General features: G+C 42.4%; 43 protein-coding genes. 2 read left to right on the forward strand and 41 right to left on the reverse strand.

Annotation, left to right across the window (positions count from 1 at the left end):
• Positions 1-199 precede the first annotated feature (199 nt).
• The 16 genes from HYS07_08540 to pyrR form a co-directional block, all read right to left on the reverse strand.
• Positions 200-1,588 carry a sigma-54-dependent Fis family transcriptional regulator gene (locus HYS07_08540; protein MBI1871223.1) on the reverse strand — a complete coding sequence of 463 codons (1,389 nt, stop codon included), beginning with the start codon at positions 1,586-1,588 and terminating at the stop codon, positions 200-202.
• Between the two features lies 1 nt (position 1,589).
• Positions 1,590-2,879, reverse strand: coding sequence for a GHKL domain-containing protein (locus HYS07_08545; GenBank protein ID MBI1871224.1), 1,290 nt, complete (start codon positions 2,877-2,879; stop codon positions 1,590-1,592).
• Positions 2,880-2,899: 20 nt separating this feature from the next.
• Positions 2,900-3,550 (reverse strand): phosphopantothenoylcysteine decarboxylase, encoded by a 651-nt coding sequence (locus HYS07_08550; GenBank protein ID MBI1871225.1) that lies wholly within the window; start codon positions 3,548-3,550, stop codon positions 2,900-2,902.
• A gap of 147 nt (positions 3,551-3,697) precedes the next feature.
• Positions 3,698-4,258 carry a bifunctional phosphopantothenoylcysteine decarboxylase/phosphopantothenate--cysteine ligase CoaBC gene (gene coaBC, locus HYS07_08555; GenBank protein ID MBI1871226.1) on the reverse strand — a complete coding sequence of 187 codons (561 nt, stop codon included), beginning with the start codon at positions 4,256-4,258 and terminating at the stop codon, positions 3,698-3,700.
• The gene (gene gmk, locus HYS07_08560; GenBank protein MBI1871227.1) at positions 4,255-4,890 is read right to left on the reverse strand and encodes a guanylate kinase; all 636 of its coding nucleotides are present in this window, start codon (positions 4,888-4,890) and stop codon (positions 4,255-4,257) included. Before gmk ends, coaBC begins: the two co-directional genes overlap by 4 nt.
• Positions 4,891-4,911: 21 nt before the next feature.
• On the reverse strand, positions 4,912-5,790 hold the full coding sequence (locus HYS07_08565; GenBank protein ID MBI1871228.1) for a YicC family protein: 879 nt from the start codon (positions 5,788-5,790) through the stop codon (positions 4,912-4,914).
• A 177-nt stretch (positions 5,791-5,967) separates the two neighbouring features.
• Positions 5,968-6,546, reverse strand: a complete 579-nt coding sequence (locus HYS07_08570; GenBank protein ID MBI1871229.1) for an orotate phosphoribosyltransferase — start codon at positions 6,544-6,546, stop codon at positions 5,968-5,970.
• A 67-nt stretch (positions 6,547-6,613) separates the two neighbouring features.
• Positions 6,614-7,330, reverse strand: coding sequence for an orotidine-5'-phosphate decarboxylase (gene pyrF / locus HYS07_08575; protein ID MBI1871230.1), 717 nt, complete (start codon positions 7,328-7,330; stop codon positions 6,614-6,616).
• Positions 7,327-8,241 carry a dihydroorotate dehydrogenase gene (locus HYS07_08580; GenBank protein ID MBI1871231.1) on the reverse strand — a complete coding sequence of 305 codons (915 nt, stop codon included), beginning with the start codon at positions 8,239-8,241 and terminating at the stop codon, positions 7,327-7,329. Before HYS07_08580 ends, pyrF begins: the two co-directional genes overlap by 4 nt.
• Positions 8,242-8,254: 13 nt before the next feature.
• Positions 8,255-9,046 carry a dihydroorotate dehydrogenase electron transfer subunit gene (locus HYS07_08585; protein ID MBI1871232.1) on the reverse strand — a complete coding sequence of 264 codons (792 nt, stop codon included), beginning with the start codon at positions 9,044-9,046 and terminating at the stop codon, positions 8,255-8,257.
• The gene (gene carB / locus HYS07_08590) at positions 9,039-12,314 is read right to left on the reverse strand and encodes a carbamoyl-phosphate synthase large subunit (GenBank protein ID MBI1871233.1); all 3,276 of its coding nucleotides are present in this window, start codon (positions 12,312-12,314) and stop codon (positions 9,039-9,041) included. Before carB ends, HYS07_08585 begins: the two co-directional genes overlap by 8 nt.
• 117 nt (positions 12,315-12,431) lie before the next feature.
• Positions 12,432-13,133 carry an endonuclease III domain-containing protein gene (locus tag HYS07_08595; protein MBI1871234.1) on the reverse strand — a complete coding sequence of 234 codons (702 nt, stop codon included), beginning with the start codon at positions 13,131-13,133 and terminating at the stop codon, positions 12,432-12,434.
• A 240-nt stretch (positions 13,134-13,373) separates the two neighbouring features.
• Positions 13,374-14,480 (reverse strand): glutamine-hydrolyzing carbamoyl-phosphate synthase small subunit, encoded by a 1,107-nt coding sequence (gene carA / locus HYS07_08600; protein ID MBI1871235.1) that lies wholly within the window; start codon positions 14,478-14,480, stop codon positions 13,374-13,376.
• Between the two features lie 17 nt (positions 14,481-14,497).
• On the reverse strand, positions 14,498-15,817 hold the full coding sequence (locus HYS07_08605; GenBank protein MBI1871236.1) for a dihydroorotase: 1,320 nt from the start codon (positions 15,815-15,817) through the stop codon (positions 14,498-14,500).
• 123 nt (positions 15,818-15,940) lie between these two features.
• Entirely contained in the window at positions 15,941-16,864 is a 924-nt protein-coding gene (locus tag HYS07_08610; protein ID MBI1871237.1) for an aspartate carbamoyltransferase catalytic subunit, read from the reverse strand.
• Between the two features lie 49 nt (positions 16,865-16,913).
• The gene (pyrR, locus tag HYS07_08615; protein MBI1871238.1) at positions 16,914-17,441 is read right to left on the reverse strand and encodes a bifunctional pyr operon transcriptional regulator/uracil phosphoribosyltransferase PyrR; all 528 of its coding nucleotides are present in this window, start codon (positions 17,439-17,441) and stop codon (positions 16,914-16,916) included.
• A 382-nt stretch (positions 17,442-17,823) separates the two neighbouring features.
• On the opposite strand from pyrR, the gene HYS07_08620 reads away from it, so the two are divergent.
• A complete protein-coding gene (locus tag HYS07_08620) occupies positions 17,824-18,771 on the forward strand; it encodes a TIGR01212 family radical SAM protein (GenBank protein ID MBI1871239.1) in 948 nt (315 codons plus the stop codon).
• Between the two features lie 21 nt (positions 18,772-18,792).
• Complete coding sequence (locus HYS07_08625) at positions 18,793-19,221, forward strand: hypothetical protein (GenBank protein ID MBI1871240.1); 429 nt, start codon at positions 18,793-18,795, stop codon at positions 19,219-19,221.
• 68 nt (positions 19,222-19,289) lie between these two features.
• Here HYS07_08625 and HYS07_08630 read toward each other — a convergent pair whose 3' ends face one another.
• The 25 genes from HYS07_08630 to HYS07_08750 all read right to left on the reverse strand — a co-directional run.
• On the reverse strand, positions 19,290-19,586 hold the full coding sequence (locus HYS07_08630) for a hypothetical protein (GenBank protein ID MBI1871241.1): 297 nt from the start codon (positions 19,584-19,586) through the stop codon (positions 19,290-19,292).
• 210 nt (positions 19,587-19,796) lie between these two features.
• Positions 19,797-20,801, reverse strand: a complete 1,005-nt coding sequence (locus HYS07_08635) for a glycosyltransferase family 9 protein (protein MBI1871242.1) — start codon at positions 20,799-20,801, stop codon at positions 19,797-19,799.
• Positions 20,791-21,852 carry a lipopolysaccharide heptosyltransferase II gene (gene waaF / locus HYS07_08640; protein MBI1871243.1) on the reverse strand — a complete coding sequence of 354 codons (1,062 nt, stop codon included), beginning with the start codon at positions 21,850-21,852 and terminating at the stop codon, positions 20,791-20,793. The genes HYS07_08635 and waaF (HYS07_08640) overlap by 11 nt, the downstream gene beginning before the upstream one ends.
• 3 nt (positions 21,853-21,855) lie before the next feature.
• A complete protein-coding gene (waaF, locus tag HYS07_08645; GenBank protein MBI1871244.1) occupies positions 21,856-23,934 on the reverse strand; it encodes a lipopolysaccharide heptosyltransferase II in 2,079 nt (692 codons plus the stop codon).
• Positions 23,931-25,841, reverse strand: coding sequence for a mitochondrial fission ELM1 family protein (locus HYS07_08650; GenBank protein ID MBI1871245.1), 1,911 nt, complete (start codon positions 25,839-25,841; stop codon positions 23,931-23,933). Before HYS07_08650 ends, waaF (HYS07_08645) begins: the two co-directional genes overlap by 4 nt.
• Before the next feature lie 66 nt (positions 25,842-25,907).
• Positions 25,908-27,035, reverse strand: coding sequence for a tetraacyldisaccharide 4'-kinase (lpxK, locus tag HYS07_08655; protein ID MBI1871246.1), 1,128 nt, complete (start codon positions 27,033-27,035; stop codon positions 25,908-25,910).
• Between the two features lie 229 nt (positions 27,036-27,264).
• Complete coding sequence (locus HYS07_08660) at positions 27,265-28,563, reverse strand: 3-deoxy-D-manno-octulosonic acid transferase (protein MBI1871247.1); 1,299 nt, start codon at positions 28,561-28,563, stop codon at positions 27,265-27,267.
• A gap of 46 nt (positions 28,564-28,609) precedes the next feature.
• On the reverse strand, positions 28,610-28,825 hold the full coding sequence (locus HYS07_08665) for a gas vesicle protein (protein MBI1871248.1): 216 nt from the start codon (positions 28,823-28,825) through the stop codon (positions 28,610-28,612).
• A 91-nt stretch (positions 28,826-28,916) separates the two neighbouring features.
• Complete coding sequence (locus HYS07_08670) at positions 28,917-29,687, reverse strand: GvpL/GvpF family gas vesicle protein (GenBank protein MBI1871249.1); 771 nt, start codon at positions 29,685-29,687, stop codon at positions 28,917-28,919.
• Positions 29,674-30,042, reverse strand: coding sequence for a gas vesicle protein K (locus HYS07_08675; GenBank protein MBI1871250.1), 369 nt, complete (start codon positions 30,040-30,042; stop codon positions 29,674-29,676). The genes HYS07_08670 and HYS07_08675 overlap by 14 nt, the downstream gene beginning before the upstream one ends.
• A gap of 12 nt (positions 30,043-30,054) precedes the next feature.
• Positions 30,055-30,237 (reverse strand): hypothetical protein, encoded by a 183-nt coding sequence (locus HYS07_08680; GenBank protein ID MBI1871251.1) that lies wholly within the window; start codon positions 30,235-30,237, stop codon positions 30,055-30,057.
• A gap of 21 nt (positions 30,238-30,258) precedes the next feature.
• Positions 30,259-30,489, reverse strand: coding sequence for a gas vesicle protein (locus tag HYS07_08685; GenBank protein MBI1871252.1), 231 nt, complete (start codon positions 30,487-30,489; stop codon positions 30,259-30,261).
• Positions 30,490-30,741: a hypothetical protein gene (locus HYS07_08690; protein ID MBI1871253.1), complete on the reverse strand. Its 252-nt coding sequence runs from the start codon at positions 30,739-30,741 to the stop codon at positions 30,490-30,492.
• A 23-nt stretch (positions 30,742-30,764) separates the two neighbouring features.
• The gene (locus HYS07_08695) at positions 30,765-31,022 is read right to left on the reverse strand and encodes a gas vesicle protein GvpG (GenBank protein MBI1871254.1); all 258 of its coding nucleotides are present in this window, start codon (positions 31,020-31,022) and stop codon (positions 30,765-30,767) included.
• 4 nt (positions 31,023-31,026) lie between these two features.
• Positions 31,027-31,917 carry a GvpL/GvpF family gas vesicle protein gene (locus HYS07_08700; protein ID MBI1871255.1) on the reverse strand — a complete coding sequence of 297 codons (891 nt, stop codon included), beginning with the start codon at positions 31,915-31,917 and terminating at the stop codon, positions 31,027-31,029.
• 139 nt (positions 31,918-32,056) lie between these two features.
• Positions 32,057-32,803, reverse strand: coding sequence for a GvpL/GvpF family gas vesicle protein (locus tag HYS07_08705; GenBank protein MBI1871256.1), 747 nt, complete (start codon positions 32,801-32,803; stop codon positions 32,057-32,059).
• A 3-nt stretch (positions 32,804-32,806) separates the two neighbouring features.
• Positions 32,807-33,811, reverse strand: coding sequence for a GvpL/GvpF family gas vesicle protein (locus tag HYS07_08710; protein MBI1871257.1), 1,005 nt, complete (start codon positions 33,809-33,811; stop codon positions 32,807-32,809).
• Positions 33,812-33,831: 20 nt separating this feature from the next.
• The gene (locus tag HYS07_08715) at positions 33,832-36,009 is read right to left on the reverse strand and encodes a CDC48 family AAA ATPase (GenBank protein ID MBI1871258.1); all 2,178 of its coding nucleotides are present in this window, start codon (positions 36,007-36,009) and stop codon (positions 33,832-33,834) included.
• Between the two features lie 129 nt (positions 36,010-36,138).
• Positions 36,139-36,693, reverse strand: coding sequence for an Hsp20/alpha crystallin family protein (locus HYS07_08720; GenBank protein MBI1871259.1), 555 nt, complete (start codon positions 36,691-36,693; stop codon positions 36,139-36,141).
• A gap of 118 nt (positions 36,694-36,811) precedes the next feature.
• On the reverse strand, positions 36,812-37,144 hold the full coding sequence (locus tag HYS07_08725) for a hypothetical protein (GenBank protein ID MBI1871260.1): 333 nt from the start codon (positions 37,142-37,144) through the stop codon (positions 36,812-36,814).
• A 121-nt stretch (positions 37,145-37,265) separates the two neighbouring features.
• Entirely contained in the window at positions 37,266-38,216 is a 951-nt protein-coding gene (gvpN, locus tag HYS07_08730; GenBank protein MBI1871261.1) for a gas vesicle protein GvpN, read from the reverse strand.
• Positions 38,217-38,429: 213 nt separating this feature from the next.
• Positions 38,430-38,828, reverse strand: coding sequence for a hypothetical protein (locus HYS07_08735; protein ID MBI1871262.1), 399 nt, complete (start codon positions 38,826-38,828; stop codon positions 38,430-38,432).
• A 17-nt stretch (positions 38,829-38,845) separates the two neighbouring features.
• Positions 38,846-39,559 (reverse strand): hypothetical protein, encoded by a 714-nt coding sequence (locus HYS07_08740; GenBank protein ID MBI1871263.1) that lies wholly within the window; start codon positions 39,557-39,559, stop codon positions 38,846-38,848.
• A 68-nt stretch (positions 39,560-39,627) separates the two neighbouring features.
• Positions 39,628-39,843 (reverse strand): gas vesicle structural protein GvpA, encoded by a 216-nt coding sequence (gvpA, locus tag HYS07_08745; protein ID MBI1871264.1) that lies wholly within the window; start codon positions 39,841-39,843, stop codon positions 39,628-39,630.
• Between the two features lie 539 nt (positions 39,844-40,382).
• Positions 40,383-40,822, reverse strand: a 440-nt coding sequence (locus tag HYS07_08750) for a nucleotidyl transferase AbiEii/AbiGii toxin family protein (protein MBI1871265.1), incomplete at its 5' end; no start/stop codon positions are given.

The raw sequence follows: 40,822 nt of genomic DNA on the forward strand, positions 1-40,822 counted from the left end.
CTTCCCTCTGGCTTCACTCGGTTCGTTGCCTCTCCAAGTGCAGAGTTCAGTTCTGAGTCGGTGGTTAGCCTTTACTCAGGCTCCTTATTTCGGCTTGCTTTTGTTGGCTTGCTTGGCGCACTGAACTTTAAACCTTAAACTCTGAACCTTATTTTCGGCCGAAAGTTAATGATAACAACAATGAAACACGATTCCGTTATCATTCGCCACTATCATCTTCTCTCTCCCCCTTAAAATATTTTAAAAGATAATGTCTCAAGGCATGACGTGAAAGGCCTAGAGCTTTGGCAGAAGCGCTGACTCGATTCTGATACTTTTGAAGAGCCCATTCAATTAACCCCTTTTCATAGGTTTCAACGGCTGACTTGAAATCAACCGTGTCAGAGAAAATCGAAGTCTGAGAAGGACTTTTCTCAGCATGTAAGAGTTCAGAAGGAAGAGACTTTTTTCGAATGATTGGATCTTTTTCTAAAATCATGGCCCGTTCAATAATATTCCTCAGTTCTCGAATATTACCTGGCCAAGAATATTGACCTAAAATTTGTAACACCTCAGAATCGACTCCTATAATATTTTTTGAATAAGAGAGATTAAATTTCTGTATAAAATGCTCAACTAATTTAGGAATATCCGCACCCCTTTCTCTTAAGGGAGGGATATAAATACTCATGACATTGAGTCGAAAGTAGAGATCCTCACGAAAAGAACCGTCCGTGATTTCTTTTTTAAGGTCTTTATTCGTTGCCGAAATGATTCGGCTGTCAGAGCTCATTAAAGAGGTTGTCCCCCCTACACGCTCAAATTTTCCATCCTCTAAAACCCTGAGAATTTTGGCTTGAAGAGACAAAGGCATATCTCCTATTTCATCTAAATAAATTGTACCCCCTCCGGCCAATTCAAATTTTCCCTTTTTCGTATAAAGAGCCCCTGTAAAAGCCCCTTTTTCATGACCAAAGAGCTCACTTTCTAACAAAGCCTCAGGAATCGCGGCACAATTGACGGGAATAAATGGTTTTAAAGAACGACTACTCAGTTCATGAATCGCCTTCGCAACGATTTCTTTTCCCGTACCACTCTCCCCTTGAACCAGTACAGTTGCTTGTGTCGGAGCTACGGTCTGAATCAACTCTCTGATCGAAACCATTTCAGGGTCTTCTCCAATAATTTCATCCAAAATTTTCCGCTCCTGAAGGGCTCCTTTCAACTGGAGATTTTCCTCATGGATTGATTTAAATTCTAAAGCCTTTCGAACTGAAAAAATAATCTCTTCAGGATCAAAAGGTTTAGCAATGTAATCAAATGCTCCCATTTTAATGGTTTCAACCGCAGATTTAGGAGTTGCATAAGCAGTAATGAGAATGATCGGCATTGTTGGATTCTTCCTTTTCACCTCCTCTAACAATTCAAGGCCGGTCATCTTTGACATTTTGAGATCTGAAATCATCAAATCAAAAGTTCTACTTCGAATCTTCTGAAGGGCTTCTTCTCCGCTCGATGCAACAAAAACATCCAGGCCCTCGTCTCGAAAAATAGCCTCGAGAGAAATCAGCATATTTTTTTCATCATCCACAATCAAAATGGCACTCATTCTACCTCTGGTTTTTTGTCGCGATGGGAAGCCGAATGGTAAAAGTACTTCCTCTTTCCTTTTTACTTTCGACTTCAACTGAACCATCATAGGTTTCAATCAAGTTTTTGACAATAGAAAGTCCAAGTCCAGTCCCTTTCTCCTTCGTCGTAAAAAAAGGATCGTAAATCTTATTGACATCAGGAAGATCCATCCCGACTCCGGTATCGGAAACAGAAACGAGAAGTGTTTCATTTTCTTCATCGAGAGAAGAAGTAAGGGTAATCAATCCCTGTCCCTCTCCCTTTTCTTGAATAGCCTCGAAGGCATTGATGATCAAATTGGAAAAAATCTGCCTCAGATGTCCTTCATCAAAAAAAAGGAAAGGTAGATCTTTTTGATACTGCTTCTTAATATGAATGTTAGGGAAAGTGGTCTCAGGATGAATTTCATGGATCGCGCTATCCAGTACTTGATTAATATTTAATTTGGTCAATTTTGCATTCGACCATTTAGAATAATCCATGATTTGACTCAAAATACGATCGGACCTGTGAATTTCTTCTCGAATAATGGTGACATGTTGCTTAACATCCGATAATTCATCCGTAACATGCTTTTCGAGATAATAAGCCGCATTATTGATAATGGTGAGAGGATTTTTAAGGCCATGAGCAATTTCTCCGGCCAACCGCCGAATGGCATGAATTTTTTCCCGCCTTAAATGAAATTCTCTCTCTTCTTCATCTTTAAGCACCCGCTGTTGAATAAGCGCATAAATTCCCCAACAGCAAATAGAAACCAAGAGTAAGACAATGATTCTCAAGTAAAAAATTTCTTGAAGGAAAAGTTCTGTTTCGCGTTCCCCCACATAAACCGCTCCCGCATAAAAAATACAAAAGGCAAGATTGATGATTCCTTGAACTCGAATTTTAGGGAAATTAATGGCATTTCGAATCATCAATCCTGTATAAAACCAGTAAATCGGACTTTCAAGGCCTCCGGTCAATGGAATTAAAAAACTTAAATAAAGATTATCAATAATGGAAAGAAAAAAGGCGGCTGTTTTAATTGATAAATCGCCCCATTTTCTAGCTTGAGCCCATGTCAAAACAACAAAGAAAATGGCATTGGCCATTAAATAGAGGCCCGCTTGATAAAACAAAAAACTTTTTGAAAAAAGATGCGTGGTATCTTGACTTCCAGACCCAAAAAAGAGAAAAGAAAAGAAGAGAAGAGCCGCTTTGATCGGCATCATGATCATTTTTTCAACAATCAAAATTCTTCGAATTTGACGATTTTTAGTTTCCATTGAAGTAAGAATCCGAGTGATTATTTTTCAGAAAAGAAGGTTATCATTTTACGGACTAAATATTTTGCTAACTTTTTCTTTGTCCATAATCGAGTGGGAACTTTCATGGTTGAAGGTTCAAGAATTAAAAATTCAATTTTATTAGCCTCAAAACCACGGTCTTGAAAACCTACGCAATTAGCCACTATTAAATCCAAATTTTTTCCGAGCATCTTTTCCCGAGCATTTTCAAAAAGACGTTCGGTCTGGGCAGCAAAACCCACAAGCATTTTTTTCCCCTTATGATTTCCGGCCCAAGCTAAAATATCTGGATTAGAAATAAGTTCTACAATTCTAGAACATCCTTCTTTTTTTATTTTATGGGGAGAATAACTTTTCGGACGAAAATCCGAAACCGCTGCCGTCATCATCAGGACATCACAATCTCGAAAATTTGCTTGAAGGACTTTGAACATTTCTCTGGCTGAAACGACATGAAGGGTTTTAACCGGTAAAGGTTTTAGAGAGGTTGGGCCTGAAATCAAAAGAACGGAACAACCCAATCTCCAAGCTTCTTCAGCAATGAGATAACCCATTTTGCCACTCGAGGGATTGCTGATAAAACGGGTTGGATCTAAATACTCACGTGTGGGGCCTGCGGTGACAAGAATACGCGGAAGGCTTTTTCTCATATGAATTAAATCATTTTCATTGATATCATCATAAGCTTTGTCCGCCCAAGTGAACGAAAAGAGTCCACCGCCAACAGTCGACGGTCAACAGTAAAGGTCTTTATTTCTATGGACTGTAGACCATAGACCATGGACTAATTCCATATATTAATTTGATATCCTTTTCTGAACCTCTTTTAAAATGGCTTCTAACGAAGCCAGTCTTCCCACTCCCTCATAACCACAAGCAAGATAACCTACTTCAGGATTAACAAAAAAGTATCCATGAGATTTTAATTTTTGAATATTTTCCTGAACAATTGGATTCTCGTACATTTGATCATTCATCGCAGGAGCAAAAATCACAGGTTTCCTCGTCGCCATCATAGTGGTTGTAATGACATCATCGGCAATCCCGCTTGCAACCTTTCCTATAATATTTGCTGTAGCCGGAGCCACCACCACCAAATCCGCCCAGTGGGCCATTTGAGTATGCATCATACTGGCAAAGTCCTCTTCATCAAGCACACTCTGAATTACAGAATGACCCGAAAGAGTTTTAAGCGTCAGAGGCGTCACGAAATGGAGTGCATGTTGAGTCAAAAGGACATAGACTGAAGCCCCTTCAGTCACTAAGGTTCGTATAAGCTCGCAGGATTTATAAGCAGCAATAGAACCACAAATCCCTACCAGAATTTTTTTTCCTTTTAAAGTCTCTTTAGACCTCATGCTTCACCTTTTAAGATTGAATGTTGCAATTTTTCAATGAAAGGTTTTTGACGGGAAGTACGATGTTTTTCTGCAATCATGATCGATCGAATTTTCTCAACGGTTACATCAATATTATCATTAACAACCGCATAATCATAATTGAGAATACACTTTAATTCACGGCGAGCTTCATTTAAGCGAATCATAATCTGGCTTTCGCTATCTGTTTTACGACTATAAAGCCTTCCTTTCAAGGTTTCAAGAGAAGGGGGCAGAATAAAAATAAGAACCGATGGCCGTTGAGACCGGACCTGCAAGGCCCCTTGGGTATCAATATCTAAAAGAACATCTTGCCCTCGATCAATGGCTTCATCAATCTCTTTGGCAGGGGTCCCGTAGGAATACTGAAAGACTTGAGCATGTTCTAGAAATTCATTCTTCTCTCTTCTTCTTTCAAACTCTTCTGGACTGATAAAAGAGTAATCTTTGCCATCCACTTCTCCGACTCGTGGCTTTCGAGTCGTGCAAGAAACAGAAAAATAGAGATCCGGTACGAGCTCAAGAAGCCGTGTACGAACAGTCGTCTTTCCTCCCCCCGAAGGAGATGAAAGAATCAGAAGTAAACCATTAAGTGATTTTGACTGATGCATTTACGTTTTTTGAACGAAACCTCATTCAATATTTTGAACTTGCTCTCTGATCTTCTCAAGCTCATTTCGGATTTCGACAGTAAGTTTAGAAATATCTAAATCATTGGCCTTGGAGGCAATGGTGGTGACTTCTCTATTCATTTCCTGAGTTAAAAAATCTAGAAGTCGTCCAATCGGCTCATGATTCGTCTCAACCGCTTTAAAGAATTGATCAAAGTGACTGAGTAAACGGACAATTTCTTCTGTAATATCAAGCCGCTCCGCCATGAGAGCCACCTCTCTTAAAATTCGTTCCTCGTTGGCATGATTTTCTAAAAGAAGATCTGAAAGCTTCTTCCTTAATTTTGCCTCATAGCGCTGAAGTGCCAAAGGCGCAAGCGATTGAATTTCCCTCACCTTCACTTCCATCATGCTCAGACGCTTAAGAATATCCTGAGCCAAAGCGGCCCCTTCCTGATGACGCATTTTCGAAAGCTCGTCAAGCGCCCTATTCACAGTTTCAAAGACAATGGTTTTCATCTCATCCAAATCAATCGAGGGTTTTTCAATCGATAAAATATCTTTATGCGAAAGCATATCTTTTAATGTGACTTCGTCTTTGAGTTCTAACTCATCACATAAGGTTTGAAGAGCCTCGACATATTTCTTAGCTAAATCCAGATCAATTGAAAATTCTATCGTATCTCTAGATTGCTGAACATCAATGTGGAGCTGTAACCTCCCTCGCTTTACAAATTGGGAGGCAATGTTTTTTAATTCTTGTTCGAGCGAAGATAATTCTTTGGGAAGGCCCATTGATATTTCTAAATAGCGTCGATTGGTCGTGGAGACCTCAACCACAACACTACCCATCTTATTCTTTTTTTCAGCCCGCCCATAACCCGTCATGCTTTTAATCATAATCACCCCACGTTTAAACAGTCAGGAGTAGAAAGTAAGTAGTAAGTAGAAACCGACTTGCTTCTTACTATATTACTGTATTTATCCTACTTACTACCTACTACTTACTACTTACTACTTACTACTTACTACTTACTTTCTACTGTTTTTTGCTACCTACTACCTACTTCTTACTACTTACTGTTTTATTTTCTGGCTTCCGGGTTTCACCACTGGAACCCCTTTCTCACACAAGGGACACTGATTTTTTTCATAGGTTGGGAAATCAACCTGAGCTAGAGATTTCAAAGGGAATGGAAAATGAAATTCCCCGCCCGTGCGATCCATCAGACTCGCGAAACCCACAACTTTAGCCCCTAAATTCTGACATAAATCAAATAATTCTAATATAGATCCACCGGTTGTGACAACATCTTCTACCAAAAGAACATTTTCATCTTTTTCAATCTGAAAACCCCGTCTGAGCTCTAGAACGGCCTCTTTCCTCTCTGCATAAATGGCCTGGACTCCCAGAACTCTTGCAGTTTCATAAGCAATGATAATTCCACCCATCGCAGGTCCTACGACCTTGTCAATTCTTTGCCCTTGGAAAGGATGTATCAGTTCCACGCAAAGCCGATGGGTTAAATCTGGGTCTTGAAGAACGCGTGCGCATTGAAGATAAAAAGGGCTATGCCAAGTTGAAGCCAGTTCAAAGTGACCCTCTAACAAAGCTGCTCTCTCTCTGAAAAGTTTTAAGAGAACATCAGAATCCATACAAATCCCTTTTTTTTTATCAATTTTCAATTATCAATTTTCAATTTTTCATTTTCATTTAACGAACTCATCTTACCTCTGACAGAATCTTTTCAAACATCTCACGAGGCCGAGCAGCCTCATATATAGGCCTTCCAATCACAAGAAAATCGGCTCCTCTTTTAAGAGCTTCTCCAACCGTAAGCGTTCTTTTTTGATCCGCTTTCACATCATCAGCCATCCGAATTCCAGGACAAACAATTTTAAGATCATTCCCCACCACCTCTCGAATTCTTTCAATCTCATGGGCTGAGGCAACGATCCCATCTAGACCACACTCTCTTGCTAGCCCTGCAAGATTCGAAACCCACTCTTCCAAAGGAAGAGGAATTCTCAAATCCCTTTTCAAAACATTTTGATCAATACTCGTTAAGACACTGATCCCCAAAACCATCGGTTTTAAAACACCCATTTTTGATGCCGCTTCATGGGTTCTCTTAACGGATGCTTTGAGCATATCAGCGCCGCCCGACAAATGGACGGTGAACATCTTTAATCCCCAAGGGATCACTCCTTCAATAGCCTCGGCCACTGTATTAGGAATGTCATGAAATTTAAAATCTAGAAAAATTTCTAAATTTCTCTTCTTTACCAACTGAATGAGTGGCTCCCCCAAACGGTAAAAAGAAGCGGATCCGATCTTCACGACCTTGAGACAATCTTTTAATTCATCCAAAACAAATTCACATTTTTTAAGATCAGGAAGATCAAGCGCAAGAATGATTTTTTCACAGATTTCTTTCATTGATTCACCTTCAAAGACCCTGTAATTTCTGATATTTTTTTGAAATTAAATTTCTCCATATATTTCTTTAATCCATCGAGAATTTTAAGGGGAGTCAAAGGATTATAAAAATTAGCCGTACCAATGGAAATGGCTGTGGCTCCAGCCATTAAAAACTCTAGGGCATCTTCAACCGTTGCAATCCCTCCCATTCCTAAAATGGGGATATCCAGCTTTGAATGTACTTCATAAACCATTCGAAGAGCAATGGGTTTGATGGCAGGCCCCGAAAGCCCACCTGTAATAGATTTTAATACAGGTTGTCTCCTCTCAACATCAATGGCCATCCCGACCAAAGTATTCACCATCGAAATTCCATCGGCACCTGCGGCCTCGACTGCCTCGGCCATCGGAACAATATCCGTTACATTGGGAGAAAGCTTGGTCAAAACACCTCTTGAAAAAGCCTTTCTGACTCGCGAGGTCACCTCATAAATTTTATCGGGTTTCGAACCAAAATGAATCCCTCCCTCTTTGACATTCGGGCAAGAAAGATTAATCTCTAGAGCAGCCACTTCTTGAATAGGTTCTAAACGCTTTGCTAATTCCTCATATTCTTCATCAGAAACACCATTGATATTGGCAATGACTTGCGTATCAAATTTTTTCAAGAATGGAATTTTTTTCTCGATAAAAGTATCCACTCCTACATTTTGAAGTCCAATCGAATTGAGCATTCCGGAGGGCGTTTCGACAATTCGCTGAGGCGGATTTCCCTTGCGAGGCTTGAGGGTCAGTCCCTTCACCGCAATCCCTCCTAATTGATTAAGATCAACCAGCTCACTAAACTCCTCTCCATAGCCATACGTTCCTGAAGCTACAGTGACAGGATTTTTAAGTTTAAGACGCCCTAATTGAACCGAAAGATTCATAGTTTTTCCTACCTCACCACACCATTTCATCCGCCATAAACACAGGGCCTTCACGGCAAACACGCTTGTAATAACTCGCCTTCCCGTCATGACATTCTACAACGCACCCCATACAAGTTCCAAGACCACAACCCATATATTCTTCAAAAGCAACCTGACATCGCAAATGATTTTCGCGAGAGATCTGGGCCACTTTCGCTTCCATCAGACGAGGGCCGCAGGTGAAAAGCTCGATCGTCGTGCGTGGACCCTGATTCAATTCTTTTCTCAAAACATCCGTCACAAATCCCTTTTCACCTAAACTTCCATCCTCTGTGACAAAAGTCACGGAACATCCTAATTCTTCAAATTCATTTTTTAGAATGGCATGATCACTCGTTTTAATTCCAAAAAAAAGTTTCATTTTAATATTCTTTGGTGAGCGCTGAGCCAAAAATAAAAATGGAGCCACGCCAACGCCTCCTGCAACCCAAAGCCATTCATTAGTCTGTGTCGGGCGAAAACCATTTCCTAACGGGCCCCAGGCATAAACGCTATCACCTGGTTTTAATCTCGAAATTTCACGAGAGCCTTTTCCATAAATTTTATAAAGAAAGGATAATTTTGAACCATCCACTCTGAAAATACTGTAGGGACGCCCCAAAAGAATACTGCCCTTTTCAGGTTTGATCATGACAAATTGGCCCGGCTGGGCAAGACTTGCCATTTTAGAATGTTCGAAAGTGAGGACAAAATGATTGGGGGCCACTTCATGATTAGTCATCAGAGAAACGTGGTCGTAGAAGATCGGTGTTCTCTCAGACATGAACATCCCTCAAAACGTGAGACGCCTTCGAGCGTCCCATTTGATGAAATTCCTGAAGCGATTGAACACAAATTCCCTTCTTCAATAAAGCTTCTATCGCATTTACCGTCGCAGCAGCTCCCTGCAAAGTTGTCACTACAGGAATATGGTGTGAGGTTGCTGTGACTCTAATTAATTTTTCATCTTCCTTGGGGCCTTTCCCTCGAGGGGTATTAATCACCAAGTGAATCTCCTGATTTTTCATCAAATCAAGAACATTCGGACGTCCTTCCTGAATTTTAAAAAGTTCTCGAACAGGAATACCATTGTTTCTTAAAATTTTGGCTGTGCCGGATGTAGATACAATTTGAAATCCCAAATCTGAAAATCTTTTTGAGATATGAACCATATCTCGCTTATCTTGATTTTTGACACTGACAAAAATATTTCCCTTTAAGGGCAGTTTCTGGCCCGCCGCCAGCTGAGCCTTGGCAAATGCACTTCCAAAATCTTCATCAATCCCCATGACCTCCCCCGTGGATTTCATCTCGGGTCCTAAAAGAATATCCACACCTGGAAAACGCACAAAAGGAAGAACAGCCTCTTTGACACAAAAATGATTAATCTTTACTTCCTGAGTATAATTCAGTGACTTTAAACTTTGACCGGCCATGACTTTCGTCGCCAATTTGGCCAGAGGAACTCCAATAGCCTTACTGACAAAGGGAACCGTTCGGGAGGCGCGGGGATTGACCTCTAAAACATATACACGGTCATTTTTAATCGCAAACTGAATATTCATCAAACCAATGACATGAAGCCCAAGGGCCAAGCGATAAGTGGTCTGACGAATCTCATCCATTAAATCATTGGAAAGAGAAAAGGGAGGAATGGCACATGCACTGTCCCCCGAGTGAATCCCGGCCTCCTCAATATGCTCCATGATCGCCCCTATTACAACAGTATCACCATCCGAAATTGCATCCACATCCACTTCAATGGCGTCCTCCAGAAATTTATCAACTAAGATGGGCCTTTCGCAAGAGGCCTCCACCGCCCGAGACATGTAATTACGAAGGCTCGTCTCATCATAAACAAGTTCCATCGCTCTCCCGCCCAAAACATACGAGGGTCTAACCAGAACCGGATAGCCAATTTCATTTGCAATTTGAACAGCCTCATCGACACCGACAGCTGTTCCGCTATTAGGCTGGCGAAGTTCAAGCCGTTCAATTAAATCCTTAAAAAGTTTGCGATCCTCAGCCACATCAATACTCTCAGGAGAAGTACCAATAATCTTCGCTCCCTCAGCTTTCAGTCCCCATGCAAGATTAAGTGGCGTCTGCCCTCCAAATTGGACAATGATGCCATCACATTCCTCTTTTTCATAAATCGCCATCACGTCTTCCAACGTCAAAGGCTCAAAATAAAGTTTGTCCGAAGTGTCATAGTCCGTACTGACCGTTTCGGGATTCGAATTGACCATAATAGTCTCGTACCCCTCTTCTTTAAGGGCAAAGGCAGCGTGAACACAGCAATAATCAAATTCAATTCCCTGACCAATACGATTGGGCCCCCCTCCTAAAATCATAATCTTTTTCTTTCGCTTCTCGCAATGAACCTCATCTTCAAACTCGTAGGTGGAATAATAATAAGGGGTATAGGCTTCGAATTCCGCCGCACAGGTATCTACCAATTTGAAACTGGGTTTGATCCCTTTTGCCTTTCTTATTTTTCTTATCTCGATCTCCTTCATTCCAAAAAGATAGGCCAGCTGAGCATCGGAAAAACCATCGCTTTTGGCCTGAAATAATTCTTGAGTCGAAATCTGATCAAAGGCCACGCCCTTTCGATGTAAAGCCTTTAAGTGATGCCCTTTTTTTACTATTTCTTCAATGTGAAGAAGAAACCACCGGTCTATTTTCGTCATCCCATAAATTTCCTCTGCACTCATTCCCTTTTCAAAAGCAGCCTTGATGAAAAATATGCGGTTGGCATTGGGGAGAATTAACCCCTTACGAATTTCATCGATGGAATCATCTTTATCCTTTCCATCAAAACCCAATCCCTTTCGTCCAATCTCTAAAGATCGCAGGGCCTTTTGCAACGACTCTTTAAAGGTCCGTCCAATCGCCATCACCTCTCCCACCGACTTCATTTGAGTGGTTAAAGTGGGATCAGCCCCCGGAAATTTTTCAAATGTAAACCGAGGGATTTTGACTACACAATAATCAATGGTAGGCTCGAAACAGGCGGGTGTTTCCTTGGTAATATCGTTTGAGATTTCATCCAGAGTATAACCCACGGCCAATTTTGCAGCAATCTTGGCAATAGGAAAACCTGTCGCCTTCGAGGCCAAAGCGGAACTCCTTGAAACACGAGGATTCATCTCAATGGCAAGCATTCTGCCATCTTGAGGGTTCATCGCAAACTGAATATTAGATCCCCCCGTTTCAACCCCAATCTCGCGAATGACCGCAATCGCAGCATTTCTCATCTTTTGATATTCTTTATCCGTCAAAGTCTGAATCGGAGCCACAGTAATACTGTCCCCCGTATGAACCCCCATGGGATCAAAATTTTCAATGGAACAAATGATGACCACATTATCATTTTTATCCCTGATCACTTCCAACTCAAATTCTTTCCATCCAATGACTGATTCCTCAACGAGAATCTGGCTCACAGGGCTATATTCCAAACCTCGTGCAGCAATGATTTCAAATTCTTCAACATTATAACCAATCCCACCTCCCGATCCTCCTAAAGTGAAACTGGGCCGAATGATCAAAGGATAAGACCCAATTTCTTTGGCGACTTGCCGTGCCTCTTCAAGCGTGGTCGCAAATCCAGAACGAGGGACCTCTAAACCAATTTTAATCATGGCCTTTTTAAAAAGCTCACGATCCTCCGCCTTTTTAATGGCCTCATAATTGGCCCCGATCATTTGAACGTCATATCTAGCCAAAAGACCCTTTTCAAAAAGTTCTACCGCCACATTCAAAGCCGTCTGTCCACCCAAAGTGGGAAGAATGGCATCAGGCCTTTCTCTTTCTATAATCTTTTCCGCAACTTCCGCAGTCACAGGCTCAACATACGTCCTGTCGGCAAACTCAGGGTCCGTCATAATCGTTGCAGGATTGGAGTTCACCAAAACCACCCCAAACCCGTCTTCTCTTAAAGCTTTACAGGCTTGGGTTCCTGAATAATCAAACTCGCACCCCTGCCCAATCACAATCGGGCCGCTACCGATAATAAGAATTTTTTTAATGTCTGTTCGACGTGGCATACACTCTCTCCAAAGAATTCGCAGTCCAGTTTTAAATCAAAATTAAACATCAAACAGCAAAATGACAGATCAAAATTTAAAATTTTCCAGCACCCTGCAAGGAATCATTTTTAATTTTTACATTGTCATTTTGATTTTTGGTTTTTGATTCTTGATTTTCAATAAGTCCTTCTCCAAAGGGCACAAATGACATAACGGCTTTTTTCTACAAAAATTTTTCCCAACATTGACGATGAGGGCATGCAATTCATTGTATATCTTTAGACTTTTTGGCAAAGCGCTTTCGAAAATACTTTTTACATCCTCATAAAGCGCATTTTCATGGATAAATCCATGACGGGAAAAAATTCTCTTGGTATAAGCATCCACCACAAAACTTTTTCGACCGAGGGCATAAAGCAAGATACTATCGGCTGTTTCTGGCCCTATACCATACACCTCTAATAATTCTTTTCTTAAATCCGCCGTCTTCTCTTTTTTAAGCTCTTCAAGCCTTCCGCCACAACGTTGATAGAGCCAGTTTAAAAAAGCCTTAAGCCTCTTAGCTTTTAAATTAAAATAACCCGAGGGTCTGATCCACCTTGCAATCTTATGACTTGAGACCTTCCTCATTGCCTCAAAGGAAAGCGACGCTTCTTTTTTAATATTTCCAATTGCCTTCTCCACATTCGTCCAGGCCGTATTCTGAGTCAAAATAGCCCCCACCACAACCTCAAAAGGTGTATCCCCCGGCCACCAGTGTTGAGGGCCTAGCTTGCGATAGAGCATTTGATAGATATTAAATAAATCACTTTCTTTTCTCAAACATATTGTGCCCATAGCAATTCCAATGATCCTTCGAGATCATCGTGTACTATGAAAGTTCTTTTTTTGTAGTCGCCCGATTTATCGGGCAAATCCATGCAAGGGTCAAGAGACGGCTCCATAAATGGGGCGACTACAAAATGAGCCTCACTTTCATAGCAAATTCAAAATCCAAAAATCAAAATGCAAAATGACAACCCAAAATCTAAAATGTTTCCCTTCCCCTGCGTTATAAAATTTTTGGATTTTAATTTGTCATTTTGATTTTTGATATTTGATATTTGATTTTTCTTCCTCCATCATTTCCCTAAAACTCTCAAAAAGATACAGCGAATCATGAGGACCTGGACTCGCCTCTGGATGATACTGAACGGAAAAAATGGGAAATTTTTTATGGCGCATCCCTTCCACTGTTTTATCATTCAAATTAATATGGGTCAGCTCTACTTCTTCAGGATTAAGCGTTCCCATATCCACCGCAAAACCATGATTTTGAGAAGTGATAGCGACTTTTCTACTGATTAAATCCATCACAGGCTGATTGGCCCCACGATGCCCAAATTTTAACTTGTAGGTTTTTCCTCCATAAGCCAAACCTAAAATTTGATGCCCTAAACAAATCCCAAAAACAGGAAGTTTACCTAAAAGTTTTCGAACCGTACCGATCCCATAGGTCACAGCGGCAGGATCCCCCGGCCCATTCGACAAAAAAAGGCCATCAGGTTTATGAGAAAGAATTTCTTCAGAAGATGCAGTTGCTGAAACCACCTGAATTTGACAACCGACTGATTCTAAACAGCGCAAAATATTGGTTTTAATTCCGAAGTCTACTGCAACGACTTTATATTGACCCTTCTCGTTATAAGAATAGGATTTTGGGGTCGTTACAACCTTGACTAAATCTTGGCCGGTCATTCCAGGTACCGATTTTAATTTTTCAAAAAGCTTTTTCTTGTCAAAATTTTTTGTAGAAATGATCCCCATCATGGCCCCTCGCATTCTTAAAATACGGGTCAGAGCCCGTGTGTCTATATTCTCAATCCCAATGATGCCATGTTTTTTTAAATAATCACCTAAGCCCTGTGTCGACCTCCAATTACTGGGAATTCGGCATAACTCCCGAATAATAAACGCCTCTACCTGCGGGGACTTTGATTCCACATCTTCTTCATTCACCCCATAATTTCCAATCAAAGGATAAGTCATCGCCACCATCTGGCCTTTATAAGAAGGGTCCGTCAGAATCTCTTGATAACCCGTCATACTGGTATTAAAAACGACTTCTGCCGTTTTTTCACCTGTTGAGCCGAAAGAACTTCCTTCAAAGGCCGTTCCATCTTCTAAAACCAAAATTGCTTTTATTTTTGATATTTGCAATGTCATTTTGATTTTTGATCTTTGATTTTTGATATTACTTCTCCATCCCTCATCACCACACGCCCCCCCACAATCGTCCCAACCGCCTTTCCCTTCAACTTTATTTCCCTAAACGGAGAATTCTTGCTCTTCGATTCAAAAGGAATTTCTCCTACACTCCATTCCTTTCCCAAATCAAGAATCGTAACATCTCCATTTTCTCCTACCCTCAGATTTCCACCCGGTAGATTTAGAATTTGGGCGGGGCGGCAAGACATTTTATCAATCCACTTAGAAAGCGTTAAAATTCCTGGATGAACCAAATGATTAAGCCCTAAACCTACCGAGGTTTCAAGTCCAATAATGCCAAAAGGAGCCATATCAAACTCCACTTCTTTTTCGACCTCCTGATGAGGGGCATGATCCGTCGCAATCGCATCCAAGGTGCCATCCTTCAATCCCTCTTGAATTGCCTTCACATCCTCCCTTGTTCTTAAAGGTGGATTCATTTTAAACTCTGTTCGATAAGAAGTCATTTCTTCATCCGACAAACTAAAATAATGAGGAGCCGTCTCTGCCGTCACAGGAAGCCCTTTGGCCTTCGCCCAACGGACAAGATCAACTGATCCACGCGTACTTAAATGTGCCAGATGAACCGGTATTTGGGTATATTGACTCATCAGAATATCTCGCATAACCATCACTTCTTCCGCTACACTCGGGATCCCTGTGAGTCCTAACAAAGTGGACATGTACCCCTCATTCATCACTCCCTGTTGCGAGAGATTTTTATCTTCGCAGTGATCAATCACCTTAAGACCAAACATGTGGGCATATTCCATTACCCTTCTCATCATATAAGCATCATAAATAGGTTCACCATCATCACTGATCGCAATCACACCGGCTTTTTTAAGATGCCCAATTTCCGTCATTACTTTACCTTCACGGCCTCGCGTTGCGGCTCCTATGGGATAAACCCTTATCAAATTTCCTTCCTTAGCCTTTAAAAGAACAAAGCCAACCGTTCCTGGTTCATCCATGGCTGGCTCGGTATTGGGCATACAGCAAACAGCCGTAAAACCTCCCATGGCAGCCGATCTCATCCCCGTCAGAATCGTCTCTTTATGCTCGAAACCCGGCTCGCGAAAATGGACATGAAGGTCAATAAAACCAGGGGCCACAATTTTTCCTCGAGCATCAAATATTTCAACTTCACCCGCTGAAATATTTTTCGCGATCTTCTGAATCTTTCCATTTTCAATCAAAAGATCTAAAACCTCATCTATATTTTGAGAGGGATCGACGATGCGACCCTTTTGAATTAAGAGTGATGTTGACATATTGTCCTTTAAATCAAAAATCAAAACGCAAAAATCAAAATGAATCCCTATTGCACAAGCGCTGAAAACTTTTTGATTTTTGATATGTCATTTTAAATTTTGAAATTTGATTTTTGATATTACTTATTCCCCTCCGCCTGCTACTAAAAATAAAACCGCCATCCTTACCGCCAACCCATTGGTCACTTGATCCAAAATGACCGACTGGGGACCATCCGCAACTTCGCTTGCCAACTCAATTCCACGATTAATGGGGCCCGGATGCATAATCAAACAATCAGGTTTTGTATTTTTTAGACGTTGAATGCTCATCCCATAATTTTCAGAATATTCTCGAAGAGAAGGAAATAAATTCTTTTTTTGCCGTTCACTCTGAATTCTTAAAAACATGAGTACGTCCGCTTCAGGAATGACATCATCGAGTCGATGCGACACGGAAACCCCGAGTCTCTCAATTTCTTTTGGAATCAGGGTCCGAGGCCCAACCACTTGAACGTTCATTCTTAATTTTGTCATCCCAAAAATATTGGAGCGGGCCACACGACTATGCAAAATATCTCCGACAATCACGACCTTCAAACCTTCTAATGTTTTCTTTTTCTCTAAAATTGTAAAGAGGTCAACGAGAGCCTGTGTAGGATGCTCATGAGATCCATCCCCCGCATTGACCACCGAAGCCTCGAGATAACGTGAAATCAAATGAGGAACGCCCGAGCACTCATGTCTCACAATCATGCAATCTACTTTCAGTGCTTCCAAATTCCGAACCGTATCCTTAAGGGATTCCCCTTTCACCACACTGCTTGCTATAGCCGTAATACTCAAGGTGTCCGCACTGAGTCTTTTCGCAGCCAATTCAAAAGAGGTCCGAGTTCGAGTACTAGGCTCAAAAAAAACGGTCGCGATCGTTTTCCCTCGAAGGGCAGGAACTTTTTTAATCGGCCGAATCGAAATATCTTTAAAAGACTCTGCTGTCTTTAAGATGTATTCAATCTCTTCTTGAGAGAGATCTTCCAAACCTAAAAGATGTTTACGATTCCATTTCATATTTGCCTCTTATCCTTCTCTTCTTACCCTTATCGTTTAACGATGATCCCTATCTTAATTCAACTTCATCTTTTCCATCGACCTCTGTCAAAAAAAGCTGAATCTCTTCTTTAAGCGAAGTAGGAACATTTTTTCCCACATAATCAGGACGAATGGGGAGTTCCCGATGTCCTCGATCAATTAAAACAGCCAACTGAATCCGCTCAGGCCGGCCAAAATCCATCAGTTCATCAATTGCCGCTCGAATCGTTCTGCCTGAAAAAAGGACATCGTCCACCAAAATGATATTTTTCCCATTAAGATCAAACGAAATCTCTGTTTTTTGAACCTTGATTTCAGCCCCTTTTTGGTTAAGATCATCCCGATAAAGACTAATATCCAAGTACCCCATGGGAATTTTAATACCTTCAATTGTCGATAAATTTTTTTGAATCCGCTTGGCCAAATGTGTGCCACGCGTCTGAATTCCAATTAAAACCAAATTGGACAAGTCCTTATTTCGCTCTAAAATTTCATGAGAAATTCTCATCAGCGTTCGACTCAGCGTTTGAGCATCCATCAACTTTGATTTTTCCATGCCCACCTCTATAACCGTTAGTATTTAGTTATTTTCATAGTTGTCACCATAAACAATTTGTCCACCCGATGTGGATGAAAATGAGTCCATGGTCCACGGTCTACAGTCCATAGAAAATAAATAGTTCATTTAGAACTGTCGACCATTGACTGTCGACTGTGGACTCGTTTTGATAGCTATTTTTGGGCATAAAAAAAGCCCTCTTTTCAAGTACAAAGGGCTCGCTGTATTTAATGATTGAATCTCCTTTCCTAACCTCACAGGGCTAGAATTAAAAGGTTTTCTCTACTATAGATATCATCATCATGAATGTCAAACATTTTATATTTTTTGGGTTTAATTTTGTGGCGTCATGCCACGTTTTCACATATTCTAGAGGCTTATGAATGAGACTCAAAACTACTATCGATCCTTTTCAAAATTCCTCAAAGAGCAATTTGGGGTTCCGGTCTATAAAATCACATTAGACGCGGGGTTCACTTGCCCAAATCGAGATGGGAAGCTCGCAATAGGGGGTTGTACTTACTGCGATTTAGATGGCTCTGGCCCGGGGCAAGAAAGGGCCCTTTTAGGGATTCGTCAGCAGCTTGAAGACGGTAAACACTTCATGAAGAAACGCTTTGGCGCCGAGAAGTTTATCGCCTATTTTCAAGCTTACACAGGGACTTATACCGAACCGGATCAATTAAAAAAACTTCTAGACGAAGCATTGGCAGTTGAAGATATTGTCGGTTTAGATGTCGCCACACGGCCCGATTGTCTCCCCCCTCATATTGTAGGACTTCTCCAAGAATACAATCAAAAAACCTATTTCTGGTTGGAGTTGGGCCTTCAAACGACAAATGATGAAGTCCTGAAACGCGTGAATCGAGGGCATGACTCAGCATCCTTTGTAGAAGCTGCTCAATTCATGAAGCGCTTGGGATTCAGAATTTGCGCCCATATGATTTTTGGCCTTCCTGGCGATGACTGGGATCACATGGTTAGAAAAGCGACAAAGCTACTCACCGAACTCAATGTCGATGCCGTCAAGCTCCATCACTTACATATTTTGCGTGGTGCCCCCATGGAAAATCAGTGGAAAAAAGGGCTCATCTCAGTCCTTGAGTTGGATGAATACGCAAAACTCGTCGTAGATTTTCTTGAACGTGTTCCAGAGACCATGATCGTTCAGCGCCTGGCCGGAAGCTCTACTTCCGGAAAATTACTGGCTCCGTCCTGGACCCTTGAGAAAGCAAAAATTATTCAAACGATTGAAAAGGAATTTGAAAGAAGAGGGTCTCATCAAGGGAAGCTATCCTCCATCTTTGAAAGTAATCCCCACATCTAAAAGAAAATAAGGAGAAAAATCATGTTCAGAAAAATTAAAGAAAAGGTACAACAATTTAAAGAGATGCGTCGCCTCATGAAAGACGACCATTTTAAAGAAATGAGGAGTCACCCAAAAATGAAGGAGCTTTTAAAAGATCCTGAATTTAAGAAACTCTCTAAAACACAAGACATGGCAAAAATTGCGACTCATCCCAAATTTGCCTCCATCATGAAAGATCCTTCCCTCATGAAATTCATGAAAGAAATCAAACCGCCTGAAGAGTTAAAGCAAACGGAGGATTACAAAACACTCATGAATAATCCAAAAGTCAAAAGAATGATGAGCGATCCCCTTTTTCAAAAACTCGCAAGCTCGGGGAATGTTTCAAAAATTTTTACCCATCCCAAATTTGCATCGGTGATGAATGATCCAGAAATTGCAAAGCTGTTTTCAAAGATGAATGGATAAAGGGAAGACATACTTCTTCTTGGAAGGAATAGACTTTTCTTTCATCAGGAGTGAGAGAAACAACTTCATTAAGCTCGTCTCTTCAAATCCTGAGTCGAAAACACAAACTTGCGATCAAATTGAGGCTTATTAGACCTTCCCATATCCCGATTCATTTTAATATCGGTCGAGATTGCCTTGTCATTGTTCCCAAGTTCACTCTTGAGAAGGCTCAAAAAATCCTGCCCCGTCTCCTGCTGCGCCATACTCAGTTGAGAGAAAGTCAGCATGAAAGCAAACATCGTACTTATCACATACGCTTTCATTTTTCCTCTTCTTTCTCCCCCTCTTCCTTCACCTACGCTCGTTAATAGAGCATAGGCCATGCCCTATTAGCTTCTGATTGATTATAAATTCTTAACAGCTTGGTTATCAATGAGATACATATCATCTTAATTAGAGGATAAATATTATGGATGAACTCATTACCTCACATATTTGTGAATTAATGAGAGACTGTTCAACTTTGTTCATCGGTGTTCGGTCATCGGTCTTCGGTCTTCGATCTTCGAACACCTATCACCGATCACCTGTCTTTATTGACTGAAAACACATTGTTTTGAACATTTTGGAGAGGAAAGAATTTCATTGGCTATTCGATAAACTTCTTCCACTTCTAGTTTTTTCAAGCAGTCATGAGTCTGAATTCGGCATGTTGGAGCCATGCAAGGGGAACAGTCCAGATCCAGCCGAACGATCCGATGAGACGGCCCGAAAGGCCCATAAATCTTTGGATCGGTGGGACCAAAAATAGCAAGAACCCGCGTCTTGAGTGCAGCTGCTAAGTGCATGGGGCCTGAATCATGGGCAATTAAAAATTCCGCTCGTGTCAATAAAGCCCCCAACTCCATCAGCGAAAGTTCGCCTACTAAATTGGGCCATAACTTTTTTGGAAATACCTTTTCAAATTCATTCTGATCAGAAGAAGCGCCTGCGATGACAACTTGAATTTTATTTTTTTCCCTAAGCTCATGGGCAAGTTTAAGAAAGTTGATAAGCTCCCAACGTTTTAGAAAACTCGCAGCCCCTGGATGAATCACCACATATTTTGAGGCAACATCAACTCCATTTTTTACAAGAAGCGTATCCACTTTTTCACGATATTGTTCTACATCCGGAAGAATAAAATCGCAAGACCCTACAATGCCTATTCGTTTTAGATAAGAAAGATGACGAAGTGCCGCATGCTGGTCCATTTTCTTTCGAAAAAGAGGAGTTGAAAATTTGGGTTGAATCAAAAAAGGAAGTAAAGTTTGTTTTAAATCAATCACAAGGTCATAGCACTCATCCTTCAATTGAAGAATGAGTTTCAATTTTTCCTTCAAACCCGCATGTTTATCATAGAGAATGAGTCGCGTCATAGAGGGATGATGTTCAAAAATTTCCCGTGCTCGAGGCCCTACCATAACCGTCACTTCAGCCTTAGGAAAAAAGCGATGGACTAAATCAAGGGAGGGAGTTGTTAAAATTGCATCTCCAATGTTACTGAGGGATACAAAGAGAATTTTCTGAATTGTATAAGGATCAATTTTATTTTTCATTTTTACTTTGAACCTTGAACCTTGAACTTTGAACTATCTTTTCAGCTGCCTCAAAGACTTCTTCAACCGTAATGGTATCAATACATCTTTTCCATTCGCACTCCGGTAAAAAGCAAGGGACCTGGCATCCTTTATTCTTAAAAAGAATCGTCTTCTTCCCCTCTCCATAAGGCCCTGTAATTTTAGGATCCTGAGGGCCAAAAAGGGCGATGAGAGGGGCCTTTACCGCTTGGGCCAAATGGGTTGGACCTGAATCATTTCCAATATAAAGATCTGCATTTTTAAAAAGCGCCGCCAATTGTTTTAGATGAGTTCGGTCAATCGCTGAAACAAGAGGATAAGACGCCTCTTTTAAAATTGCTTCAAAAATAGCATGATCTTGAGAAACCCCCGTTAAAATAATCTTTGCCCCCCAAAGCTCCATCATTTTTTTAGCCAGTTTTCCAAACAAAATAGCTGACCATCGCTTGGGAGCCCAATTCCCTCCTGCATTCAAAACAATTTTTAAATCATCTTTTTTAATCCCTTTTTCCTTAAAAAATTTTTGAGCCCACGCTTCACTTTCTTGATCAATTTCAAGAACATATTGCGGCTTTTTAGAAATTGAAAAACCCATTCCTCGAAGAATTCCTAAATAATACTCAACCCGATGCATCGAATCGTAAGGGGGTGCATCAACAGCATGAGTCAAAAAGTGTTTTTTCCCTGGCATTTGATATCCAATACGCTGAGGAATCCTTGACAACAGAGAGATGAATCCCCGTGTTCTTGAACGAGAAAACAAAAAAACGGTATCAAAATTTCTTCGCCTCAATTCTAAAATTAATTTTATCTTTCCCCAAAACCCCTTATGAAAATTCTTTTCATCGAGCGGTAATACCTCATTGATATCAGGATTTCCCTCCAGAACCGGTCTGCAAGAGGGCCAAACAAGTGCTGTCAACGAACTTTGAGGATAACGAAGCCGAATTTCGTGAAGTGAGGGTGTGACAAAAAGAACATCTCCCATCCAGTTAGGTAAAATAAGCAAGATCCGTCCAGGTTCAACCATACATCAATCCTTCAAAAATTCTTTTAATTCATTCAAAACTTGATCAACGGTAATCAAACGAAGGCAATCGTGAGTTTTAATTTTACAGAGAGGATGATAGCAAGGAGAACAAGGAATTGAATGAGTCATCACTTTTACTTTTCCCGGCGGGGCATGTCGAGCAGGATCGGTAGGACCAAAAAGGCCAATCACCGAAACTCCTGATGCAGCTGCAACATGTAAAGGAGCCGAATCCCCGCTCACCACTGCAGAGCATCTTTTAAAAAGTTCTGACAATTCTAAAATATTGGTTTTACCGATGAGATCAATCGTGCGAATTTTTAAATTTTTTAATGAATCCCCTTCCAAAATATCTTCTTTTCCCCCTACAAAAACTGGAATCACTCTGGCTTCTTTAGACAGACGCTCTGCTAATTCTATATACCGATCTAAACCCCATTGTTTGGTGAGCCAACGTCCATTGGAAAAAGGGAAAAGGCCCACAAGCTTTTCATTAGGCTTAACGCCCTCGCCATCTAGAAATTCTCTGATTTTATCCTTTTCTTCCTGATTTGACCCAAGTTCAAGACGGGGGTCCGTGATTGAGACATTGATTAAATGAAGAAGTCGATTTTGACTTTCAATAGGTCTAATATTTTTTTGACAAGGAATTTTTTTTGTTAAAAGAATTCCCCTTCCCCCTCTTCCATATCCAATGCGGGTTTGAATCCTCGCTAAAAAAGCCAAAAAATGAGATTTCTTATTATTCTGAAGATCCACTGAAAAATCAAAACGCCTGAACCTCAATTCATGCACCATTCTAAAAAAGTTCTTCCAATCTCCCTTTTTATTTTTAAAAGGAATGATGCTGTCTAAATAAGGACAAGATTGAAAGAGCGGGGCATAAGCCTGATCTGTTAAAAGAGAAATTTGGGCATCAGGATAGGCCTTTCGTAAGGCTTTCAATGAAGGACTGATTAAGATTAAATCTCCAAGAGCACTCAGTTTTAGAACAAGAATTTTAGGTGATTTTAAAAGTTGATGATAAACCTCTAAGGTTTTATTGACCATAAGATTGAGAGTAAATTTTTCTTCCACTCTACGCCGAGCTGCTTCGACCCCTTTCAAAGTAAATTCTCGATCCCTCAAAAAATGAAGAATGCCGTTGGCCAAAGCATCAGAATCTCGAGGCGGGACTAACCTCCCATGAATTCCATCTTCAATAATATCGACAACTCCCCCAACCCGAGTGGCAACAACAGGAATACCTATTGCCTCGGCCTCAATCACTACACGCCCAAAGGCCTCAGGAGTTGTCGTTGCCAAAACAACAATATCCAAATCTTGAAGCACTTCAGTGATCTCAGGATTGGAAGGAAGAAATTCTATTGAAGACTGAAGACCCAAATGATTCTTTAGTTTGACCAGTTGCCTTTGATATTCTCCCCTTTTTAAAGGAGCTTCCCCAATAATGAGACCCTTTGCATTCGGAAATTCTTTCACGACCTTTCCCATCGCTTGAATAAAATCAATATGTCCCTTTAAAGGGGTGACCCGTCCTAAAATGCCGATGCGAGGAGCTTGGATGTTTAATTTCTTAGGGCAAAACTTGAAACGCGAGAGGTCGACTCCTCGATGAATCATTGAAATGCGGTCCGGGGCAACATGAAAATGATCGATCAAATGATCACGAATAGCTTGGGATACAGCAATGACACGCTCTCCCCAGCCCATCACACGACTCCCCCAATGAGGCCGATAATAGCCATGGGCCGTCGTGACAAACCTGCTTTGAGTTCCTTGTACAGCCCAATATCCAATCCAGGCAGGCACTCGAGATCGGGCATGGACGATATCTATCTTTTGATCTTGAATCAATTTCCGAACGATCTTCACCAATCTGAAAATAGAGACAATTGATTTTTTATGAACGGGAAGCTCGACATGCTTAACTCCAGCTCTCTCTAGGGCCTGAACCAGAGACCCCCCTCCACTCACGACCCAGGCTTCATGTCCTCTCAGAGCTAGTTCTCTGGCCATATCCAGAGTTCCAGTCTCAACTCCACCCATCTTCATTTCGGGAACCAGTTGAAGAATTTTCATATTTCCATCAATTTCAAAATAGCATTAACGGCTTGATCCGTTTCAACATTATTGACTTTACTCGGTTGACGATCATTCGCTAAAAAGGGCTCTAGAACATTCACAAAAGATGTTTCATCTCTCCGATATATTCTTCCCTCTTTTTCCATCACTTCTAACGTTTTTTCATATTTCAAAGGACGAAACCCTTTCTGAGAAAGACGAAGAGAAATCACAGGCCGTCCTGAATGAAGGGATTCCATCAACATGGAAAAACTGTCTTCCGTTACAAGAACGACATCCGATAAACCTAAAATCCCTGGAATAGGACTTTCGGGATTCTCCTTTGCCCACAAAAGATGAACACCGGGCTTTCCTCCTAAAATATCTTTGAACATTTTTCCTATTCCTTCAGGGGTTCTTCGAGAAGTGGCCAGCAAAATTTCTGCATTCTGTTTTTGGCTTGTTTTAAGAAGCTCTAAGGCAAAGGTCTTCATTTGATCCATCTTCATGTTTTGCCGTTTAGAATTTCCTCCAACAAGAATTCCAATCTTCTTTTGACTTGTTAAAGTGAATCGTTCTGAAAGAGTTTGAGCCGCCTCTTTAAGATCCTTTTCAGTAATCGGAGTCGGTATTCCTAAGAGACGCAAAACCCTCTTATTTTCCGAAGGATGGTCGTGAAAAGGCAAGATGGCAAGATCAAAAGATTTTTCAACGTTTAAAAACCCTGAGCGCATGATCACCACAGACTTTGCGCCATAATAAGATTTCAAAATAGTGGCCGCGGGAGCTGCGATAGAACCACAGCTCAAAATCAGCGAAGGGGACCTCAGCGAAAGAGCATTCAGTGAATTTTGTGAAAGGGCCCATTTTAAAATTCCCATTTTTAAAATTCTCGCCAAAATAGATAAGTAGACGATGAGCCGATGAAATTTTGAGCGATATTGAATCACCACCGACTGATGTTCCCAATCCTGAAGACCTTTTAAAATCCCCAGCAATTGATTAAAATGACCCGGCTTTCCATCATGAAGAAGAAGGATTTTTTTACGAATGGCAGACGCCTCATTAAGGGGACGAGTCTTCCACCGTCGATGAGGCCATAACCACTGTCCAGGATCCTCACGAATAAATTTCTCAAGATCCTGGGTGAATCGTTCAAGAGCTTTCTTCTCCTTTTCTTGAAGCGTCAGATTCTCTAGCCCTAGCGAAATATCTTTTCCGATATAAAGCCTGTATTCCAATCGATCAGAGGTACGCCTCAAAAATACAGGAAGAATGGGTACACCCGACTTTAATCCCAGACGGATAATTCCAGTCGGTGTCGACGCCAAACGCCCAAAAAATCGAACAAAAGAACCGCGCCTGCCACCGTCCTGGTCGATCAACGCCCCCACTGTTTGGCCATGTTCAAAGGCATCCACAATATGCCGAATCTGACCTTTACTAATCACATAAACATCATGGCGTGAACGGATCGAATGAAGCCATTCTTGAGCCATTTTACCCTTCACATCCCTGGCAATGACAGACTCCAGGAAACCCGCCCACCGGCCCAACCGAGCGAGAAGCTCCCAATGCCCGACATGCCCTGTCAAAAAAAGAATGGCCTTGCCCTGATTTCTGGCTTTTTCCAAATTCTCAAAGCCCTGATCTAAAACTTGATCCCTCAATTTAGCCGTTGATTTTCTGGAAAGAATCAAGGTTTCAAGCCCCAATAACACAAGATGCTGAAAGGCTTGGCGGGCAATTCGTTTAATCTGGGGCAAATGATATTCAGGAAAAGCGGCTTTTAAATTGAGAAGGGCAATTTGACGGTGTTTTTTATCTAAAAGATAAAAGAGACTTCCTAAAAATCGGCCCAAGAGCAAGGTAAAAGGAGAGGGGAGAAGGCCTATCAAAAAATTAAGGAGATGGAAAAAAAACATATTTCTACCCAAAGTACAGTCGTATTTTTCACTTTTAACTTTACACTTTACACTTTTAACTTGCTTTTAATAGTAGCAAATATCGTGTACAAAATGATTAAAGTCAGAGGCGCCCTTTACGATTTTGATTTCCACTCGGAGAAAAAGAATTTTAACCCCCTCAAAATGAACCGCTGGAATTCTAACAGCATCTTTTTCTGTCGTAATAACCGTATCGATTCCTTTTTCTCGTGCTCGCGTCAGCACTTCTCTTAATTCACGACGGCTATAGCGATGATGATCTCTAAACCTAAAGGAAAGATCAATCTGAGATCCTAAACGAATGAGGGTATCCTCAAAACCTTCTGGAATGGCAATGGCTGAAAGCGCACATATCTTTCGAGACGCTAAAAAACTTAAAGGAATTTTTTCTTCGGTATCAAAACGTGTTAAATATTTTGGATCATGAATGCATTCTAATATTTCAGAAGTGGGTGAAATATGACGAATCTCTTCTTTGAGGGCGGTGGTATCAGAAACTTTCTCTACTTTTGTTAAAAAAACAAAGTTGGCCCTGGATAACTCCTGAGAGGATTCTCTTAAAAGACCTCGAGGAAGGACATATCCATATCCAAAAGGGTTGGTTGAATCAATCAGCAAAATCTCATGAGTTTTATGAATAGGAAGATATTGAAAACCATCATCTAAAAGCAAAATATCGACTCCCAAATTTTTAATCGCAAATGAACCGGATCGGATACGGTTTTTAGCGACAAGAACGCAAACCCCATCTAAATTTCTGGCAAGCATGTAGGGCTCGTCTCCTGCTTCCTGGGCATTCATTCGAATCACTTTTCCATCTGAAACAATGGCAATATCGTTGGACAGGGGATTCTTTCGAAAAAATTTTCTTTTCTTTTTGTACCCACGACTTAAGACAGCAACTTTTCTCCCTCCCTGACTTAAAGACCGGGCCAACATCTCCACCACAGGAGTCTTTCCTGTCCCTCCAACAGTAATATTGCCAACACTAATCACAGGACATCCTAGAATGATTTTCCGAAAAAATCGATGTCGATACATCCAAAGGCGAAAACCAACGACAGCTCCATAGAGCTTAGAAAGGGTTAAAAGAACGGTTCTGACTGCATCCGCTTTTCTTCCCTTGGCTTCCCCTTTAATAATTCTAACTATCTTATCTTCAATACGTTGCATAAAATATCCTAATCATAAATAGGTCAAAAAACGGGAACAGGATAGCATTTTTCGGCATAAAAATCGATTTAAAATTTGGGAGGAGAAAAGTGTTTAGCTAACAGTTGAAGAATTTCAAATGTCAAATCTCAAATAACAAATGAAATCCAAAATCCAAATGGCCAACAAGTTCCCTTCAGTCATTTGATATTCATTTGAACTTTGGATTTTGACATTTGTCATTGATTTTTCATTCCTGTCTTTCACTATCAATCTTCATAAGAAGTTGAAGGGTTCGCTCAACTGCGCCCTGGTTGGCAGCCAGGATTTCTTTGGCCCGACTTCCTATCTTCTGTCGTTTGGAAGGCCAACGTAGTAGATCAGATAGAACCTCTTCTAAAGAAGATGCGTCTTGGACTTGAACTGCACCACCCCCTTCCACAAAACCAGCGGCCATATCTCGAAAATTTTCCATATGAGGACCAAAAACAATGGGTTTTCCACAGCGAGCGGGTTCTAAAAAATTCTGACCGCCTTTTCGGGTCAGACTTTTTCCCATAAAAACCACATCGGCGATCCAATAGAGTCTTTCTAATTCACCCACGGTATCCAACACCAATACCCTCTTAGAAGAAGAACCATTCTCTCCTTTTGTCCTCAAGTGAAAAGAAATTCTATTATCTTCTAAAATTTTGATCACCTCTAAGGATCTTTCTGGATGACGGGGAACTAAAATCAAATAAAGATGGGAAAATTCTTTCAACAAATTTTGGTAAATTTTGATTAAGAGGTTTTCTTCACCTGGATGAGTACTTCCACCAATCAAAATCAAAGACTCCGACGGAAATCCTAAACCCTGTCTCAGAGTGTCTCTTTGTGAAAGGGTCATTTCAACAAACTGATCTTTCTCATATTTTAGATTACCCACCACATGAAGATTTTGACCAGGAGCACCCAGTGTGAGCACTTTTTCTTTTTCTTTTAAGGTCGGAACCGTAATCAAAGAAAGGCGAGAGAAAAAATTCTTAACCAAAATTTTTGCCTTTTGATATCGGCGATAGGAGCGTAAAGACATCCTTACATTGATCAACGCAACAGGAATCTTCTTACGAAAAAGCTGCCATAGACAATTGGCCCAAAGCTCACTTTCAACCAAAATAAAAAGAGAGGGATGAATGACCCGAATGGCACGCCTCACTGAAAAATAAAAGTCTAATGGAAAATAAAGAACGGTAACTGAACCTTTAACATTTTCTCGAGCGACACGATTTCCTGTACGAGTAACGGTCGTTAAAACAAGATGATATTGAGGCATCGCGTTTTGGATTTGAGCCATCAAGGGTAAAACAGCTTTGACCTCTCCTACTGAAGCCGCATGAATCCAAAGGGTGTTAAGACCTTTCAATTTTTCTTCAGGCTCACGTCCATAGAACCCCAGACGCATGACAAGACCCTCACGCCACTTGTCTGAACGAATCAACTTATATAAAAAATAAGGACTGGCCAGAACGAAGCCCAGCATAAAAAGTGCATTGTATAAGAGAATCATTCTGATGCCCCTCCCTAAGAAAACAGTAAGTAGTAGGTAGTAAATACTATTTACTGTCTTTTGGATATTCTCCAATAAAATCTCTCATGAGGCCATATTCCCACATGGTTTCGACGCTGGCGACAGCGGCCCGCAATTCTACCGCAATCAATGGAATGCCTGCCAGAGAAATAATGATATCGGCATTGATCACCAGCCCTTTGTCCAAAACTCGATCCAATAAATCTACGAGCGTCGCTCGACCTTGACGTGTTGGTTCCATCTGTCGCTTCGCTCCTTTTCTTAGATATCAGAAATCAGATGTCAGATGTCAGAAAATTAGTAAGGTACCTTAGTTTTTCTGTCTTCTGTCTTCACACAAATGAATAAGGCGGCCAAGGTCCTGTGAAACGAACGTCAAAACCTTGGATTTTCCCGATCTTTTCCAGTTCTTTCCCGAGAAGCACCCCTTCGTCTTTCTCTTGCAGGCAGGAGAGATTCATGATCATTTGTTTGGGTGGATTCTCTCGTCTGACTTTTTCAACATGTATTTCTCCAACACAATTTCGGATACGCTGATAAAAATCCTTAAAATAAACATTGGCCGCCTCTTCCAATCGCTTCTTAATGATTTCAGCGAGTTTTCTTTCCAAAAGATAAGCGACCCCTTTGGGTTTGGACTGGATTTCTTTCTCCAGATCCTGAATTTCTTTGTCACTGCGTTTAATTTTAGGAAGAATCCCCGCAGGATCCCATATCACCTGTACTCCATACTCCGCTTTATTTTTTAGGCGCTTCAATTTTCCACGAAGCTCTTCAGATTCTCTTTCGATCCAAGCCTTAAGATTTTCACTCGCAGTCTTTCCATCCATTGACTTGATCATCATTCCAAAACCAAATGGCAGAACAGTCTCATAACGCTCCCAGGCGATATCCACCACATTTTGATGAATCAAGAGCCAGTCCGCGAGAACTTTTTGATCCTCAGACTTAAGGGATTTCGGTTCGCATTCCTCAACAACTGCAATGAGGCCTCGATGGGAAAAGGCCTCGACAGGCTGTCCTCCAAGACCCCGAAGTTCCAGAGGCTCTTCCTGATTCCCTTGGGCGAGGCAATAGATATAGAGACCTTTATCGGTCATCATTTTTCGCTCCCAAATCCTGAACTGGATTCTGGATTTCCTTATTTGTTTGGCAAGACCGGGCGATTCCACAAGGATCCGTTAAGCCCTGAACCATTGAATCTACCAAATCATCCAATCCTTCACGAACTGATCGGACCGCCTCCTCTACCCCTTGCTCTTCTTTCAAATGCTCAATCGCCTTATCCAACTCCATGAGGGTAACTCCAAGCCGATTGATTTCGTCTTCAGTAAGTTGCCCCCCTTCCATTCTTTTAAGGGCTTGAATCCTTAAGGTGTCTCGAATCACCTCCACAATGGCTAAAACCAAGCCGAAGAGACCTTGTTTTAAATCTTTATCGTTAATTTCGAGTTTCATGATGAGGTTAACTTACGTATCTTTCTTTCCAAACCGTCTATTAATTTCCTCTCGAATTTGTTTTATTCGACCCCCGAATATTTTGCTGTTCTGAGCCTTTTGAAAGAAGGAATCAAAGCCCGGAATCACCTTGCCAACCTTCTTCAAAATTTCGTCTGCGCCATCGTCTTTGTCTTTCTTATTCTCTTCCAACATAAATACCTCCTTTTTGAACTTCTACATTTTTTGTTCTGGAACCGGATGCGCCACCCTCATATCCGAGGGAAAGGCCAAACCCCATTTTGCCGCTGTTTCAAACGAGGCCAAGGCGGCCCGAATCTTAATGGAAAGAAGTTCCACATCGCAAAGTAAAATCACAATATCCGCGTTGATCACAAGCCCCTTATCCAGGATGCGTTCCACCACATCGGCCAATGAGTCTCCCTTTGTCGCGTGAGTGAATGGCATTTATGCCTCCTCAGGTCCAAAACCGGTGACATTGAACCCTTCATCCAGCGAAATCACATAATGGTTTTTATCAAAAATGGTCGGGTGACCCAATTTTTTCAGGTACTCGTTTTCTTCGGTCACTTCAATCGTTCCTTCCCATCCCATATCCGACTTCGCCAATTTCAAAACACGAATGGAGGCCGGATCTTTACCCAGCTCTTCCTGAACGAATCCCGTGACCTTTGCCTTCGCCTCATGAATGTCAGACATGGAAACCTCCTTCTCTTAAAACCTTATAATTCTTCATCATTTGACTCTTCCCCCTCTTCTTCGACGGGTTCCTGACTCCTTTTGTCTATCTCATCCAGAACCCCCAAAATCTCCTTTTCCTTTAAATTATATTCTTCCTCCCCTATTTCACCCATATCCAATTTCGCTTGGAGCAAGAGAAGACGTTCCATCACTTTCTCCCTGCTGCCGTATAACTCATTCTCAGCCATATCCTTAATCTTCTTTCCCAGCCAAATCACCAAGTCATCGAAGAGAAACATGATTTTAAGACCTTTCTATAAGCTCTGCCTTTGATTTAGGTTTGCCGCCTTCTTCCTCCAATTGAATCACAATCTCAACAAAGTTAAAGGGCGGAATAGGCCCCACATACTTAAACTGAATCTGGGAACCGTACCTGACTTCTAGGTCGTTCACGACCTCATCAAAAGAGGCCTGTTTTTCATCCTCTACAAGAAAGGCCACATTCATAATGTTTACATCCCCCAAAACATTTTGTTTTTTGTGTTGAACAGCCCAAGGGGCAAGTTCGTGGATCAGCGTTTCGGCCGTTTTAATGTTCTTCTCCTCCAAGGCCTCTTTCACCACATGCCCCACATCAATCAGAGCGGTGTGCCTTTCCTGTAAAGCCATTTTCATAACCTTCTCTTTAGCAGCTATCACCTTTTCGTTTTCCTGACTTAATTTAGAGAAAACCTCATCCAGATTTTTCCATCTTGCCCGGAGGCCCAGCTCACTTTTGCCCTGAATCTTTGCAAAAGTCTCCTGAAATTCCTTCACCTTCTCCTGCCGCTTTAAAACCTGCCGGACAATCTGATCCTTCGTCTCGGCGAGGGTGCAAAATTTCACGGGGAGCACCGGCTGAATCTGCATTACCTTTTCATTGACCAACTGATGAGCCATTAAAAAATCCCGCGTCAGGTGATATTTCTTCAGGGGCTCTTCTGAGACCACAGCCGCAAAATCCCCGTGGGCCACGACTTCGATCGGACTCGTGCCGTGAATCCCCTGAGCTTCAATCCCACCACCTGTTGTTGGCACTTTGGGCCTGTCCAACTTCGTTAGACCTGCCTCCGGCAGAACAACAGGTGGTGGGACAATCGTCAGAGGTCCCTTATTTTCAATCACGCAATACACCCAAAATCCCATCTTTTCCATAACATCAGCTCCTTCATTAACCACTGCCCCATAAATGGGGCGACTACATCACGATTCACTACCTGCCCCATAAATGGGGCGACTACAATGGCCTGCTACTTGTAGTCGCCCGATTTATCGGGCAATCCATGCTACGCAGCTATTCATTCCAATGTAATTGCAGGGTTACAAAACTAAATGGGGCCATGGGTCCCACAGATTTCACTTCCACCCTGTCCCGAAATTCATCAGCCAATGTTTCGGCTGATTTATCGAATTCCTTGAGCCAATCCTTACCAATTAAAAAGGCTTCATGAAGGACAAGCTCATCAGCCCCAGATTCCATCGCCTTAAAACCCTTTGCTAATTTTTTAAACGGCACGAGATAGCTTTCTCCCTCCGCTACCTTTTTTTTCTCCAACGCAGCAGCTACAAGTTCTCCCGCGTGAATGAGGTCCCTGCGGGTTTGAGGCGGCTTACCTGATTTCAAGTCTCGAATCTTCCGATTCTCCTCGGAAATTTCTTCATAAATTTTCTTCATGTCTTTCCACCGAATTTTAATATCCATCTCGACCTTCCCTTCCATATCTCTCAAAAGGTCCATCAACTCCTTTGAATTTCTTTCTAAAAAAGAAATAATTTCATCGGAGGTCTCAGCCATTGTACAGAAACGCATCGGAAGAATATTGTACAATTCCATCACCTTCTCGATCACCTTCATATGAGCCGTCAGATTTTCCTTTGAGAGAATGTAATGATCCATGGAGGCATTGCTCACAACGGCCGCCAGGCCCCCAGAACCAATGGTCATCACCTCATCCTCCTCGCCTCCAATCCCAATAGGGCCAAAATTCTCAGCCCCATTGCTGGAAATAATACCATAAATATATTTTCCTACATGCTTCATAACCTAACCCTTTCCATTGGTCTGAAACAAATCCACCTTCCAGGACTGACGACCTCCCTGACAATAGTCTAGCAGCAGTTCATACGCCTCATGAATTTTTTGGAATTCCTGATTGTCCAACTCGGGGTGAATGTCCGGATGAAATTCCCGTGATTTCTCTTTATAGGCGTGTTTCACCGTTTCCAAATTTTGATCGCCTTCCAAACCTAACACCTCCTTTGCCCGGCGGATCTCTCGCTCCTCAAATTCCTTGACCAGAATCATAGAAAAACTATAAGGCGGTAAAGGTCCAATACAACGAAAATTAAATTTCCCCTCAAATCTCTGATCCAAATCCTCGACGGCTTTGGAAAATTGATCTTCTTGATCATGCTTCAGCAAAAAAGAGGCGTTCAAAACCATGTCATCATTCATCACATCATGTGGGGCGCTCTCTTGACTCACTTTCTTTAAGGCAAACAGGATCTCGTCAGCCCATTGATTCGCATATTCCTTTAATTTTGCCGCTAGGTTCATCCCCAAAGCGATCTTTTCATCCTTTTCTCTCTCAGGCGAAAGTGCATGAATCGCTTTTATCCGACTTTCAATTTCTGGATCGCCCTCAGCCATTCCTTTGAGAACCTCCCTGGAGTCCCAAGTGGCCACGACATCCATCTCGACACGATCCTTCATCTTCGAAATCCACTCCTCAAGACGCCGCTCGTTTTGTAAAAGGAGCTCACGTACTTCTTCTCTATCCCTTAGGACAGTCCCAAATTTGCACGGGAGAATAAATTGGCTCTTCATAATCATCTCCAGCGTTTCCTGATGCGTTAATAAGGTTTTGACCAATCTTTCTTTGCTCAAAAGTCCGAAATCTTCCTGGGGTGCAGGTCCAATCACGGCAGCAATATTTCGACTGGGTAGAGCTTCAACCTTTCCCCTTCCCAGATCCGCTGTTTCAAAACCGATGGCGCCAAAATTCTTCACCGCGTTCGATTCAATAATCCCGTAAAGATAAGAACGCATACCTTAACCTCCTAACCCTCTCACTTTTTAGCCTTCGCAGCGATTCGAATCGCCTCTTGGAAATGTTCTTTCTTCACTATAAATTTCTCCGCCAATCCATTGGACTTATCTTGATACTCTTCAATGAATTCCCGAATCGCCAAGGTCACCGCCTGCCGGCAAATGGCTGCAATATCGGCCCCATTGGCCCCTTCGCTTTCTCGAGCAAGCTCTTCCTTGTCCACCCTTTTTTCCACGGGGGTTCCCTTCAAATGAATCTGAAATATCCCCTCTCGCGCTTTAAGATCCGGAGGACCCAGCATAATGATATGATCAAATCTGCCCGGCCGGATCAGGGCCGGGTCAATCAAATCCACTCGATTGGTCGCACCCAAGATAATCACGCCCCGAAGCTCCTCCATCCCATCTAACTCTGTTAAAAACTGACTAATGGTCCGACCCATGACCCCGGCATCCCCATCGCCCGATCCCCTCCTGGGGGCAATGGAGTCCATCTCATCAAAAAAGAGAACACAGGGGGCCGCAGACCTTGCCTTTTTAAAAATCTCTCGAATGCCTTTCTCTGTCTCCCCCACATACTTCGAAACCAATTCTGGACCTTTAATCGAAATAAAATTGACCTCAGACTCCGTTGCCAACGCCTTTGCGAGTAAAGTTTTCCCTGTTCCCGGAGCGCCGGCCAAGAGAACCCCTTTATTTGGTTTAAGATTGGCCTTCTCGAAAACCTTCGCATAATGAAGGGGCCACTCTGCTCCCTCGATAAGCACCTTTTTCACAGCTTCAAGCCCTCCAATATCCGACCAACGTACATTGGGAGTCTCTAGTGAGACCTCACGAATTGCGGAGGGCTCCACCTCATTCAATGCCTGCATAAAGTGCTCTTGCGTCACCTCCATAGACTCGATCACCTCAAAGGGAAGGTCCTCGATGCTCATTCCTCTTTTTTCCAAAACCTGTCTCAGGCAACTCATCGCCGCCTCCCTGGCCAATGCCTCCAAATCAGCCCCCACATAGCCATGGGTGATATCCGCTATCCTCTCCAAACTCACATCTTCTGCCAGGGGCATTCCACGGGTATGAATTTCAAGTATTTTGAGCCGCCCATTGCGATCCGGAATTCCAATCGTAATCTCGCGATCAAACCGGCCGGGGCGCCTGAGTGCAGGATCCAAAAGATCCGGCATATTGGTGGCCCCAATCACAATCAGCTCGCCCCGTGATTTCAAACCATCCAAAAGAGACAAAAGCGTGGCGACAATCCTCTTCTCTACTTCCCCCTGGACATTCGCCCTCTTGGGGGCCACCGAATCAATTTCATCAATGAAGACAATCGCTGGAGCATTGTTTCTAGCTTCCTCAAATATACTTCTTAAATGAGCCTCACTCTCTCCATAAAATTTGTGCACAATCTCTGGACCGTTGACAGTATAGAAATTGGCCTCCGATTCGTGAGCCACCGCCCGGGCAATCAATGTCTTTCCTGTACCGGGAGGTCCATAAAGAAGAACCCCCTTCGGGGGATCAATTCCCAATCGCTCAAACACCTCAGGATGCTTGAGAGGCAGTTCTACCATCTCTCGAATGCGCTGAATCTCCTTAGTCAAACCGCCAATGTCCTCGTAAGAAACTCCGGGACGAGCCTTTTCTTCACCCTTGGCAGCCTCTCCTTCAATTTTAATTTGCGTTGAAGATGTGACGAGAAGAGGACCGTCAGGAGCGGTATTAACCACTTCAAAATCTCGAGTCCTGGATCCGAAAAGAGTCGTGCGAACCCGGTCTCCCTTAATGACAGGCAGCCCCTCCAGAAGACGACCTACATAAGGATCGGATGCGCTTAGCGCACCCTGCTTTGAGGGACTGAGTGTTGTTTTGAGCCATAAGGTTCTCGCAAATTCTGCGGTTGTAGCGTGAATTAAAACCTTTTCATCTAAACTGACCCCCGCATTTTCACGGGTGATTCCATCCATTTGAATACAATGCTTTCCCCGATACTCCTCGTAAGTCGGCGCCAGCTTCGCTACCGTCTTATGCTTTCCTTCAATACAGATGATATCGCCAACATCGCAGCCCAACTTTTCCATGTCTGCTGGATCAAGACGGGCAATCCCACGGCCTACATCTCTCACCAAGGCTTCTACCACACGAAAAGTGAGGGAGTTTGTAGAGTGAACTTGTTCCTTTTTTACGATGCTACTCATCATTCACCTCGTTTCCAAAACCCAGATTAAACATCAGAATAAAAATAGCGCGTCAAGGATGAAGCTTTTGCTTCAAGCCTTGAGCCTCGAGCCTATTTTCATAGTTGAGGTTCGGAAAAGACCGCTTTTTCATTTGACCTTCTTCTTAAGCTTCAACTCCAACATTCCATTTTTGTAACTCATCTGAGCACCCTCTGATTCCACCGATGTTTTAAGCAAAATCTCTTTGCTGTACTTACGCTTTCCTGTCGTGGACAAACTCACCACATCCCCATGAACCTCGTAGTGGATCTCGTTCTCGCTTACCCCCGGCAGCTCAGAAACAATTTGCACCGTATCACCATCCTCAAAGACATCCACAATAGGCTCTCGGGCCTCTTCCACCACAGGCCCTTTTGGGGTTTTTTTAATATTGCCAAAGGCCTCAACTACGGGTTTTGTCGTTCCACCGGCCCCTGCCATGGTCCGAACGGTGAAGCCAAACACCCCCTTCATATCCTTCTGGCCAGGCACTGTAAATTCACCCTCCTTTTGGATGACACCTCCCTCTTCCTTAATCTTGTCAGCAAGCTCAATTAAATTCCCCAATCCTTGAAATAACCCGCCGAAAAGACCTCCGGATTTAAATTCGAAGGGAAATTTAACCTCTTCATCTGACTTATCTTTTTTCTTTTCTTTTTTCATATCCTTTCCTCCCGTAACTACTCAGGTTGTTTAGGCTGTAGGCTGTTAGTTTCCATTTCAAACGCTCCAGAGCTTTATGTGATCGCGCAGGCTAACAGCCTACAGCCTATAGTCTATCTCAATACGCCAGACTCATCTTCTTCACCCGACTGCCATTCTCTCGCAATTCCTTTTGTTCAATTTTTTTGTGAGGTCGCCTGCCTGAAAGCTTTCGATACTGGCTCTCAGTCCCCAGGATATCCGCATCAATCCCTTTCATAATCTCCTTGGCTTCGTGCAACTGATGCGTCAAGGTGTTGATTTTACTGAGTAAACTCTGCCGCCTGACTGTGAGAATATAAAGCCGATTGACCTGTTGAACTGTTCCCGTATTCTTAAGAGTAATGGTTCGAATATCTGAAGACCCTCGACTATTTGAAGATCTCTTCAGTAATTTCATTTGCACTGGCATGGCCCTCCTTTTTTACCCCCACACCAAACCCAGAAACGGCCGAAGAACCTTATCATGCGCCCGTCACCCGGTTAAGATCCCAAAATTTCCACCGAACCTCTGCCGGGTTTGGTGTGGGGGTTTATTTTCCTTTCTGTTTTTTCCCGTTTGAACCAAACTGATGAATCGCCTCCTCCACCACTTCTTTGACCTTGGCCGAAGTTGTCTTGCTTCCGATTCTTGAAGTCTCTGAACAAAGAACATCCAAACAAATCTGCTTAAAAATAGGATCGTTCGGATCAAGAGAAATCCCCTTCCTATAATCCTGAACGGTTTTGGCGATCATGATACAGCCTCGAATGGTGGGTGCGAATTCATACTGGCCATGCTCCCTTAAATACCGCACGATCTTTACAATCTTTAAGGCAACTTCCTTGGGAAGTCCTGATCTTCTTGCCGTAATCGCGCATTCCGTCTCTTCATCGAAGGGCTCCAGATCCAATGTAACCATCCGGTCCCGGAGCGCATCTTGAGAGCGGTGAACGCCCGCGTATTCCTCCGGATTAGAAGTAAAAATGGCCCGAAAATTTGGATGAACCTTAATGCAACTCTCTCCATCGTCTCTACCCCCTCCTGGAAGATCCAAAATTCCCTCCTGAAGCACCGAAAGAAGAACATTATTGGCCTCAGGTCTTGAACGGGTAAATTCATCATAAATCAACGTATAACCATTTTCTACAGCGACCGTCAGACGGTTATCCACCCATCGCTTGGAAGAATCCTCTTCAACCTTCAAGACAGAAGCGATAAAATTATCTCGAAGCTTTCTCACATGATAACCCGTCTGGGCACCCACCAGCTCGTTCGTGGTCAATTGTTCATCCCCATGGACCATAATCACTGGCCTTTCTAAAAGCTCGGCAACACGCAGGGCCGACGTTGTTTTCCCCGTCCCCGAAATTCCTCTAAAATGGACAGGGAAACCTGCATTCAAATAGTGAAGGGCCCTCTCTTGAATCCCTTTAACGAAGGGCGTCTCCACAAAATCCGCCCCCGCCTTCGGTTGCAAAATTGTAATCTCACTGGTTTGCATTTTATTTCCTCCTAAAGTGACCCCAACCCAGGCAGGCATTACGAATGTTCTGGATGTTGAACCCAACTCCACCTCCACGGTAATAACGGTAGGTGCGACAGGGGGTGATCAGGTAGTCTCGTTCTTGAATTACTTTACGCATTTTAAACCTCAGGGACGACCAAGCCCCCCGGCGTACACCGGGGGGCGTAATCTTCCACGAAATTTCATTATTTATTTATGCTTCTTGTTAGTCGTTTTTGGCGCAGCCTTCTCAGCCATATTATTCACACTCGCATCGAAGTGTCGCCTCTTCTCTGCCATCGTCTTTGCAACTTTCTGAAATGCCTGATGGCCAGCCTTGCATTCCTGATGAAATGCCCTATTCTCCTTTCGGAATCCCTGACACAATTTACCGACATTGTCGGTCAGGTCACCCACAAAAGTTCCTAAATCCGCATACAACTCTCTTGCCATTGCCTTGCGATCTTTCCTTGTGTGATCTAGAAACTTATGAGCATCATCCGTTATTCTATTGACCTCTGCGACATTATGCCCAAGAAAATTAATACGGTCATTGAATGACGCAACGAAACTTTCCGCTAAGTTCGTCATATCCGCAGCGAATCCCATGATATTCATCTCCTTTCTTAATCAGGATAAACTTCGTATCCTGTAATCGCCTCTATCCCCTCTTTCCCTGATGACTTCTCGTCCTCCCCGTCGTTTCGGCCTGGATAAGTCAAATGTTCAACATCGGCCAAAGCGGCGGTCCCAAGCCTAAGCTTACAACCTAAATCATCAAGGGTCTTTTTGAATTCCCTTAAGGTCAGCTCATCCTTTCTCTGAAAAAGATACTGCATCTTCTCCCCAATCAAAGTCTGTTCTTCTTGAAAACACTTTAGACTCACTCTTGTCTGGGCAATGGAATCTTGAACCGCCTTTTCCAAAGAAAGGATGTCTCGGAAAATTCCCTCCTCAACCACTCTCTTCAACTGATCCGCCAACTCCCTTTGCCTTTTTAGAAAAGAATGTAAAGTCAGCTTAATCTCTTTCTCTCTAGCCCATTGATGAGCCAAAAGGGGCATCGTGAGTACATCAAAATCCTTTTTCCTAAGCGATTCGACTCTGGACAACGTTTCTCTTAAATTTTCCCGAACCATTTGATTGGCAACATGACACTGATCAAACGTGTCGAGACTTTTTTCGATAATCTCCTGTACGGCACAAATTCTCTCATCGTAACCCCTGATTACATCCCCTGTAATTCTTTTAATCTCTTCCGTCTCCATAGCGCTCATGAAAACTCCTCCATTCTCACTTGAAAAGCCTGGTTTGGCGAACTCAAGCTCACTTTGAATCATCCGCTAAACTCGTGTTTGAGGTCAGTCCGACAAACCATTTCCCTCGTATCCCGAGGGATGCCTTTTCCTTATGCAGGCTGAGCCGCCGTCTGTGTAAGACCAATCGCTTCAGCATACTTGAGATACGTCTCAACACCTGCGCATACGACGCGGGCTTCCACGCTCAAGAACTCAATTCCTACCAATGAGATCCTGGCCCACGCATCGATCACGATTCCCTTATCCAGAATACGATCGACAACCTCTGCTAATGAAGAACTCGCCATTGACTTTTGAACTGCCATTTGACACCTTCCTTTCTTCTTTTGACCTCTTCCAAGCGTCGGAAGTAATACAGCAATATGCGTACCAAAAATTTAGATGTCATCGTAAAAGCTATAAGCACGTGATGATCTCACTATAGCAATAATAATAAGCAAAACAGGGTTTTCAAGGATTTTAGAACTGGAAAAATCGGCATTGAGTTCCCTCATTCAGGAATTAAATCCTGATTTCTGGGGATAAAAGCGTAGGGGTATTTTCTGGGTTTAGTTCACGCGGGATTGAGTCTCTTAGCGATAAAATCTTGTACAAACAGGCAAGAAATAGAAATCAAAAATCAAAATGCAAATATCAAAATGACAAATCAAAATTTAAAATGTATCTTCTCAAGGGTTTTTCGTTCACGAGACGGAGATACTCTAGCCCCTTGGGTATTCATTCAAGGAACAACAGCATAGGTATCATTTTTGATATTTGCATTGTCATTTTGATCTTTGATTTTTGATTTTTGATTTCTATGGGTTTATTTGATTCTGGCTTGTCCAGGTTAGGGCTAAGTCTTTTATTGACCCTCCCACATGACTTTAAGCAGAAAGATCGTATCTTTTCTCAAATTGGCTTTAGCCCACACCTTCTGTTTTTCATCCAGCAGTTCACCCATGCCGGAGAGGATGTGCCTTTCCCCCAATTTTTCCAAAAGGTCGATACATTTCTGCAAAAAATTCTTGAATGACATACCGGCTCTGGTTTCGACAATCGCTTTGTTGATGGGCCAATTTTTCTCCAAAAAATGCCAAGTGTCATAAATGTCACGATTCGTTTTACCCATTCGTTCAACCATCGCCACCAGCTTGTGCGCCGCCATGTCCTCCCGTGTCATAACCTTCATGGAAATACCCAGATAGGCCTTCACTTCATACCTTGATCCGAATTCCCTTCGGTTGATTTCCACCTTGATATTCTGAGCACCCAGGACTTTATTATCATAGGAAAGGACATAAA

The organism is Chlamydiota bacterium (assembly GCA_016178055.1).
Taxonomy (GTDB): Bacteria; Auribacterota; JACPWU01; order JACPWU01; family JACPWU01; genus JACOUC01.

Bases quoted from the DNA above. Each gene is read 5' to 3' on its own strand.
- waaF (MBI1871243.1), bottom strand. From the start codon at position 21,852: ATGGTTGAACCTGGACGGATCTTGCTTATTTTACCTAACTGGATGGGA.
- HYS07_08550 (MBI1871225.1), bottom strand. From the start codon at position 3,550: ATGAGAAAAAGCCTTCCGCGTATTCTTGTCACCGCAGGCCCCACACGT.
- HYS07_08625 (MBI1871240.1), top strand. From the start codon at position 18,793: ATGTTCAGAAAAATTAAAGAAAAGGTACAACAATTTAAAGAGATGCGT.
- HYS07_08735 (MBI1871262.1), bottom strand. From the start codon at position 38,828: ATGGGATTCGCTGCGGATATGACGAACTTAGCGGAAAGTTTCGTTGCG.
- HYS07_08680 (MBI1871251.1), bottom strand. From the start codon at position 30,237: ATGTTGGAAGAGAATAAGAAAGACAAAGACGATGGCGCAGACGAAATT.
- HYS07_08665 (MBI1871248.1), bottom strand. From the start codon at position 28,825: ATGGAACCAACACGTCAAGGTCGAGCGACGCTCGTAGATTTATTGGAT.
- HYS07_08690 (MBI1871253.1), bottom strand. From the start codon at position 30,741: ATGTCTGACATTCATGAGGCGAAGGCAAAGGTCACGGGATTCGTTCAG.
- HYS07_08740 (MBI1871263.1), bottom strand. From the start codon at position 39,559: ATGATTCAAAGTGAGCTTGAGTTCGCCAAACCAGGCTTTTCAAGTGAG.
- HYS07_08685 (MBI1871252.1), bottom strand. From the start codon at position 30,489: ATGCCATTCACTCACGCGACAAAGGGAGACTCATTGGCCGATGTGGTG.
- HYS07_08710 (MBI1871257.1), bottom strand. From the start codon at position 33,811: ATGCGTTCTTATCTTTACGGGATTATTGAATCGAACGCGGTGAAGAAT.
- HYS07_08720 (MBI1871259.1), bottom strand. From the start codon at position 36,693: ATGAAAAAAGAAAAGAAAAAAGATAAGTCAGATGAAGAGGTTAAATTT.
- pyrF (MBI1871230.1), bottom strand. From the start codon at position 7,330: ATGAAAGAAATCTGTGAAAAAATCATTCTTGCGCTTGATCTTCCTGAT.
- HYS07_08660 (MBI1871247.1), bottom strand. From the start codon at position 28,563: ATGATTCTCTTATACAATGCACTTTTTATGCTGGGCTTCGTTCTGGCC.
- carB (MBI1871233.1), bottom strand. From the start codon at position 12,314: ATGCCACGTCGAACAGACATTAAAAAAATTCTTATTATCGGTAGCGGC.
- pyrR (MBI1871238.1), bottom strand. From the start codon at position 17,441: ATGGAAAAATCAAAGTTGATGGATGCTCAAACGCTGAGTCGAACGCTG.
- HYS07_08670 (MBI1871249.1), bottom strand. From the start codon at position 29,687: ATGATGACCGATAAAGGTCTCTATATCTATTGCCTCGCCCAAGGGAAT.
- HYS07_08545 (MBI1871224.1), bottom strand. From the start codon at position 2,879: ATGGAAACTAAAAATCGTCAAATTCGAAGAATTTTGATTGTTGAAAAA.
- HYS07_08605 (MBI1871236.1), bottom strand. From the start codon at position 15,817: ATGTCAACATCACTCTTAATTCAAAAGGGTCGCATCGTCGATCCCTCT.
- waaF (MBI1871244.1), bottom strand. From the start codon at position 23,934: ATGAAAATTCTTCAACTGGTTCCCGAAATGAAGATGGGTGGAGTTGAG.
- gvpN (MBI1871261.1), bottom strand. From the start codon at position 38,216: ATGCAAACCAGTGAGATTACAATTTTGCAACCGAAGGCGGGGGCGGAT.
- HYS07_08610 (MBI1871237.1), bottom strand. From the start codon at position 16,864: ATGAAATGGAATCGTAAACATCTTTTAGGTTTGGAAGATCTCTCTCAA.
- HYS07_08565 (MBI1871228.1), bottom strand. From the start codon at position 5,790: ATGATTAAAAGCATGACGGGTTATGGGCGGGCTGAAAAAAAGAATAAG.
- HYS07_08705 (MBI1871256.1), bottom strand. From the start codon at position 32,803: ATGAAGCATGTAGGAAAATATATTTATGGTATTATTTCCAGCAATGGG.
- HYS07_08580 (MBI1871231.1), bottom strand. From the start codon at position 8,241: ATGAATCTTTCGGTTCAATTAGGGCGTCTTAAACTTAAAAATCCTGTC.
- HYS07_08635 (MBI1871242.1), bottom strand. From the start codon at position 20,801: ATGAAAAATAAAATTGATCCTTATACAATTCAGAAAATTCTCTTTGTA.
- HYS07_08540 (MBI1871223.1), bottom strand. From the start codon at position 1,588: ATGAGTGCCATTTTGATTGTGGATGATGAAAAAAATATGCTGATTTCT.
- HYS07_08585 (MBI1871232.1), bottom strand. From the start codon at position 9,046: ATGTCTGAGAGAACACCGATCTTCTACGACCACGTTTCTCTGATGACT.
- gvpA (MBI1871264.1), bottom strand. From the start codon at position 39,843: ATGGCAGTTCAAAAGTCAATGGCGAGTTCTTCATTAGCAGAGGTTGTC.
- HYS07_08650 (MBI1871245.1), bottom strand. From the start codon at position 25,841: ATGTTTTTTTTCCATCTCCTTAATTTTTTGATAGGCCTTCTCCCCTCT.
- gmk (MBI1871227.1), bottom strand. From the start codon at position 4,890: ATGCATCAGTCAAAATCACTTAATGGTTTACTTCTGATTCTTTCATCT.
- HYS07_08695 (MBI1871254.1), bottom strand. From the start codon at position 31,022: ATGTTTCTCTTCGATGACTTGGTGATTTGGCTGGGAAAGAAGATTAAG.
- lpxK (MBI1871246.1), bottom strand. From the start codon at position 27,035: ATGCAACGTATTGAAGATAAGATAGTTAGAATTATTAAAGGGGAAGCC.
- HYS07_08570 (MBI1871229.1), bottom strand. From the start codon at position 6,546: ATGGATTCTGATGTTCTCTTAAAACTTTTCAGAGAGAGAGCAGCTTTG.
- HYS07_08595 (MBI1871234.1), bottom strand. From the start codon at position 13,133: ATGGGCACAATATGTTTGAGAAAAGAAAGTGATTTATTTAATATCTAT.
- HYS07_08675 (MBI1871250.1), bottom strand. From the start codon at position 30,042: ATGAAACTCGAAATTAACGATAAAGATTTAAAACAAGGTCTCTTCGGC.
- HYS07_08700 (MBI1871255.1), bottom strand. From the start codon at position 31,917: ATGGAAAAGATGGGATTTTGGGTGTATTGCGTGATTGAAAATAAGGGA.
- HYS07_08620 (MBI1871239.1), top strand. From the start codon at position 17,824: ATGAATGAGACTCAAAACTACTATCGATCCTTTTCAAAATTCCTCAAA.
- HYS07_08715 (MBI1871258.1), bottom strand. From the start codon at position 36,009: ATGAGTAGCATCGTAAAAAAGGAACAAGTTCACTCTACAAACTCCCTC.
- HYS07_08725 (MBI1871260.1), bottom strand. From the start codon at position 37,144: ATGCCAGTGCAAATGAAATTACTGAAGAGATCTTCAAATAGTCGAGGG.
- HYS07_08630 (MBI1871241.1), bottom strand. From the start codon at position 19,586: ATGGCCTATGCTCTATTAACGAGCGTAGGTGAAGGAAGAGGGGGAGAA.
- coaBC (MBI1871226.1), bottom strand. From the start codon at position 4,258: ATGAGGTCTAAAGAGACTTTAAAAGGAAAAAAAATTCTGGTAGGGATT.